At 72.7% G+C, this 55,719-nt stretch carries 54 protein-coding genes (2 of these 54 cut by a window edge); 27 read left to right on the forward strand and 27 right to left on the reverse strand.

What is annotated here, in order from left to right; translation table 11 throughout:
- From C9F11_RS23885 to C9F11_RS23905, 5 genes are all read left to right on the forward strand, one after another.
- Positions 1-684 carry the 3' end of a cytochrome c biogenesis protein ResB gene (locus tag C9F11_RS23885; RefSeq protein WP_138961184.1) on the forward strand. Its footprint begins 1,260 nt before the window's first position, so 684 of the gene's 1,944 nt are visible here — the last part of the coding sequence; the start codon falls outside the window, past its left edge; its stop codon occupies positions 682-684.
- Positions 681-1,802 (forward strand): c-type cytochrome biogenesis protein CcsB, encoded by a 1,122-nt coding sequence (ccsB, locus tag C9F11_RS23890; RefSeq protein WP_138961185.1) that lies wholly within the window; start codon positions 681-683, stop codon positions 1,800-1,802. The genes C9F11_RS23885 and ccsB overlap by 4 nt, the downstream gene beginning before the upstream one ends.
- A 78-nt stretch (positions 1,803-1,880) precedes the next feature.
- Positions 1,881-2,516, forward strand: coding sequence for an RNA polymerase sigma factor (locus C9F11_RS23895; protein WP_138961186.1), 636 nt, complete (start codon positions 1,881-1,883; stop codon positions 2,514-2,516).
- On the forward strand, positions 2,513-3,475 hold the full coding sequence (locus C9F11_RS23900; RefSeq protein ID WP_138961187.1) for a CU044_5270 family protein: 963 nt from the start codon (positions 2,513-2,515) through the stop codon (positions 3,473-3,475). The genes C9F11_RS23895 and C9F11_RS23900 overlap by 4 nt, the downstream gene beginning before the upstream one ends.
- A 42-nt stretch (positions 3,476-3,517) precedes the next feature.
- The gene (locus C9F11_RS23905) at positions 3,518-4,039 is read left to right on the forward strand and encodes an SRPBCC domain-containing protein (protein ID WP_138961188.1); all 522 of its coding nucleotides are present in this window, start codon (positions 3,518-3,520) and stop codon (positions 4,037-4,039) included.
- A gap of 18 nt (positions 4,040-4,057) precedes the next feature.
- Here the strand turns inward: C9F11_RS23905 and C9F11_RS23910 are convergent, their stop codons facing one another.
- The gene (locus tag C9F11_RS23910; RefSeq protein WP_138961189.1) at positions 4,058-5,044 is read right to left on the reverse strand and encodes a zinc-binding dehydrogenase; all 987 of its coding nucleotides are present in this window, start codon (positions 5,042-5,044) and stop codon (positions 4,058-4,060) included.
- A gap of 110 nt (positions 5,045-5,154) precedes the next feature.
- Here C9F11_RS23910 and C9F11_RS23915 point away from each other — a divergent pair, with 110 nt between their 5' ends.
- Positions 5,155-5,481 (forward strand): helix-turn-helix domain-containing protein, encoded by a 327-nt coding sequence (locus C9F11_RS23915; protein ID WP_138961190.1) that lies wholly within the window; start codon positions 5,155-5,157, stop codon positions 5,479-5,481.
- Positions 5,482-5,501: 20 nt separating this feature from the next.
- On the opposite strand, the gene C9F11_RS23920 is transcribed toward C9F11_RS23915, so the two are convergent.
- Entirely contained in the window at positions 5,502-6,422 is a 921-nt protein-coding gene (locus C9F11_RS23920) for a 2-oxoglutarate and iron-dependent oxygenase domain-containing protein (protein WP_138961191.1), read from the reverse strand.
- A gap of 218 nt (positions 6,423-6,640) precedes the next feature.
- Complete coding sequence (locus tag C9F11_RS23925) at positions 6,641-6,949, reverse strand: PLD nuclease N-terminal domain-containing protein (RefSeq protein ID WP_138961192.1); 309 nt, start codon at positions 6,947-6,949, stop codon at positions 6,641-6,643.
- Positions 6,950-7,037: 88 nt separating this feature from the next.
- Here C9F11_RS23925 and C9F11_RS23930 point away from each other — a divergent pair, with 88 nt between their 5' ends.
- The 3 genes from C9F11_RS23930 to C9F11_RS23940 are packed head-to-tail and all read left to right on the forward strand — an operon-like array spanning position 7,038 to position 10,098.
- On the forward strand, positions 7,038-8,489 hold the full coding sequence (locus C9F11_RS23930) for a menaquinone biosynthesis decarboxylase (RefSeq protein ID WP_138961193.1): 1,452 nt from the start codon (positions 7,038-7,040) through the stop codon (positions 8,487-8,489).
- Entirely contained in the window at positions 8,486-9,388 is a 903-nt protein-coding gene (mqnP, locus tag C9F11_RS23935) for a menaquinone biosynthesis prenyltransferase MqnP (RefSeq protein ID WP_138961194.1), read from the forward strand. Before C9F11_RS23930 ends, mqnP begins: the two co-directional genes overlap by 4 nt.
- 35 nt (positions 9,389-9,423) lie before the next feature.
- A complete protein-coding gene (locus C9F11_RS23940; protein WP_138961195.1) occupies positions 9,424-10,098 on the forward strand; it encodes a UbiX family flavin prenyltransferase in 675 nt (224 codons plus the stop codon).
- Between the two features lie 31 nt (positions 10,099-10,129).
- Here the strand turns inward: C9F11_RS23940 and C9F11_RS49675 are convergent, their stop codons facing one another.
- Entirely contained in the window at positions 10,130-10,261 is a 132-nt protein-coding gene (locus tag C9F11_RS49675; protein ID WP_269078153.1) for a hypothetical protein, read from the reverse strand.
- A 139-nt stretch (positions 10,262-10,400) separates the two neighbouring features.
- On the opposite strand from C9F11_RS49675, the gene C9F11_RS23945 reads away from it, so the two are divergent.
- From C9F11_RS23945 to C9F11_RS23960, 4 genes are all read left to right on the forward strand, one after another.
- The gene (locus tag C9F11_RS23945; RefSeq protein WP_138961196.1) at positions 10,401-10,856 is read left to right on the forward strand and encodes an Lrp/AsnC family transcriptional regulator; all 456 of its coding nucleotides are present in this window, start codon (positions 10,401-10,403) and stop codon (positions 10,854-10,856) included.
- Positions 10,857-10,960: 104 nt separating this feature from the next.
- Positions 10,961-12,124, forward strand: a complete 1,164-nt coding sequence (gene mqnE / locus C9F11_RS23950) for an aminofutalosine synthase MqnE (RefSeq protein ID WP_138961197.1) — start codon at positions 10,961-10,963, stop codon at positions 12,122-12,124.
- A 106-nt stretch (positions 12,125-12,230) separates the two neighbouring features.
- Positions 12,231-12,521, forward strand: a complete 291-nt coding sequence (locus C9F11_RS23955; protein ID WP_138961198.1) for a DUF4229 domain-containing protein — start codon at positions 12,231-12,233, stop codon at positions 12,519-12,521.
- A 353-nt stretch (positions 12,522-12,874) separates the two neighbouring features.
- Positions 12,875-14,215, forward strand: a complete 1,341-nt coding sequence (locus C9F11_RS23960; protein WP_138961199.1) for a dicarboxylate/amino acid:cation symporter — start codon at positions 12,875-12,877, stop codon at positions 14,213-14,215.
- Positions 14,216-14,336: 121 nt separating this feature from the next.
- Here C9F11_RS23960 and C9F11_RS23965 read toward each other — a convergent pair whose 3' ends face one another.
- Positions 14,337-15,167 carry a MaoC/PaaZ C-terminal domain-containing protein gene (locus C9F11_RS23965; RefSeq protein WP_138961200.1) on the reverse strand — a complete coding sequence of 277 codons (831 nt, stop codon included), beginning with the start codon at positions 15,165-15,167 and terminating at the stop codon, positions 14,337-14,339.
- A 125-nt stretch (positions 15,168-15,292) separates the two neighbouring features.
- A complete protein-coding gene (locus tag C9F11_RS23970) occupies positions 15,293-16,615 on the reverse strand; it encodes a 3-oxoacyl-ACP reductase (protein WP_138961201.1) in 1,323 nt (440 codons plus the stop codon).
- 289 nt (positions 16,616-16,904) lie between these two features.
- On the opposite strand from C9F11_RS23970, the gene C9F11_RS23975 reads away from it, so the two are divergent.
- Positions 16,905-18,428: an alpha/beta hydrolase gene (locus C9F11_RS23975; RefSeq protein ID WP_249401859.1), complete on the forward strand. Its 1,524-nt coding sequence runs from the start codon at positions 16,905-16,907 to the stop codon at positions 18,426-18,428.
- Between the two features lie 58 nt (positions 18,429-18,486).
- On the opposite strand, the gene C9F11_RS23980 is transcribed toward C9F11_RS23975, so the two are convergent.
- On the reverse strand, positions 18,487-19,356 hold the full coding sequence (locus tag C9F11_RS23980; RefSeq protein WP_138961203.1) for a helix-turn-helix transcriptional regulator: 870 nt from the start codon (positions 19,354-19,356) through the stop codon (positions 18,487-18,489).
- Between the two features lie 259 nt (positions 19,357-19,615).
- On the opposite strand from C9F11_RS23980, the gene C9F11_RS23985 reads away from it, so the two are divergent.
- Entirely contained in the window at positions 19,616-21,007 is a 1,392-nt protein-coding gene (locus tag C9F11_RS23985; RefSeq protein ID WP_138961204.1) for an MFS transporter, read from the forward strand.
- A gap of 86 nt (positions 21,008-21,093) precedes the next feature.
- Here the strand turns inward: C9F11_RS23985 and C9F11_RS23990 are convergent, their stop codons facing one another.
- Both C9F11_RS23990 and C9F11_RS23995 read right to left on the reverse strand, forming a co-directional pair.
- The gene (locus tag C9F11_RS23990) at positions 21,094-22,278 is read right to left on the reverse strand and encodes a lipase family protein (protein WP_138961205.1); all 1,185 of its coding nucleotides are present in this window, start codon (positions 22,276-22,278) and stop codon (positions 21,094-21,096) included.
- Between the two features lie 99 nt (positions 22,279-22,377).
- A complete protein-coding gene (locus C9F11_RS23995; protein WP_249401860.1) occupies positions 22,378-23,505 on the reverse strand; it encodes an AraC family transcriptional regulator in 1,128 nt (375 codons plus the stop codon).
- 160 nt (positions 23,506-23,665) lie between these two features.
- On the opposite strand from C9F11_RS23995, the gene C9F11_RS24000 reads away from it, so the two are divergent.
- On the forward strand, positions 23,666-25,432 hold the full coding sequence (locus C9F11_RS24000) for an AMP-dependent synthetase/ligase (RefSeq protein WP_249401861.1): 1,767 nt from the start codon (positions 23,666-23,668) through the stop codon (positions 25,430-25,432).
- 117 nt (positions 25,433-25,549) lie between these two features.
- Here the strand turns inward: C9F11_RS24000 and C9F11_RS24005 are convergent, their stop codons facing one another.
- Together C9F11_RS24005 and C9F11_RS24010 are read right to left on the reverse strand one after the other, a co-directional pair.
- Positions 25,550-25,864, reverse strand: a complete 315-nt coding sequence (locus C9F11_RS24005) for an AzlD domain-containing protein (RefSeq protein WP_138961206.1) — start codon at positions 25,862-25,864, stop codon at positions 25,550-25,552.
- Positions 25,861-26,595, reverse strand: a complete 735-nt coding sequence (locus C9F11_RS24010; protein WP_138961207.1) for an AzlC family ABC transporter permease — start codon at positions 26,593-26,595, stop codon at positions 25,861-25,863. The genes C9F11_RS24005 and C9F11_RS24010 overlap by 4 nt, the downstream gene beginning before the upstream one ends.
- A gap of 190 nt (positions 26,596-26,785) precedes the next feature.
- Between C9F11_RS24010 and C9F11_RS24015 the strand changes: the two genes are divergently transcribed.
- Positions 26,786-27,301, forward strand: coding sequence for an XRE family transcriptional regulator (locus C9F11_RS24015; RefSeq protein WP_249402221.1), 516 nt, complete (start codon positions 26,786-26,788; stop codon positions 27,299-27,301).
- Positions 27,302-27,326: 25 nt separating this feature from the next.
- Here C9F11_RS24015 and C9F11_RS24020 read toward each other — a convergent pair whose 3' ends face one another.
- Complete coding sequence (locus C9F11_RS24020; protein ID WP_138961209.1) at positions 27,327-28,307, reverse strand: MurR/RpiR family transcriptional regulator; 981 nt, start codon at positions 28,305-28,307, stop codon at positions 27,327-27,329.
- A gap of 91 nt (positions 28,308-28,398) precedes the next feature.
- Here C9F11_RS24020 and C9F11_RS24025 point away from each other — a divergent pair, with 91 nt between their 5' ends.
- From C9F11_RS24025 to C9F11_RS24050, 6 genes are read left to right on the forward strand one after another with little or no spacing between them, the layout of a single operon-like run.
- On the forward strand, positions 28,399-29,631 hold the full coding sequence (locus C9F11_RS24025) for a C45 family peptidase (RefSeq protein WP_138961210.1): 1,233 nt from the start codon (positions 28,399-28,401) through the stop codon (positions 29,629-29,631).
- Positions 29,628-31,319: an ABC transporter substrate-binding protein gene (locus C9F11_RS24030; RefSeq protein ID WP_138961211.1), complete on the forward strand. Its 1,692-nt coding sequence runs from the start codon at positions 29,628-29,630 to the stop codon at positions 31,317-31,319. Before C9F11_RS24025 ends, C9F11_RS24030 begins: the two co-directional genes overlap by 4 nt.
- Positions 31,320-31,337: 18 nt before the next feature.
- Complete coding sequence (locus C9F11_RS24035) at positions 31,338-32,285, forward strand: ABC transporter permease (protein WP_138966927.1); 948 nt, start codon at positions 31,338-31,340, stop codon at positions 32,283-32,285.
- Positions 32,282-33,130, forward strand: a complete 849-nt coding sequence (locus C9F11_RS24040; protein WP_138961212.1) for an ABC transporter permease — start codon at positions 32,282-32,284, stop codon at positions 33,128-33,130. Before C9F11_RS24035 ends, C9F11_RS24040 begins: the two co-directional genes overlap by 4 nt.
- On the forward strand, positions 33,130-34,077 hold the full coding sequence (locus tag C9F11_RS24045; protein WP_138961213.1) for an ABC transporter ATP-binding protein: 948 nt from the start codon (positions 33,130-33,132) through the stop codon (positions 34,075-34,077). Before C9F11_RS24040 ends, C9F11_RS24045 begins: the two co-directional genes overlap by 1 nt.
- Positions 34,074-34,901 carry an ATP-binding cassette domain-containing protein gene (locus C9F11_RS24050; RefSeq protein ID WP_138961214.1) on the forward strand — a complete coding sequence of 276 codons (828 nt, stop codon included), beginning with the start codon at positions 34,074-34,076 and terminating at the stop codon, positions 34,899-34,901. Before C9F11_RS24045 ends, C9F11_RS24050 begins: the two co-directional genes overlap by 4 nt.
- Before the next feature lie 625 nt (positions 34,902-35,526).
- Here the strand turns inward: C9F11_RS24050 and C9F11_RS24055 are convergent.
- Positions 35,527-35,730: a cold-shock protein gene (locus C9F11_RS24055; RefSeq protein WP_016645643.1), complete on the reverse strand. Its 204-nt coding sequence runs from the start codon at positions 35,728-35,730 to the stop codon at positions 35,527-35,529.
- Between the two features lie 481 nt (positions 35,731-36,211).
- On the opposite strand from C9F11_RS24055, the gene C9F11_RS24060 reads away from it, so the two are divergent.
- Positions 36,212-37,066 (forward strand): menaquinone biosynthesis protein, encoded by an 855-nt coding sequence (locus C9F11_RS24060; protein ID WP_138966929.1) that lies wholly within the window; start codon positions 36,212-36,214, stop codon positions 37,064-37,066.
- 18 nt (positions 37,067-37,084) lie between these two features.
- On the opposite strand, the gene C9F11_RS24065 is transcribed toward C9F11_RS24060, so the two are convergent.
- The gene (locus C9F11_RS24065; RefSeq protein WP_138961215.1) at positions 37,085-38,092 is read right to left on the reverse strand and encodes an alpha/beta hydrolase-fold protein; all 1,008 of its coding nucleotides are present in this window, start codon (positions 38,090-38,092) and stop codon (positions 37,085-37,087) included.
- A gap of 145 nt (positions 38,093-38,237) precedes the next feature.
- Here C9F11_RS24065 and C9F11_RS24070 point away from each other — a divergent pair, with 145 nt between their 5' ends.
- Positions 38,238-39,923: a serine/threonine-protein kinase gene (locus tag C9F11_RS24070; RefSeq protein WP_138961216.1), complete on the forward strand. Its 1,686-nt coding sequence runs from the start codon at positions 38,238-38,240 to the stop codon at positions 39,921-39,923.
- Positions 39,924-40,083: 160 nt separating this feature from the next.
- Here C9F11_RS24070 and C9F11_RS24075 read toward each other — a convergent pair whose 3' ends face one another.
- A complete protein-coding gene (locus C9F11_RS24075; RefSeq protein WP_138961217.1) occupies positions 40,084-44,673 on the reverse strand; it encodes an FtsK/SpoIIIE domain-containing protein in 4,590 nt (1,529 codons plus the stop codon).
- 364 nt (positions 44,674-45,037) lie between these two features.
- Between C9F11_RS24075 and C9F11_RS24080 the strand changes: the two genes are divergently transcribed.
- Positions 45,038-45,337, forward strand: coding sequence for a WXG100 family type VII secretion target (locus tag C9F11_RS24080; RefSeq protein WP_138961218.1), 300 nt, complete (start codon positions 45,038-45,040; stop codon positions 45,335-45,337).
- A 112-nt stretch (positions 45,338-45,449) separates the two neighbouring features.
- On the opposite strand, the gene C9F11_RS24085 is transcribed toward C9F11_RS24080, so the two are convergent.
- The 11 genes from C9F11_RS24085 to C9F11_RS24135 form a co-directional block, all read right to left on the reverse strand.
- A complete protein-coding gene (locus C9F11_RS24085; RefSeq protein WP_249401862.1) occupies positions 45,450-46,025 on the reverse strand; it encodes a hypothetical protein in 576 nt (191 codons plus the stop codon).
- Positions 46,022-46,747: a hypothetical protein gene (locus tag C9F11_RS24090; protein WP_249401863.1), complete on the reverse strand. Its 726-nt coding sequence runs from the start codon at positions 46,745-46,747 to the stop codon at positions 46,022-46,024. The genes C9F11_RS24085 and C9F11_RS24090 overlap by 4 nt, the downstream gene beginning before the upstream one ends.
- Before the next feature lie 8 nt (positions 46,748-46,755).
- A complete protein-coding gene (locus tag C9F11_RS24095; protein ID WP_212767827.1) occupies positions 46,756-47,400 on the reverse strand; it encodes a hypothetical protein in 645 nt (214 codons plus the stop codon).
- Positions 47,401-47,402: 2 nt separating this feature from the next.
- Positions 47,403-48,614, reverse strand: a complete 1,212-nt coding sequence (locus C9F11_RS24100) for a putative T7SS-secreted protein (RefSeq protein WP_138961219.1) — start codon at positions 48,612-48,614, stop codon at positions 47,403-47,405.
- On the reverse strand, positions 48,611-48,931 hold the full coding sequence (locus C9F11_RS24105; protein WP_138961220.1) for a hypothetical protein: 321 nt from the start codon (positions 48,929-48,931) through the stop codon (positions 48,611-48,613). Before C9F11_RS24105 ends, C9F11_RS24100 begins: the two co-directional genes overlap by 4 nt.
- Positions 48,932-49,182: 251 nt before the next feature.
- Complete coding sequence (locus C9F11_RS24110) at positions 49,183-49,845, reverse strand: hypothetical protein (RefSeq protein WP_138961221.1); 663 nt, start codon at positions 49,843-49,845, stop codon at positions 49,183-49,185.
- The gene (locus tag C9F11_RS24115) at positions 49,842-50,759 is read right to left on the reverse strand and encodes a hypothetical protein (protein WP_138961222.1); all 918 of its coding nucleotides are present in this window, start codon (positions 50,757-50,759) and stop codon (positions 49,842-49,844) included. The genes C9F11_RS24110 and C9F11_RS24115 overlap by 4 nt, the downstream gene beginning before the upstream one ends.
- Positions 50,760-50,772: 13 nt before the next feature.
- Positions 50,773-52,029, reverse strand: coding sequence for an enoyl-CoA hydratase/isomerase family protein (locus C9F11_RS24120; RefSeq protein WP_138961223.1), 1,257 nt, complete (start codon positions 52,027-52,029; stop codon positions 50,773-50,775).
- Position 52,030: 1 nt separating this feature from the next.
- Positions 52,031-52,339, reverse strand: coding sequence for a hypothetical protein (locus C9F11_RS24125; RefSeq protein WP_138961224.1), 309 nt, complete (start codon positions 52,337-52,339; stop codon positions 52,031-52,033).
- A gap of 189 nt (positions 52,340-52,528) precedes the next feature.
- On the reverse strand, positions 52,529-53,575 hold the full coding sequence (locus C9F11_RS24130; RefSeq protein ID WP_171075827.1) for a hypothetical protein: 1,047 nt from the start codon (positions 53,573-53,575) through the stop codon (positions 52,529-52,531).
- Complete coding sequence (locus tag C9F11_RS24135; protein ID WP_249401864.1) at positions 53,572-54,282, reverse strand: hypothetical protein; 711 nt, start codon at positions 54,280-54,282, stop codon at positions 53,572-53,574. The genes C9F11_RS24130 and C9F11_RS24135 overlap by 4 nt, the downstream gene beginning before the upstream one ends.
- A gap of 297 nt (positions 54,283-54,579) precedes the next feature.
- Between C9F11_RS24135 and C9F11_RS24140 the strand changes: the two genes are divergently transcribed.
- Positions 54,580-55,101 (forward strand): DinB family protein, encoded by a 522-nt coding sequence (locus C9F11_RS24140; RefSeq protein ID WP_138961225.1) that lies wholly within the window; start codon positions 54,580-54,582, stop codon positions 55,099-55,101.
- A 93-nt stretch (positions 55,102-55,194) separates the two neighbouring features.
- On the opposite strand, the gene C9F11_RS24145 is transcribed toward C9F11_RS24140, so the two are convergent.
- Positions 55,195-55,719, reverse strand: partial view of a serine protease gene (locus C9F11_RS24145; RefSeq protein WP_138961226.1) — the 3' portion only. Its footprint extends 369 nt past the window's final position; 525 of the gene's 894 nt are visible here — the last part of the coding sequence; its start codon lies beyond the right edge, outside the window — the gene reads right to left on this strand; it ends in the stop codon at positions 55,195-55,197.

The raw sequence follows: 55,719 nt of genomic DNA on the forward strand, positions 1-55,719 counted from the left end.
ATCCCGCAGAACGTGTACCAGCTGGACACGCGCAAGATGCAGAAGTTCAAGGACGCCAAGGGCGAGCTGCTGAAGAAGCGGCTCAAGATCGGCGAGACCATGAAGCTGCCGAACGGCGCCGGGTCGATCACCTTCGAGAAGGAGCTCAAGCAGTGGGCGACCTTCCAGATCTCCCAGGAGCCGGGCAGCGGCTGGGCGCTGGGCGGCGCGATCGCCGCGATCGCGGGCCTCGCCGGTTCGCTGTTCATCCAGCGCCGCCGCGTCTGGGTCCGGGCGGTGCGCGGTGCCGACGGCGTCACGGTCGTCGAGATGGCGGGCCTCGGCCGCAGCGAGTCCGCCAAGGTGCCCGAGGAGCTGTCCGCGCTCGCGGAGAGCCTGCACGAGCAGGTGCCGAGCGCACCGGAACCGGAGGCCGCCGACACCGCCGACGCGGCGGACACGGCCGACACCGCTGAGGCCGCCGCACCATCCGGCAAGGACATGCCGTCCGTCAACGACGTGCCGTCCGGCAAGGACGCGGGCGGCCCGGACGCCGAAGAAGCCTCGGACACCGAAGAAGCCTCGGACACCGAAGAGACCGCGGCCCCCGAGACCGCGGCCCCCGAGACCCCGGGCAAGGACACCCCGGACACCGACGACCCCCACCCCACCCCCGCTGTTCCTGCCGAAGGGGCTGAGAAGTGACGCTCGCCACCACCCTCGCCGCCGAAACCAACGAGAACCTCGCGCACATCAGCAATGTGCTGATCTACTCCGCGATGGCCGTCTACCTCCTCGCCTTCTTCGCGCTCATGGCGGAGTGGCTGTTCGGCAGCCGCAGCAAGGTCGCCCGCACCGCCGCCGCGCTCACCGCGAGCGGCGGGGCCGGGGAGGCCGCCGCCAAGGCCGCCGCGCCCGCCGTCACGGTGCGGGCCAAGGGCGGCACGGCCACCCTGGAGCGGACCGAGGCCGCGCCCAAGGTCGTCACCCGCGCCGCCGCGGGCAGCCGCGACGTGCCGGACGGCCCGGGTGCCGCCGCCGGTGACGAACAGGGCGACCTCTACGGCCGCATCGCCGTCTCGATGATCGCTCTCGGCTTCCTCGTCGAGGCCGGTGGTGTCCTCACCCGCGCGCTCTCGGTGCAGCGCGCGCCGTGGGGCAACATGTACGAGTTCAACATCACCTTCTCCACGGTCGCGATCGGTGTCTTCCTGGGGCTGCTCGCCCTGAAGAAGAACGTCCGCTGGATCGGTCTGCCGCTGATCACCACGGTCCTGCTCGACCTGGGCCTGGCCGTCACTGTCCTGTACACCGACAGCGACCAGCTGGTTCCCGCGCTGCACTCGTACTGGCTGTGGATCCACGTCTCCACCGCGATCTTCTGCGGCGCCGCCTTCTACGTCGGCGCGGTGTCCACGGCGGCGTACCTGTTCAAGGACAGCTACGAGGCCAAGCTGCAGAGCGGCGGCACGCCCGGCCGGTTCGCGACCTCGGTCATGGAGCGGCTGCCCGCGTCGGCCTCGCTCGACAAGTTCACGTACCGCATGAACGCCGCGATCTTCCCGCTGTGGACGTTCACGATCATCGCGGGCGCGATCTGGGCGGGCGACGCCTGGGGCCGCTACTGGGGCTGGGACCCCAAGGAGGTCTGGTCCTTCATCACCTGGGTCGCGTACGCCTGCTATCTGCACGCGCGCGCCACCGCGGGCTGGAAGGGCCGCAAGGCCGCCTACCTGGCGCTCATCGCCTTCGGCTGCTGGCTGTTCAACTACTACGGCGTCAACATCTTCGTCAGCGGCAAGCACTCCTACGCCGGGGTCTGACCGCGCACGGCCCCGAAGGCCGGTTCCCGTGACCCAGGTCACAGGAACCGGCCTTCGTCGTACGGACAGACAACAGGCGTGGAGACGAATGAGGGGGAACTCGCGGCGCGGCGACGGCGGTTACGCGTACGGATCCGGGGCTCCGACCCCGACGCGTTCGGGGAGCTCTTCGACGCCTACGCCCGCTCCGTCTACAACCACGCCTACCGCCTGACGGGCGACTGGTCGGCGGCCGAGGACATCGTGTCGCTGACCTTCCTGGAGGCGTGGCGGCTGCGCGACAAGGCCGACGCGGACGGCGGCTCGCTGCGGCCGTGGCTGCTCGGCATCGCCACGAACGTGACCCGCAACCAGCGGCGCGCGAGCCGCCGTCACGCCGCCGCCGTGGCCCGGCTGCCGCGCGCCGAGGCCGTCGCCGACTTCGCCGACGAGATCGCCGGGCGCGTCGACGACCGGGAGCAGCTGGCCCTCGTCCGCGCGGCGCTCGCCAGGCTGCGCCGGGCCGAGCGCGAGGTGCTCGCGCTGTGCGTGTGGTCGGGGCTCGGCTACGAGGCGGCGGCGAGCGCGCTCGGCGTCCCGGTCGGGACGGTGCGCTCCCGCCTCTCACGGGCCCGGAAAAAGCTCGCGAAACACATGGAACCGCCCAAAGGGCGCGGACAGATGAGAGAGGACCGCACCACCGCGGTCGGGCCTGTCGAGGAGGGCGTCCGATGAAGTCACCCGCTGACCGTGCTGACTTCCCGACCCCGCTGGAGCGGGACCTTCCGCCGGGCCGCCATCTGCGCCTGAAGGAGCATCTGTTGAGCGAGATCCGGCAGGAGAGCCAAGGGAACACCGACACGGGGTGGAATGCCAGGGGAAGGGGCGGGGGCTGGCTGCGGCCGTCCCTGGCCGCGGGGGCGGTGGTCGCGGCGGTCGCGGCGGGCCTCGTGATCACCCAGCCGTTCGGCGGTGATGCGGCGCAGGCCGGGCCGCCGTCGAAGGAGACCGTGGCGATGCTGAAGCAGATCGCGGCGGCGGCCGCGAAGCAGCCCGTGCCGAAGGGCATCCGGGACGACCAGTTCGTGTACGTCAGGACGAAGGAGAGCTACATGGAGACGGGCAGCGACGAGACCGCCCGCATCCAGCCCGTGCACGTCCGGGAGGCCTGGAGCTCGGTGGACGGCAAGCACACCGGGATGGCACACGACCCCGTCGACGGGTTCGACCACGAGCGCTTCCCGCCGGACCTGCCGCTGGTCGAGGGCGACTCCCACTACCGCAGCCTGCAGAAGCTGCCGACCGACCCGGTCAACATGCGGGACTGGCTGTACCGGGTGGGCCAGGGGGGTGAGAGCAAGGACCAGAACGCCTTCGTGCTCGTCCGCGACCTCTGCGGCGGACTGATGCCGCCGAAGCAGGCCGCCGCCCTCTTCCTCGCCGCGTCGAAGATCTCCGGCGTCGAGCTGATCGAGGGCGTGGTGGACGCGGCGGGGCGGCGCGGTGTGGCCATCGCCCGCGAGAACGACGGCGAACGGCAGGAGCTGATCTTCGACAAGAAGACCAAGCAGTTCCTCGGCGAGCGCCAGGTCGCGGTGGAGGACCTGCCGACGGGCTTCAAGAAGGGCACGGTGACCGCCCAGAGCGCCGTCCTGGAGCTGAAGGTCGTCGACAAGGCGGGCGAACGCCCGTAGGGGATGCGTGACCCGGGGGACCGTGTGCGTGAGGCTTGGCCCATGAGCGATGTCAGCGGATTCATCGAGCGGGGGACGAGCCGGACCGAGGGGGACACGCACACGCTCCACTGGGTGCTGCGGCTGCCGCATCCGGTGGCGGAGGTGTGGAGGGCGGTGGCCACCCCGGAGGGGCTTTCGGGGTGGCTCGCCGCCGCCGACGTGTTCGAGCCGCGCCTCGGCGGCGCCGTGAGCCTGCGCTGGCTCAACGACGAGACCCCGGACGACGCGGTCCACTCGGGGCGCGTCACCGCCTGGGACCCGCACGTCGTCGCCGAGTACACGATCGATCTGCACGGGCGCTGCCGGTTCCATCTGGAGCCCGCGGGGGACGCGGGCACGACGCTGCGCTTCACCAACGAGCTCACCGGCGACGACGCCTTCCGGCTCGACTGCCTCGCCGGGTGGCACGACCACTTCGGGTTCCTGGTGGACGCGCTCGGCGGACGGCCGAAGGACTGGTCGACGTGGAGCCCGGACCGGTGGCGCGAGCTGCGCGCGGACTACGCCTCGGACGGGCCCTAGCCCACCGGGCCGTACGGTCTAGTCCGCCGGGTTCACGCGCAGCAGCAGCTTGCCCGTCGTCGTGCGGCCGCCCATCAGCGCATGGGCCTCCGCGGCCTCTTCGAGCGCGAACTCGGCGGTGACGGGCAGCGTGACGGTGCCGTCGGCGACCGCCTCGAAGGCGCGCTCGGCGAGCGCGCGCAGCGCCCGCGGGTCCTCCTTGGCCAGGGTCAGGATGGAGAAGCACGCCACGGACCGCGTGCCCGGGAACAGCTCGGCCTGGCCCACGCGCCACGGCTCGGCCGAACTCGCGTTGCCGTACGACACCAGGCGGCCGAAGGTGGCGAGCGCGTCGAGGCCCGCGCGGAAGGCGTCGCCGCCGACCGGGTCGAGGGCGAGGTCGACGCCGCGCCCGCCGGTGGCCGCGCGGGCCGCGGCGGCGAAACCGGCCCCGCTGTCGACGAACACCTCGTCGTAGCCGTACCGGCCCGCGTACTCCGCCTTGGCCGCGCTCGACACCACACCGAACACCGTGGCCCCCGCGGCCTTCGCCAGCTGGCCGACGACGGTGCCGACCCCGCCCGCCGCGCCCTGCACGAGCACGGTCTCGCCCGCGCGCAGCCGGCCGACCTCGTGCAGCAGGGCGTGGGCGGTGGGCAGCACGGTGGGCAGCGTGGCGGCCGTCCGCAGGCCGACGCCCGCGGGGACCGGGAAGACGGTGGCGGCGTCGGCGACGGCCACCTCGGCGTAGGCGCCGCCCGCGGTGAGCGCGGCGACCTCCTGGCCCGCCTCGACGCCCTCGACGCCCGCGCCCACCGCGCGTACCCGCCCCGCCACTTCCAGGCCGGGAACGAACGGCAGGTCCGGCACGCGGTAGCCCTCGGCGCGGGCCTTGAGGTCGGCGAAGTTCACGCCCGCGTACGCGACGTCGACGGCGACCTGGCCGGGCCCGGGCTCGGGGGCTTCGGTCTCGACGGCCTCAAGGACCTCGGGCCCGCCGAACTCGTGGAGCTGGACTGCGCGCATGGGTGTCTCCCGGTGCTTGGTGTTCGATCTGGATTGAACACTCGGGACTGTATGGTTTTCATCGAACACTCGGCAAGTCCCTGACCCTCACGGAACGAGGAGGCGGGCCCGTGGCCCCACCCAGCAGCCACCGCGCGGCACCCGTGCACGCGCGCCCGGAGGACGTCAGCGTGCAGGAGGCCCTCGCCGCGCTCGCCGACCCCGTACGGATGCGTCTGGTACGGGAGCTCGCGGGCTCGCCGGACTGGTCGCGGGCCTGCGGCAGCTTCGACGTGCCCGTCGGCAAGGCCGCGCTGAGCCACCACTTCGCGGCGCTGCGGGCCGCGGGCGTCGTCGAGCAGCGCGACGAGGGCCCGCGGCGGGTGAACCGGCTGCGGCGCGAGGAGTTCGACGCGCGCTTCCCGGGGCTGCTCGCCCTGGTGCTGCGCGGGGACTGACCCGGCCCCGCCGCCGGGCCTCAGTCGGAGGCGATCGCGTCCAGCTGGGCGCGCAGATAGGTGTGCGAGTCGGTGCCGCGCACGTCCGTACCCGGGTCGCACTCGTAGAAGTACACCAGCGACATCAGCTCCTCGGCGGGCTCCTCGGCCGGGGGCGGCAGCACGCGGTGACGGCCGGAGCGCCAGCGGCCGCCGGTCCAGCGCGCCATCAGATCGCCGATGTTGATCGTGAACGCCGCCGGGTCCCAGGGCGCGTCCTGCCAGCCGTCGGCGTCCGTGAACACCTGGAGCCCGCCCCGGCCCGCCTGCCGGTCCAGGACGGTGACCGTGCCGAAGTCGGTGTGCGGGCCGATGCGGAACTGGCCCGGCGCGGGGGCGCCGACCGTGTCCCGGCCCGGATACCAGTTGATGTTGAAACCCCAGGTGGGGTGGCCGGTGTGGCGGGTGAAGAAGTCCTCGGGCTCGCCGAGCGCGGCCGCGAGCAGGGCGAGGAGCTGGTCGGAGAGCGCGCGCATCAGCGACAGATACGTCTCCACGGGGGTGCGCAGGCCCGGGGTCTCGGCGGGCCAGGTGTTGGGCGCGAACCACTCCGCGTCGACGGCCGGGTCGCCGGTCGGCTCGTCGGCGGCGAAGGACAGCGACTCCTTCAGGTCCGGCGGGGACGGGGTGCCCTCGGCGTAGCTGTTGGCCTCCGCGCCGGGGCCCAGCCAGCCGCGGGCGCCCACGCGCACGGCGTAGCGCCGCTTGGCCTCCGGGGGCAGGCGGAAGAAGGAACGGGCCTCTTCGCGGATCGTGGTGCGCAGGGCGGGGGCCACGTCGTGGCCCGTGACGAGGAGGAAGCCCGCGGTGCGGAGGCCCTCGTCCACGGCCCTGGTGATCTCCTGGCGGTCGCCGGGAGTGCCGGTGCGCCAGGTGCGCAGGTCGACGGTGGGGATCGTCATGGTGGCTATGGTGCCCTCGCGGTGCGCCCCTGACCCGCCCCTTCCCGAACAAGGGGGCTCCGCCCCCTTGGACCCCCGTATCGGCGCTCCGCGCCTCGTCCTCAAACGCCGGACGGGCTATGAATAGCCCCTCCGGCGTTTGAGGAGCGGGGGTCTGGGGGCGGAGCCCCCAGTTTCGGGAAGGGGCGGGATTGGGGAGGCCCCCGGCAGGGGCGCGCTCAGGACTCGTCGCGCCGGTCGGTGTCCTTGTCCAGGTCCCTGTTCAGGTTCTTCAGGAACTCGGGGTTGTCGTCGGGGGCGACCCAGCCCCCGCGGGAGCCGTTCGCCCGGCCGGCCGCAGGCCCCCGCTTCTTGCCGGTGACGAACCAGGCGATCGGGCCGAGGAGGACCTCGCCGAAGAGGAGCACGATGATGACCCACACCACCTTCGGGAGATGGCGCACTTCCTTCTCGGGCGTGTTGAGCACATCGATGAAGGCGTAGATCCACACGGCCAGGACCAGCAGGAACGGCAGATACCTGAGCATGTGTCGGAGATCCCCCAGAGAGCGGAGTGCGGGCGCCGGGCGTACCCGGTGACGGGGCCAGGGTAGCCGGTGACCGATACTTGACCGCATGGCTTATGACGATCTCCGCTCTCTGCTGAGGGCACTGGAGCGCGAGGGCGATCTGAAGCGGATCAAGGCCGAGGTCGACCCGTATCTGGAGGTCGGCGAGATCGTCGACCGCGTCCAGAAGTCCGGCGGCCCGGCGCTCCTCTTCGAGAACGTCAAGGGCAGTGACATGCCCCTCGCGATGAACGTGTTCGGGACCGACCGGCGCCTCCTCAAGGCCCTCGGCCTGAAGTCGTACGGCGAGATCAGCGAGAAGATCGGCGGGCTGCTCAGACCGGAGCTGCCGCAGGGCTTCGTCGGTGTGCGCGAGGCCTTCGGGAAGCTCGGCGCGATGACGCACGTGCCGCCGAAGAAGGTCAAGGACGCGCCGGTCCAGGAGGTCGTGCTCCGGGGCGACGACGTGGACCTGGACCGGCTCCCGGCCCTGTTCACCTGGCCGAAGGACGGCGGTTCCTTCTTCAACCTGGGGCTCACCCACACGAAGGACCCGGAGAGCGGCGTCCGCAACCTCGGGCTCTACCGGCTCCAGCGCCACGACCGGCGCACCATCGGCATGCACTGGCAGATCCACAAGGACAGCCGCAACCACTACCAGGTGGCGGCGCGGCGGGGCGAGCGCCTCCCGGTCGCCATCGCCTTCGGGTGCCCGCCCGCCGTGACGTACGCGTCCACCGCGCCGCTGCCCGGCGACATCGACGAGTACCTCTTCGCGGGCTTCCTCCAGGGCAAGCGGATCGAGATGGTCGACTGCAAGACCGTGCCGCTCCAGGTGCCCGCGCAGGCCGAGGTCGTCATCGAGGGCTGGTTGGAGCCCGGCGAGATGCTCCCCGAGGGGCCCTTCGGCGACCACACCGGCTTCTACACGCCGCAGGAGCCGTTCCCCGCGCTGACGATCGACTGCGTGACGATGCGCAAGCGGCCGCTGCTCCAGTCGATCGTGGTGGGGCGCCCGCCGACCGAGGACGGCCCCCTTGGCCGGGCCACCGAGCGGTTCTTCCTGCCGCTGTTGAAGATCATCGTGCCGGACATCGTGGACTACCACCTGCCGGAGTCGGGCGGCTTCCACAACTGCGCGATCGTCTCGATCGACAAGAAGTACCCCAAGCACGCGCAGAAGGTCATGCACGCCATCTGGGGCGCGCACATGATGTCCCTGACCAAGCTGATCGTGGTCGTGGACTCCGACTGCGACGTCCACGACCTGCACGAGGTGTCGTGGCGGGCGCTCGGCAACACCGACTACGCCCGTGACCTGACCGTCGTCGAAGGACCCGTCGACCATCTCGACCACGCCTCCTACCAGCAGTTCTGGGGCGGCAAGGCGGGCATCGACGCGACGAAGAAGTGGCCCGAGGAGGGCTACACGCGCGACGGGGGCTGGCCGGACATGGTCGAGTCGGACCCGGACACCGCGGCACTGGTGGACCGTCGCTGGCGGGAGTACGGCCTGTGAGCTCCGCTTCCGCCGCGCTGCCGCAGCCGGGACGTACGAAAGCGTTCCTGCGGCTCGTCATGATCGAGCACTCCGTGTTCGCGCTGCCCTTCGCCTACATCGCCTCCCTGACGGCGATGTACGAGTGGGACAAGAACATCCACTGGGGGCGGCTGCTCCTGGTCACCATCTGCATGGTGGGCCTGCGCACCTTCGCGATGGCCGCGAACCGCATCATCGACCGCGAGATCGACGCCCGTAACCCGCGCACCGCCCACCGCGAGCTGGTCACCGGCGCCGTCACGGTGAAGTCCGCGTGGACCGGCGCGCTCATCGCCGTCGTGGTCTTCCTGGGCTCCGCCGCGCTGCTCAACCCGCTGTGCCTGGCGCTCGCGCCGGTCGCCGTGATCCCGATGGTGGTCTATCCGTACGGCAAGCGGTTCACCAACTTCCCGCAGGCCATCCTCGGTCTCGCGCAGGCCATCGGGCCCGTCGGCGCCTGGCTCGCGATCAGCGGCGAGTGGTCCTGGACCGCCGCGATCCTGGGCCTCGCGGTGGGTGTGTGGATCGGCGGCTTCGACCTGATCTACGCCTGCCAGGACGTGGAGACCGACCGGGAGGTCGGCGTCCTCTCGGTGCCCGCGCGGTTCGGCGTCCCGGCCGCCATCTGGGGCGCGCGCGGCTGTCACGCCGTCACGACGGCGCTGTTCGTCTGGTACGCCCTGGCCACCGGCGCGGGCGCGTTCTTCTGGCTCGGCCTGCTCATCGTCGCGGGCGCGTTCCTGTACGAGCACTCGATCGTGCGGCCGCACGACCTGTCCCGCCTCAACCGCGCCTTCTTCCAGGTCAACGGCTTCATCGGCATCGCGCTGTTCGTGTGCGCGCTGCTCGACCTGCTGGTGCGCGGGCTCACGGTATGACGGGAGGCGGCGGGCCCGTGGATAGGCTGCGGGGCGTGAACGCGGGAGATACGGAGCGTAGGCCCTGGGTCGTGGGGGTGTCGGGCGCTTCCGGCACCCCGTACGCCGCGGCGCTCCTGCGGGCGCTGCTCGCGGCCGGGGAGAGCGTGGACCTGGTGGTCTCGCGGGCCTCGCGCCTGACGCTGCTCGACGAGACCGGCATCTCGTTCCGGGACGCGCACTGGCGCGAGGACCTTCAGGAGTGGCTGGCGCGGGGCGCGGACGGCAAGCCGGGCACGTTCGGGGTGGACACCGAGGGCGTGCGCTACTGGGCGGCCGGTGACCTGGCGGCGGGACCGTCGTCGGGTTCGTACGCGACGAAGGGGATGCTGATCGTGCCGGCGTCCACGGCGTGCGTGGCCGGGGTGGCGCTGGGGCTCTCGAAGGACCTGCTGCAGCGCGTGGCGAGCGTGACGCTCAAGGAGGGGCGGCGGCTCGTGGTCTGCGTACGGGAGACCCCGTTGAACGGGCAGACGCTCCGGCACCTGGTGAGCCTGGACGAGGCGGGCGCGATCGTGCTGCCCGCCTCTCCGGCGTTCTACGCGGGGGCGACGCACATCCAGGATCTGGTGGACTTCGTCGCCGGGCGGACGCTGGACGCGGCAGGGGTGCCGCACCAGCTGTACCGCCGCTGGAAAGGGGAGCTAGGAGGCGGCTCCCGTGAGGCCTGAGCGCCCCGGAAGGGAACGCTCCGGGGCGGGGCTAGCGCTTCTTCGCGCCCCGCGACTTCTTGGCGGCCTTGCGGGCCGCCGTGACGGACTGGTGGGCACGCGAGCGGTTGGCCAGGTCCTGAAGCTCGCGCATACGGGCGTAGGCCATCTCGATCGTGTACACGGGGAACACTCCTGAAGAATTCGAAGGATCGTCGTTGATCGGCTGAACATCCGGAAGATTCGCAGGGTCCGGACCCTGTTACGCCTTAGATTCTACACGTAGACTCGCGAAAACGCTAAATAATGAAAGGCTTCGACCTATGGATGCCGTGGACAGGCAGCTCATCCAGGCTCTGCGCGAGAACGGCCGTGCCTCCTACGCCGAGCTCGGGCGCCTCGTCGGTCTCTCCGGGCCCAGCGTCACCGACCGCATCAACCGCCTGGAGGCGGCCGGCGTCATCACCGGCTACCGCGCGACGGTCGACTCCGCGTCCCTCGGCCTCGGCGTCACCGCGCTGATCGGCATCTCGCTGTCCGACGCCGCCGACCACGAGGACGTCGCCCGGCGCCTGCGCGACCTGCACGAGATCGAGGACTGCTGGTTCATCGCGGGCGACGACTCGTACATGCTCAAGGTCCGCGCCAACGACGTGGACGGCCTGGAGAAGACCATCCGCCGCCTCAGCGGCACCAAGGGCGTCTCGCGGACGCGGACGACGATCGTCCTCTCCACCAAGTGGGAGAACCGGGTCGGGGAACTCCCGGAAGAGGTCTAGGCGCGCAGCGCCGTGAGGGGGCGCCTCCCGCCCGGAGGGCGGGGGAGTACCGTTGGCGGGTCTGTCACAGGTCGTCGGTCGTCGGAAAGTTAGAGGTACGGCACATGGACGCAGGGCTCAAGCGCGACCTTGAGCAGAAGGTCCGCTCCGGGGAGCGGCTGTCCCGCGAGGACGGCGTCGCCCTGTACGAGTCCGACGACCTGGCCTGGCTCGGCGGTCTCGCCCACGAGGTGCGCACCCGCAAGAACGGCGACGTGGTGCACTTCAACGTCAACCGGCACCTCAACATGACCAACGTGTGCACGGCCTCCTGTGCGTACTGCTCCTTCCAGCGCAAGCCGGGCGAGAAGGACGCGTACACGATGCGCATCGAGGAGGCCGTCCGGCTCGCCAAGGCGATGGAGGCCGACAACCTCACCGAGCTGCACATCGTCAACGGCCTGCACCCGAACCTGCCCTGGCGCTACTACCCGCGCTCGCTGCGGGAGCTGAAGGCCGCGCTGCCGAACGTCTCCCTGAAGGCGTTCACGGCCACCGAGATCCACCACTTCGAGACCATCTCCGGCCTGTCCGCCTCCGAGATCCTCGACGAGCTGATCGACGCCGGTCTGGAGTCGCTGACCGGCGGCGGCGCCGAGATCTTCGACTGGGAGGTCCGCCAGCACATCGTGGACCACAGGACCCACTGGGAGGACTGGTCCCGCATCCACCGCCTGGCGCACGAGAAGGGGCTGAAGACCCCCGCGACGATGCTGTACGGGCACATCGAGGAGCCCCGGCACCGCGTCGACCACGTGCTGCGGCTGCGTGAGCTCCAGGACGAGACCGGCGGCTTCCAGGTCTTCATCCCGCTGCGCTACCAGCACGACTTCGTGGACGTGCAGGACGGCAAGGTCCGCAACCGGCTCCAGGCCCGCACGAAGATGGCCTCCGGCATCGAGGCCCTCAAGACCTTCGCCGTCTCCCGGCTGCTCTTCGACAACGTGCCGCACGTCAAGGTCTTCTGGGTCATGCACGGCCTGGCCACCGCGCAGCTCGCGCTCCAGCACGGCGCGGACGACATGGACGGCTCCGTGGTCGAGTACAAGATCACCCACGACGCGGACAACTTCGGCACGCCGAACAAGCTGACCCGCGACGACCTGCTCGACCTGATCCGTGAGGCCGGGTTCCGCCCGGTGGAGCGCAACACGCGCTACGAGGTCATCCGCGAGTTCGCAGGGCCCGACCGGGAGCTGCGCGAGTCGCCGCAGCCGATGCGGTTCTGACCCGCCTCCTGCGGGGGCGGGTCGCCGTGCTTCACTGGAGGGGCTCGTCCGGCTCGGGCTGATTCGGGATGCTCGGGCCTAAGTCGGAACGGAAGAGTGGATTGACATGCTCCGCTACACGCTGATGCGCCTCGGGGTCTTCGCGGGCTGCTTCTTGGTCGTCTGGGGCCTCGTCTACTCCGGCATCGTGCCGCGCGGGCTCGGCGGCTCCAACCTCCTGTGGGTGGCGCTGCTCTCGCTGGTGGTCTCCGCGCCCATCAGCTTCGTCCTCCTGCGCAAGGAGCGCGACCGGGCCTCGGAGAAGGTCGTCGCGAAGGTCGACAACGTCAAGGCCAACCTGGAGCGCAACCGCACCCAGGAGGACGGCGCCGACGACGCCGCGCGTACCGCGCAGTAGTCGTCAGGTTCGTCACACCACACACGCCACGCAGCGAACCCCGGTACCGGAGCATGCCGCTCCGCTACCGGGGTTCTGCCGTTTCTGGGACCCTTGGGACCCCTCCTACCTCAAACAAGGGCTTTGATGTACTCAAAGTTCAAGTGTTAACGTGTTCGACATGAAGACAGCAGCCGCGCACCGCAACGCCATGAGCGTCCCGCTCGTGGCGCGCCTGCATGTCGATCTCTGCCGCTGCATGTCCGCGGCCTGTCGCGTCATCTGAACGACTTCGACATCTGCACTGCAGCGGCGCCCGTGACCTCTTCGGGCCGCCGCTCCTCACGTCCCCCGTCATTACCCGGAGTGTGTCCGTGTCCGCGAATTCCGCGTCCCCCACCGACGAGCCCCGATCCGGTTTCCGGATACCCAGGTTCCTCAAGGTGCCCTTCTGGGCCCAGATCCTCGGCGGTCTCGTCCTCGGCGTCCTGCTCGGCTGGCTCGCCCGCAGCCAGGACATCGGCTGGCTCGTCACCACCCTCTCCAAGGTCGGCGACACCTTCATCGGCCTGCTCAAGCTGGCCGTCGCCCCGCTGGTGTTCTTCGCCATCCTGATCTCGATCACCAATCTGCGGAAGGTCAACAACGCCGCGCGGCTCGCGACCCGGACGCTCCTCTGGTTCATGATCACGTCGCTGATCGCGGTCGTCATCGGCCTCGTCATCGGCCTGGTCACCAACCCCGGCGCGGGCACGGGCCTGACCCCTAAGGACGGCGCCAAGCCCGAGCACGAGGGCTCCTGGATCGACTTCCTCACCGGCATCATCCCGACCGACGTCATCACGCCGTTCACCGAGCTGAACGTCCTGCAGATCGTCTTCATGGCCGCCGTCGCGGGCATCGCCATCCTCAAGATCGGCGACGAGAAGGCCAAGCCCCTCCTGGACCTCAGCGAGTCCGTCCTCGCGCTGCTCCAGAAGGCCCTGTGGTGGGTCATCAAGCTCTCCCCGATCGGCACCGTCGGCCTCATCGGCTTCGCCATCGCCGACTACGGCTGGAACCTGATCAGCAAGTACGCCACGTTCACCGCGGACATCTACATCGGCTGCGCCCTGGTGATGTTCGGCGTCTACCCGCTGCTTCTCGCGTTCGCCGCCAAGGTCAACCCGCTCCAGTTCTTCAAGGGCGCCTGGCCCGCCATCCAGCTGGCCTTCGTCTCCCGCTCCTCGGTCGGCACGATGCCGGTCACGCAGAAGGTCACCGAGCGCCTCGGCGTGCCGAAGGAGTACACGTCCTTCGCGGTGCCGTTCGGCGCCACCACCAAGATGGACGGCTGCGCCGCGATCTACCCGGCGATCGCCGCGATCTTCGTCGCGCAGATCTTCGACGTGAACATGGGCATCAAGGAGTACCTGCTGATCGCCTTCGTGTCCGTCGTGGGCTCCGCCGCCACCGCCGGCCTCACGGGTGCCACGGTCATGCTGACCCTGACCCTGTCCACGCTCGGCCTGCCCATGGAGGGCGTCGGCCTGCTCCTCGCCATCGACCCGGTCCTCGACATGATGCGCACCGCCACGAACGTCGCGGGCCAGGCGCTGGTCCCCGTCGTGGTCGCGGCCCGCGAGGACATCCTCGACCGCGAGGCCTACGAGCACGCGTCGGCCTCGCCGCTCGACGACCCGCTGGACGACGGGCCGCTGCCCGCCGCCGCGTAGGCGAGCGCTCGCCCCGTACGGCCGTGCCCCGCATCCGGAACTCCGGTGCGGGGCACGGCCGTCGTCCGTGTGACCGCCCTCACCGGCGCGGCCGGGGCCCGTCGCTCGGGGGCGTTCCTGGTCACCGCCCCGCCAGCGGCTCCACCCGGCCGCGCAGGTGCGGGCGTCCCGTGCTGTCGCGCAGTTCGAAGTCCTGCCCCCGGCGGCCGTACGTGACGGTCGCGGGCAGCAGGACGGGGGCCCGGAACTCGGCGGTCACGCGGACCGGGCCGGTGTCGTCGAGCCCGTACTCCGCCAGGCAGCGGGCGAACGTCCACATGCCGTGGGCGATCGCGCGCGGGAAGCCGAAGGGGCGGGCCGTGAGCGGGTGCAGGTGGATGGGGTTGCGGTCGCCGGAGACGGCGCCGTAGCGGCGGCCCAGGTCGGCGGCGAGGCGCCACCGCGCGCCGACGGGCAGCGCGGGCTCTTCGCCGGGGCTCCGCCCGGGTGCCGCCGTGGTGGTGCGGTGGCGGGCGAGGTAGGTGCTGCGGGACTCCCAGGCGACCGCCCCGTCGACGGCCGCCTCCACGGTGAGGGTGGCCTCCGTGCCGCGGCGGTGTGGCGTCAGCTTCTCCACGTACGCCGTGCATGCGAGGTCGTCCGTGAGCCGGAGGGCGCTGCGCTGTACGACCTCGATGGAGGTGTGCACCAGGCCCAGCAGGGGCAGCGGGAAGGCTCCGGCGGCCATGAGGCGGGTGGTGAGCGGGAAGGCGAGGACGTGCGGGTACGGCAGGGGGAGGGTGGCCCCGGCGGGGGCGAACCCGCAGACCCGGCGGTAGGCGTCCACGCGGGCGGGTGCGATCCGGGCGCGGCCCTGCCGGCCCGGCGGGCCGGGGTGCCCGGTGCGCGGGCGCTTGAAGGGGGAGAGGAGGGCGCCCTTGAGCAGGGTGAGGGTGAGGGGGACCGGGGGCATGGGCGGCCTTTCGCGGGGGCGGGCTCGACGGTCGCTCGGCACCGGGGGCACCGCCGCGGTGCACCGGGCTCGCGGGGCGAGGCCGGGGCGTCGCGGGCGGGCACGGCCTGAGCGCGGCGGTGGCGTCACGCGCCCAGGAGGCTCTGGCCGCAGACGCGGATCACCTGGGCGTTGACTCCGCCCTGGGCCAGCCACGCCACCGTTTCGGCGACGTCGACGGGCCGGCCTCCCTGCGCGAGGGAGTTCATGCGGCGTCCGGCCTCGCGGATGAGGAGGGGCACGGCCGCCGTCATGCGGGTCTCGATGAAGCCGGGGGCCACCGCGTTGACGGCGATGCCGTGCTCGGCGAGGGCCCGGGGTGCGAGGGACCGGACCAGGCCGGTGACGCCCGCCTTGCTGGCGGCGTAGTTGGTCTGCCCGGCGTTGCCCGCGAGCCCGGCGATGGACGCGGTGGCGACGACGCTGCCGCCGCGCCGCAGCGTGCCGGACTTCAGGAGGAAGTCCGTGGTGCGCAGGACGCTGCCCAGGTTGACGTCGAGGACCGAACTCCAGCGGTCGGCGGCCATGTTGGCCAGGCGCCGGTCCCGGGTGATGCCCGCGTTGTGGACGAGGACGCCGAGGCCGTCGGGCAGGGCGGCGGCGATCCGCTCGCCCGCGTCGTCGGCGGTGATGTCGAGGGCCAGCGGGGTGCCGCCGACGCGCTCGGCGACGCGGACGAGACCGGTGCGCGCGGCGGGTACGTCGAGGGCGACGACGTGGGCACCGTCGCGGGCCAGGACCTGGGCGACCGCCTCGCCTATGCCGCGGGCCGCGCCGGTGACGAGCGCGGTGCGGCCCGCCAGCGGCCGGGCGGGATCGAGGAGTTCGGGCGCGTCCTCGTCGGGAGCGCTCAGGCCGGCCTCGATGGTCTGGCCGTTGACGTACGCGGACTTGGGGGAGAGCAGGAAGCGCAGGGTGGACTCGGCGGCGGGCGCGGAGGTGGTGCGGACGAGCGTCGCGGTGCCGCCCCGGCCCAGCTCCTTCGCGAGGGAGCGGACGAACCCGTCGAGGGCCTGCTGCGCGGCGGCCTGGTGGTGGTCGGCGGGGGAGGGCGGCGCGCCCAGGACGACGACGCGGCCGCAGTCCGCGAGCGAGGGCACCACGGGGTGCAGCGTGGCGTGCACGTCCACGAGGGCGGTGACGGTGGCGACCCCGGTCGCGTCCAGGACGACGGCGGCGGGGCGCCGGGTGCCCAACGGCCCGGTGTGCGGCGGGAGTCCGGTGCGGGTGAGCGTCTCGTGCAGACCGGGCAGCGGTACGTCGCCCGCCGTCAGGTGCAGCAACGGGCCCTCCAGCGCGGGGTGTTCGGGTGACCAGCGGCGCAGCGGCACGGGCCGGGGCAGGCCGAGCCTGCGGGTGAGGAACCGGCCGGGGGCGGTGCGGGTGAACGTCAGATAGCGGTCGGCCATGGCCCAGCTCCCAGGCTCGGTCGGTCTCGGCGGGGCGAGCAGGTGTCCGCCCGCTGTCCAACGGGCGCGCGGCTGCTTCAATTTACCCTTCAGTAAGGTTACTCAAGGGTCAGGAGCTGGTCGAGGGATACCGCCGAATCCCGGCCGGGATCGAAGCCGGGGCAGGGATGACTGCCTGACTGCATCCCTCCTGATCAGGGGCGATCACGGGGCGTAGCCGTGCTGGGGGGCGGGGTGCGGCCGGGGCGCCTAGCCTTGCGGAAGGGGACCGCACCTCTTGGAGGCAGCCGTGCGCATACCGGCGCTCACGGGCGTCACCGCCCTCGCCCTGGCCCTCACGGCCCTGCCCGCCACCACGACCGGAGCCGCGCCCCCACGGCCGGACCTCAAGCGCTTCTACGCCCAGAAGGTCAAGTGGGCCGCCTGCACGCCGGAGAAGCAGAACCTCCCGGAGACGGTCACGAAGAACGGGGACGTCCGCTGCGGCACGCTCACCGTGCCGCTCGACTACGCGCGGCCGGGGTCCGGCACCGTCGACCTGGCCCTGCTGAAGGTGAAGGCGAGCGGCAAGAAGCGCGGCTCGCTCCTGGTGAACTTCGGCGGCCCCGGCGGGCCCGGGGTGGCCGGGCTCGGGGCCGATCTGAAGGGCTTCGGGGACCTCGGCAAGCGCTATGACGTGGTGGGCTTCGACCCGCGCGGGGTGGGCCTGAGCGAGCCCGTGAGCTGCGGTGACGAACCGGAGCCCGAGGGGCTCGACAACCCCGACGACGCGGCGGCCGTCCTGGAGCAGCTGCGCAGGACCGCCGAGCGCTGCGCCAAGGAGTCGGGCCCCGTCCTCGAACACATCGGCACCGTGAACGTCTCGCGCGACATGGACGTCATGCGCGCGGCCCTCGGCGACAAGAAGCTCAACTACCTGGGCTTCTCGTACGGGACGCGGCTCGGCGCGGTGTACGCGGCACAGTTCCCGAAGAAGGTCGGGCGCATGGTGCTCGACGGGGTGGACACGCTGACGGAGCCCGTCGACGAGCAGGGGCTCGTGTCCGCCGAGGGACAGCAGACCGCGCTCGACAACTTCCTGCTGTGGTGCACGAAGAACGCCGGGTGCGTGTTCGGCAACGACTCGCGCCGGGCCCGGGAGACCATGGTGAAGGTCATCGAGGACCTCGACGCGATGCCGCTGCGCTCCACGGACGGCGAGGAGTTCACCGGGCAGGACGTGGTGAGCGTGATCGGCTCCGCCCTGTACAGCCGTCAGGCCTGGCCCGCCCTGTCGCAGGCGCTCGGCGCGCTGCTCGCCGACGGCGACCCGCGGGCGCTGCTGCGCGTCGGCGGCGCCGGGGGCATGGGGCGCCAGGACGTGCCCCAGGACAACGAGAGTGCCGCGCTCGCCGCGGTGAACTGCGCCGACGACCCCGACCGGCCGGACGCCCGCAAGGTGGAGAAGGAGATCGGGCGGCTCCAGCGGGAGTTCAAGGAGGCCTCGCCGGTCTTCGGCGAGCACAACCTGGCGCTCGTCCTGATGTGCTTCGGCTGGCCCGCGGGCACCTCGTACATCCGCAAGGACGTACGGGACGTCGACACGCCGAAGCTGCTGCTCGTCGGGACGCGGGGCGACCCGGCGACGCCGTACCGCTGGACGGTGGAGACCGCGGAGCGGCTCGGCTCGGCGGCGGTCGTGCTGGACAACAAGGGCGACGGGCACACCGGGTACTTCGGCTCCAAGTGCGTGAAGGCGAAGGTGGACGGGTTCCTGCTGTACAAGGAGCTGCCGAAGAACGGGAGTTCCTGCTCGGTGGAGTGGCGGGAGTGACCTCCGGCGGACCGGCGGGGGCGACTTCCCGCCGGAGTGACCTCCCGCGGGCCCGGTCCTAGCGCGTCCTCGGTGCGGCCGTCGTGCGGGCCGCGGAGTCCAGGCGAAGCAGCGCCGCCTCGTCGGGCGTGCCCGGCTCGGCCTGGTAGGTGACCAGGCGCTGGCCGCCGGTGCGGGCCAGGGACATGACCTCGTACGTGAGGGTCATCGGGCCGACCTTGGGGTGCGCGAAGGACTTGACGCCGCCGCCGCGCTCGCAGACCTCGTAGCGGTCCCAGAGGCGGGCGAAGTCGGGGGACTTGAGCATCAGTTCGCCCACGAGGGCGGTCAGGCGCGGGGAGTCCGGGTCGCGGCCGCCGACCGCGCGCAGATGCGCGATGGACAGGGCGACCGTCTCCTCCCACGGTACGTAGAGGGTGCGGCCCACGGGGTGCAGGAAGAGGTAGCGCACGAGGTTGCGCTCCTGCGCGGGCCAGTCCCACAGGCCCGGCATGAGGCGGCGGCCCGGCGCGTTCGCGGCGAGCATGTCGCTGTGCGGGCTCACCACGTACGCGGGCAGCGGGCGCAGCGCCTCCAGCATCCGGTGCACGGATTCGCGGACGGTGAACCCGTCGGTGGGGCGCGGTTCGGAGAGGCGGCCCGAGGCCAGCTCCGCCAGCTCGTGCAGCCGCTCGTGGGCGTCGCCGCGCAGGTGCAGGGCGCGTGCCAGGGCGTCGACCACGGCCGGTGACGGGTTGGACTCGCGGCCGCGCTCCAGGCGCGTGTAGTAGTCGACGCTGACCCCGGCGAGGGTCGCCAGCTCCTCGCGGCGCAGGCCCGGCGTCCGCCGGATGCCCGCCCCGGCCGGGAGCCCCGCGTCCTCGGGGCGCACCTGGGCGCGGCGCGCCCGCAGATAGCGGCCGAGCTCGGTCCCGCCGTTGCTGTTCATACGTTCATTGTCCCCGGCCCCGGGGTGCGGCGGGGGACCGGTGGGGGGCCGTGTCAGGGCCAGGAACACGGCGGTCTGCCGGGGACGGCGGCCAGGGCGGAGGCTGGTCCCGCCGCCGCTCCGCGCCGGGCCTTCGCCGCTCCGCGGCCCGGGGCCCTGCCGCTCCGCGGCCGCGCTCCGCCGCTCCGCGCCGGTCTCCCACCCGCCCGCTCCACTCCGCCCCGCCGCTCCACGAAGGCCCCCAGAGAGGACCTCCCTCATGGCCGCAACGCTCCACGCCCCGACCGCCCCCGCGGCCCCGCCAACCCCCCGAGCCGCCACCGCCCTCCTCGCCTCCCTCCTCGGCTTCACCGTCATCACCGTCGACGTCTCCGCCGTCAACATCGCCCTGCCGGACATCGGCTCCTCCCTGCACGGCGGCATGACGGGCCTGCAGTGGGTCGTGGACGCGTACACGCTGATGTTCGCGGCGCTGATGATCTCCGCGGGGGCGCTCGCCGACCGGGCCGGGGCGCGGCGCGCCTACGCCTGGGGCACCGCCCTGTTCACGCTCGCCTCGCTGGCCTGCGCCCTCGCGCCCGGCATCGGCGCGCTGATCGCCGCCCGGGTCGCGCAGGGGGCCGCGGCCGCCGTCGTGATGCCCGCCTCGCTCGCGCTGATCCGGCAGGCGTACGACGAACCGAGGCGCCGCGCCCGCGCCATCGCGCTGTGGACGGTGGGCGGCTCCGCCGCGATGGCGGCGGGCCCGGTGCTCGGCGGCGTCCTGACCCAGACGGTCGGCTGGCGCGCCGTCTTCCTGCTCAACCTGCCGCTGGGCGCCCTGATCCTGGCGCTGCTCGCCCGCACCGCGCCGTCGCCGCGCCGCCCGGCGCCGCTGGACGTGCCCGGCCAGCTCACCGCCGTGCTCGGCCTCGGCGCGCTCGCGTACGCCGTCATCGAGGGCGGGCACGCGGGCCCGACCAGCCCCTCGGTGCTGTTCGCGGCGGGGCTCGCGGTGGCCGCGGCCTTCGCCTTCCGGGCCGCCGAACGGCGCCACCCGGCGCCGATGGTGCCGCTGTCCCTGCTGCGCAAGGGCGAGGTCAGCGCGTCGCTGGCGGTCGGCTTCGCGGTCAACGCGGGCTTCTACGGGGTGGTGTTCCTGCTCGGCCTGTACCTCCAGCAGCTGCGGGGCATGTCGGCGGTGGCGGCGGGCCTGACGTTCGTACCGCTGGCGGTGCTCATCACCTCGACGAACCTGGTCTCGCCCAGGTTCGCGGAGCGGGCGGGCCGCCGCCCGGTGATCGTGACCGGCCAACTGATCCTGGCCGTGGCCATGTTCGCGCTGCTTCCGCTCGCGGCGGACACCCCGATGTGGCTGGTCGTCGTCCTGCTCGTACCGACCGGCATCGGCGGCGCGCTCGCCGTGCCCGCGCTGACGGCCCTGCTGATGGACGCGGTCCCCGGCCACCGCGCGGGCACGGCCTCCGGCCTCCTCAACTCGCTGCGCCAGACGGGCGGCGCGCTCTCGGTGGCGCTGTTCGGGGCGCTCATCGGCAGCGGCGGCGGCTTCTCGCTGAGCGGCATGCGGCAGGGGCTCGTGGTGGTGGGCCTGGTGCTCCTGGGCACGGCGGCGCTTTCGGTGTGGCGGCTGCCGAGGAGCGAGGCGCGGTGAGGCCCCGCCGCCGTGGACGCGCCGTCGCGAACGCGCCGCGTGGGCGGGGTCCGGGCCCGCGCGGCGCGTGTTCCACCGGGTCGGGGCTAGCAGTTGCCGGGGGCGGGCTTGCCGGCGAAGCGGTCGGCGAGCCACTGGGCCGCCAGGGGGGACTGGGTGATGACGCCGCTGACGTGTTCGCCGAGCGGGATCGTGTGCCACTCGACCTTCGCGCCCCGCGCGCACCAGTCCTCGCGGACCTGCTTGCCGACGCCGTACGGGATCAGCTCGTCGGCGAGCGCGTGGTAGAGGTACACCGGCGCGTCGGGGGCGCGCGTGCCGACCTGGGACTCGCGCAGCCGCTGGCGCCAGTCGGGCTGCTCCAGGGGGTTCTTGGTGGTCACGTCGCTGATCTTCTTGAAGGCGCCGAGGACCGAGCCGTCCGCCACGCAGCTGGTGCGCAGCGCGCCGATGAGGGACGTGCCGAGCGGGTTCAGGTACGACTCCAGGTCCAGCTCGGGGAACGCCGCGTTCTGGCCGATCGCCGCCATGAAGATCAGGCCCGCGCCGTACGAGCCGTCGTTGAAGGCGGCCACCTTCCGCAGATCGCCCGGCACGCCGCCGGTCGCCGTGCCCTTCACCTTCAGTTCGGGGGCGTACGAGCCGTGCAGCTCCGCCGCCCAGGAAGTGGCCTGGCCGCCCTGGGAGTAGCCCATGATGCCCACCGGGGAATCCGCCGACACGCCCGCGAGGCCCGCCTCGGGCAGCCGGATCGCGGCGCGGGCCGCGTCGAGGACGGCGTGGCCCGCGGAGCGGCCGACCGTGTACGTGTGGTCGCCGGGCGTGCCGAGGCCCTCGTAGTCGGTGACGACGACGGCCCAGCCGCGCAGGGTGAGCTGCTGGATGAGGTTGGCCTCGAGGGTGGTGCCGCGCGGGAAGCCCGCGCTCGGCGCGCACTGGTCGCCGACGCCGACCGTGCCGACGGCGTACGTGATCAGCGGGCGGGGGCCCGGGCGTCCGTCCTGCGGGACGATGACCGTGCCGGAGACGGTGTTCGGCTCGCCCTTCGCCGTCGTCGAGCGGTAGTGGATCTTCCAGGCCTTGGTGTTCGTGGGCTGCCCGGGCAGCGGGTGGAAGGCGCTGGGCTCGGTTTTGACGACGTCGCCGGGGGCGGCCGCGCCCCCGGGGGCGCCGGTGTCGTCCGCGTGGGCGGGGGTGGTGGCGAGCGTCGCGGCGGCCAGGCCCGCCGCCGCCGTCACCGCCAGCCATCTGAAGGACGTACGTACGTGCATGCGGGTCTCCCAACTGTGCGTGGGGGGGCTGGGTCGTTGGTCACCCAGACGCCGACGACCGTAGTGACCCGCGAGTAGGCGCGGGGCTGGCGGGAACGCTCAGCTTCGTTGACCGCCGGGACCACCGCCGTGCGCGGGACCACCGCCGTACGCGGTACCACCGCCGTACGCGGAACGACCGCCGTGCGCGGGACCATCGCCGTGCGCGGGGCCGCATCCGTCGCGGTACGCGTACCGGTACGCGCCCGGTGTCGTCCCCGTCCACCGCCGGAACGCCCGGTGGAACGCCGTGTCCTCCGAGAAGCCGAGCCGCGCCGCGAGGTCCGCGATCGGCTCCCGGCCCTCCGCGAGCCCGGCGATCGCCGCGTCCCGCCGCACCGCGTCCTTCAGTTCCTGGTACGACGTGGCCTCCTGCGCGAGGCGGCGGCGCAGCGTCGACGGGCTGAGCGCGAGGCGCCCCGCGATCTCGCCGAGCGAGGGCAGGCGCGGCGAGGCGCGCAGCGCGGTGGCGAGGGTCCTGCGCACCTGCTCGGCGACCGTGGTGCCGTAGTCGCGCCGCGAGAGCAGGTCGAAGGGGGCGCGGCGCAGCATCGCCGCGAGGGCGTCCTCGTCGCGCACGAGCGGCGCGTTCAGCCAGTGCGGGGCGAGCCCGGCGCCGGTGCGCTCGGCGCCGAAGCGCACGGGGCAGCCGAAGAGCAGCTCGTACTCGTCCTTGTGCGGGGGCGGCGGATGCCCGAAGTCGGCCCAGCGCAGCGGGATGCGGCGGCCGATCAGCCAGCTGCACAGCCGGTGCCAGATGATGACGAGGCACTCGGCGAGGAAGAAGTCCTGCTCCAGGTCGTTGCGCACGGTGAAGACGGCGGCGTCCGGGGTGCGGGTGAGGACGAGGTCGGGGCCGCCGGGGAAGAGCCCGTAGAAGGTGACCCCGCGTTCCATGGCCGCGCCGAGGTCGCGGCAGCCGAGCGCGGCGTAGCACATCATCGCGAAGGTGCCGGGCCTGCTGGGCGAGGAGCCGAGGCCGAGGAACTCGTCGTGCGTCGTCCGGTACAGCTCCCGGAAGAGCCGGGCGAACTGGGGCGCGGTGATCCGGGCGCGGTCGTCGCCGAGCAGCAGGGGCGGGATCTGGGCGGTCTGGAGCAGGGGCACGGTGTCGATGCCGCGCCGCTCCACGCCGCGCAGCACGGCCCGCACGTGGTGCACGGTGATCGTCCGCCTGGCCATGACCATGACGTTAGCCGCAGGGCACCTGCTCAAGAAGGGTGTGCCCGCCGGTGCGCGCGGGGTTGGCCGATTCACGGCGGGGGCGCGCGGTGGTGAGCGCACGGGTCAGCCGTGGTGACGTTTCGCGTCATGCCGTGCGGCCGGTCCGCGTCCCTAGCGTCGACGCATGACGGATCAGCTGACGCTCCGGCCCCCGACCCTGTCCGTGCTCGCGGAGTGGGCGGCGGACCGCCACGGCGCGCTGCCCGCCCTGCGGTTCAAGCGCGCGGGGCGGTGGCGGGAGGTGTCGTACGAGGACCTGCGGGCCGAGGCGCGGCGGGTGGGCCGGGCGCTCGTCGGCATGGGCGTGGCGCCCGGCGACCGGGTCGCGGTGCTCGCCGAGACCCGCCCCGAGTGGACGTACGCGCACCTCGGCGTGCTCGCGGCGGGCGCGGTCCTCGTGCCCGTGTATCCGACGGCGGGCGCCGAGGAACTGGCCTGGGTCCTCGGCGACTCCGGCGCCTCGGTGGTGCTGTGCGAGGACGCGGACCGCGTCGCCGAGGTGGAGCGGCTGCGCGGCGAACTGCCGGGGCTGCGGCGGCTCGTGGCGATGACGGACCCGCGGGCGTACGCGGACGCCGACGGGGTGAGCGGCGAGGTGCTGCTCGACCGGGCGGGCGGCCGCGGCCCCGCGGACCCCGCGACCGTCATCTACACCTCCGGCACCACCGGGCCGCCCAAGGGCTGCGTGCTCACCCACGGCAACCTCGGGGCCGTGCAGGACGCCTCGCTGCCGCTCATCGAGGGCGGCCCCGGCGACGCGACGTACCTCTATCTGCCGCTCGCGCACCTGCTCGCGCAGCTCATCGAGGTCACGACCCTCATCGAGGGCGGCACTGTCGTGTACTTCGGCGGCCGGATCGAGGACGTCGTCGCCGAGCTGGCCGAGGCCCGGCCGACGCATCTGCCGTCGGTGCCGCGCCTGTTCGAGAAGGTGTACTCGACGGTCCTCTCCCTCGCGGAGTCCCGGGAGGGCGGGGGCGAGCGCTTCGCGGAGGCGGTGCGCGTCGGCGTCCTCGCGGCGGACGGGGCGCTGCCGCCGGAGCTCCAGGAGGCGTACGAGGCCGCGGACGAGGCGCTGTTCGCGCCGGTCAGGCAGGCGCTCGGGGGCCGGGTGCGCTGGGCCCTCACCGGCGGCGCGCCGATCGCCCCGCACGTCCTGGACTTCCTGCGGGCCTGCGGCATCCAGGTCTTCGAGGGGTACGGGATGACGGAGTCCGGCGGCGTCATCAGCCTGAACCACCCCGGCGCGGTCAAGTACGGCACGGTGGGGCGGCCCATCGCGGGCTGCGAGGTGCGGATCGCGGAGGACGGGGAGGTCCTCGCGCGCGGGCCCAACGTGTTCCCCGGCTACCACGGCGACCCGGTCGCGACCCGCACGGCGCTCGACGCCGACGGCTGGCTGCATACCGGCGACCTGGGCGCCCTGGACGAGGACGGCTATCTCACCCTCACCGGGCGCAAGAAGGACCTCATCATCACCTCGGGCGGCAAGAACCTGACGCCCTCGCTGACCGAACTCGCCGTCCAGGCCTCGCGGTTCGTCTCCCGCGCGGTCCTCGTCGGCGACCGGCGGCCCTACCCCGTCGCGCTGATCACGCTCGACGCGGAGGAGGTCACGGGATGGGCGGGGCGCGCGGGCGTCACCCTCACCGAGCCGCTCGCGGCCGACCCGTCGGTCCGCGCCCTGGTCCAGGAGGCGGTCGACGGGGCCAACGCGCGGGTGTCGCGCCCGGCACGGATCCGCGGCTTCGCCGTCCTGGAAGAGGACTTCACGGTGGAGTCGGGGCTCCTGACGCCGAGCCTGAAGGTGCGGCGGCGGGCGGTGGCGGAGCGGTACGGGCCGGTCGTGGAGGAGCTGTACGGCGGGTTGCGGCGGGGCGGTGAGGCGTAGCGGGGGCCGCTTGTGCCGGACGGGCGGGGCGTAGCGGGGGCCGGGTGTCGGACGGGCGGGGCGTGGCGGTGCCGCCTGCGCCGGACCGGCGAGGCGTGGCAGGCGCCGCCCGGCGGCCTACGACAGGCCTGCGAGGCGCAGCAGGGCCGTGGCGCCCGCCGCGCCGAGGACCACCATCACGAAGGGCGCGCGCTTCCAGGCGAGCGCCGCCCCCACCAGGACTCCCGCCGGGCGCGACCAGCCCGCGAAGGCGTGCCCCTCGGTGAAGGCGCCGGTCGCGAGGAGCGCGACGAGGATCACGGTGGCCGCTACCGCCAACAACTCCTGTACGCGTGCGGGCAGTTCGACCCGGCCGTGGAGCAGCGGCCCGGCCAGCCGGAAGACATAGGTCCCGGCGGCCAGGGCCAGGACGCAGACGAGCTGGGCGTTCATGCCGCACCTCCGGCGGGACGGCGGCCCGTCGCGAGCAGGCCGAGGAGCGCGAGCAGCACGGGCAGGCCCGCGGGCAGCACCGGAGCCGCCGCGACGGCGAGCACCGCGCCGATGGCGGCGGCCCGGCGCGCGCCGCCGCCGGCGTCGCGCAGGACGGGCAGGACGAGGGCCACGAGCACGGCGGGGAAGGCCGCGTCGAGACCGAACCGGGCGGTGTCGCCGAGCGCGGAGCCGGCCAGTGCGCCCGCCAGCACGCTCGTGTTCCAGGCCACGAACAGGCCGATCCCGGATATCCAGAACGCGGCCCTGCGCCGCCGCGCGTCGGGCTGGGCCAGGACGAAGGCCGCCGTCTCGTCGGTGACCAGGTGCGCGCCCACGAGCCGCGCCGCCCAGGAGCGGCCCAGGCTGTCGGCCACGGCCAGGCTGAAGGCCGCGGTGCGGGTGTTGAGCAGCAGTCCGGTCGCGGCGGCGGCTGCCGCGCCGCCGCCCGAGGTGAGCACGGCGACCGCGCTGAACTGGGCGGAGCCCGCGTATACGAGCAGCGACATGGTGACCGGCACCCATACCGGCAGGCCGCCCGCGACGGCGATCGCGCCGAAGGAGACGCCGACGACGAGGTCGGCGAGCAGGACGAGGGCGATGTCGCGGAGCACGTCGGTGGGCAGGTCGGAGAAGCGGACGAACCCGGCTGTTCGCTCTGTCGGGTCATCCGTTCGGTGTGTCGAACGCATGCGCCGTAGGATGGTTCAGGGGGATCATGTTCGTCAAGGCGAACGAATGGACTGGTATGCCGAACGGTCGGGAGTCGTAACGGTGAGGACGGACCACAACACCGAAGGCGCCGGAGGTGCGGGAGGCGTCGAAGGCGGCGCGGAGGCCCCGCGCGCCCCGCGTGCCCCGCGCGAATGGGTCGCGGAGGCTCTGCGCAGGGAGCGGGCGCGCGCTGGGCTCTCCCTCTCCGAGCTGGCCAAACGCGCCGGAATCGCCAAGTCCACGCTGTCCCAGTTGGAGGCGGCGACCGGCAACCCGGGCATCGAGACGGTCTGGGCGCTCGCCGTGGCGCTCGGCGTGCCGTTCAGCGCGCTCATGGAGTCGCCCGCCCCCGCCGTCACCGTGATCCGCGCGGGCGAGGGCCCGACCATGCACGCGGAGCGCTCCTCGTACGCGGGCACGCTGCTCTCCAGGGGCCCGTCCGGCCTGCGCCGCGATATCTACCACGGCGCCATGGAGCCCGGCCCGGTGCGCGAGTCCGACCCGCACAACCCCGGCACCGTGGAGCACCTGGTCGTCTCCACCGGCCGCCTCCTGGCGGGCCCCCGCGACGAGCCGGTGGAACTGCTCCCCGGCGACTACATGGCGTACCGGGGCGATGTGCCGCACGCGTACGAGGCGCTGGTGCCGGGGACGACGTTCGTGCTGGTCATGCAGCACGTGTAGGGCGGGCCCGAGGTCCGGGTGAGGGCTATCCCTTGCGCGGCCGGGGGGAAAGCAGCTGCTCGCGCAGGGCCGTCAGCTGATGGGACGTGTCCACGGCCCTCGCCTCGTCGAGCGTGGTCAGCGCGAGGAGCAGGACGTCCGCCACGACCAGGGCGGTCAGCGCCTCGGTGGTGATCCCCGTGGGCGTGTGCGGGGCGGTGAGCACCGCGTCCACGCGCCCCCCGTACCGCTCGGCGAGCTCGTCCGTGACCAGCAGGACCCGCGCGCCCACCGCCCGTGCCCGCTCGATGAGCACGGAGAGCTCCGCCAGGTCCCGGCCCGGCTGGAAGATCACCACGGCGTCGCCCTGGCGCAGCGCGAGCAGGTGGTCGGCGAGCGCGAAGCCGGTCGCGCCGACGTACCGCGCGCGCCGGCCGACGCGGCCCAGGGTGAGGGCCAGATGGCGGGCGGCCAGCTCGGACGCGGCGACTCCGTACGCGTGGATCTCACCCGCGTCGGCGAGGACGCCGACGGCCGTGCGCAGCGCGTCGTCGGGGGTGAGGCGGCGGGCGTGCTCGATGCGCTCCTGCGCCTCGTCGAAGACCTCGTCCCAGATGCCGCCGAGGTCCCGGCCGACGTGCGCGATGCGCTTGGCGAGCCGCACCTCGGGGGCGACCGCCGCCGTGAAGTCCGTGGCGAGGTCGCGCTTGAGCGCGGGCAGGCCCGCGTAGCCGAGGCGCTGGAGGGCGCGGACCACCGTGGCGTTGCTGGTCCCGCTGGCCGAGCCGAGCTCCTGTGCGGAGGCGAAGAGGAGGGACTCGGCGGGCACGCTCGCCAGGTACTGGGCGACGGCGCGCTCGGAGGCGGACAGGGTCTCCCACTGCCCGCGCACGGCGGTGCGCAGCCGCGCTGCGCCGCCCGCGTCGTCCGGCCCGTCGGTCGGCCCGCCTGCCGGTCCGTCCGCCTCGCCCGCCGCTCTGTCCGGTCCGTCCGCCGCTCCGCCCTCCGGGGGCTCTGAAATCTTCATTACAGGTCTTGACTCCCGTGTGATGGACGTTACATGCTGGATGGCACGTTCCAAGCATCGAGCCTTTCGTAACCGACGTTACAGGAGAAGAATGGCCCCGCGCACCACCTCCGACCGATCCGCCCGGGTCCTCCCCGTGGTCGAGATCTCCGGCACGCCGACCGAGCGCGGCCGGCAGTACGGCGAGGCCGTCCGCCCCCAACTGCACGCGGCCCTCGGGTACTACGCGGCCGCGTTCGGCCAGTCGGCGGGTCTGACCTGGGACCAGGTGACCGCCCGCGCCGCCCGCTGGCTCAAGCCCGTCCGGGAGTACGCGCCGCATCTGGAGGAGGAGATGGCGGGCATAGCGGAGGGCGCGGGAGTGGACCTCCTCGACGTCCTCGCGTTGAACGCGCGCGGTGAGGTGATCTACGACAGATCCTTCAAGCGGATGGCGGCCCCCGAGGGCGCGGAGGGCGCGGCCACCGAAGCCGCGGCTGACGCCTCCACCGCGGCTGACGCCTCTGTCGAAGCCGCCGACGGCTGCACGTCCTTCGCGGCGTACGGCCCGGCCAGCGGCGACGGCCATGTGTACGCGGGACAGAACTGGGACTGGCGCGCCGGAGTGGCCGACACCGTGGTGATGCTGCGCGTCGTGCAGCCCCCCAGGCCCACCCTGATCATGCAGGTCGAGGCGGGCCAGATCGGCCGCCAGGGAGCCAATTCGGCGGGCATCGCGCTCAATGCGAACGGCCTGGGCGGGCGCTTCAGCGACGCGGTGGGCCTGCCGCAGACCGTGGTGCGCCGCAGCGTGCTCGACCAGCACGCCGTCACCGACGCCGTGGACGTGCTCTGCCGCACCCGCGCCCACATCGCGTCGAACGCGCTGCTGACCTGCCGCGAAGGCTTCGCCATCGACCTGGAGACGACCCCCGCGGGGCACGGCTGGATGTATCCGAAGGACGGCCTGCTCGTGCATGGCAACCACTACCAGGCGGGCGTGCCCGCCGCCCTCGCCCCCGGTTACCGCCCCCTGTCCCCGGACTCCCTGGTCCGCGTCCCGCGCGCGGAGGAGGGCCTGGCCGCCCTGCGCGGTGCCACGGGGCCCGACGAGTCGATCAAAATGATCAAGCAGGCGATGTCCGACCACCTGGGGCACCCCGAGTCCCTGTGCACCCACCCGGACCCGCGCCGCCCCGAGCTGCGGCGCTGGGCCACGCTCGTCTCCTCCTGCGTGGACCTCACCACCGGCGACTACCGCGTCACGGCGGGCACCCCCTGCGACCGCGACTACCAGCACCTTCCCTGGAACCTGTACGACGGCCCGTTCGGAGACCCCAGATGACGCACCCACCGACGCGACCAGCGAGCCCGACGGGCCCGGCCCAGGCCGCGCCACGGCGGGCCGCGCGCGCCGCCGCCGGGCTCCTCGCGGCGTCCCTGCTCGCGGCGGGCTGCGCCGGGGCCGACACCAACGCCCTCGGCGGCGCCCCCGCCGACGCCGCCAAGCTGACCCTGCGCGCCACCACCCCGCCCGCCCAGGGCCGCCTGGACCGGGCCGACTGGCTCCTGGAGGACGAGCCCGATTCGCTCGACCTGGACCGCCAGGGCGGCAGCGCGGGCCGCGTCGTCCTCACCAACATCTGCGAGCGGCTGTATCAGCTCCAGCCGGACATGAGCGTCGAGCCGTTCCTCGCCGAGAAGGCCCGCACGCCGGACGACCGCACCCTCGTCCTGACCGTCCGCGACGGCGTCACCTTCCACGACGGCTCGGAGCTCACCGCCGCCGACGTCCTGTGGAGCCTCAAGCGGCACGCCGCGAAGGACATGGAGCAGTCGGACGAGTTCGGCAACGTGTCCTCGATGCGCAGGACGGGCCCCCGCGAGCTGACGATCCGCTTCAAGGAGCCCGACGCCCTGTTCACCAAGGCCCTCGCCGGAGACGCGGGCATCGTGTGGAACCCCCGCCGAGTCACCGCCGCGGGCAAGGAGTTCGGCACCCCCGGCCAGGCCGACGCCTGCTCGGGCCCCTACCGCCTCAAGGAGTGGAAGTCCGGCGACTCCCTCACCATCGAGGCGTACGCGGACTACTGGGGCACCAAGCCCCTGACCCGCCGCGTCGTCTTCCGCTGGGCCTCCGACAGCGCCCTGGTCAACGCCCTGCGGACGGGCGCGGCCGACGGCACGTACGCCGAGTCGCCGAACACGGCCGCGGCCCTGCGCCGCGCCAAGAACCTGCGGCAGTACTACGGCCCCTCCACCGCCTCGCTCGTGCTCATCCCCACCGCGCGCGGCGGCCTCAAGGACCCCGCGATCCGCCGCGCCCTGTCCCTCTCCCTGGACCGCAAGGGCATCGCCAACTCCGGCTACGGCGGCCTCGTGCAGCCCTGGGCCGCCCCCGTCGGCGCGGGGGCCTGGGGCTATGAGCGGCCCCGGTTCGCCGCCGCCCAGAAGAAGCTGGGCGCCGCCGCCCCCGCGACCCCGACCGCCGACGACCTCGCCGAGGCCAAGAAGCTGGTCAAGGAGGCGGGCGCCCCCGACGACCCCGTCGTCATCGGCACCGACAGCAGCCAGGGCCGCACCGTCGTCGCCAACGCCACCCGCGCCGCGCTCCAGCGGATCGGGGTGCGGGCACAGATCAAGACCGTGCCGCCCGCGCAGTTCGAGGAGTTCTACAGCGACCCCCAGGCCCGCGACGGCATCGACGTCCTCGTCGGCGACTGGTACATCTCCAAGGCCGACCCCATGGGCTTCTACGACAACGGCCTGTCCGACTCCTCCAACAACTGGGTCGGCTTCAAGGACCCCGCGTACGACCGCCTCGTCCACAAGGCCCTCGCCACGCTCGACGACACCGAGCGCGCCCGGCTCACGACCGAGGCGCAGCGGCGGTTCGTCGACGCCGCCGTGTGGATCCCCGTCGCCCAGGTGCCGACGGCGCTCGTCCTCAGCGACCGGCTGACCGGACCGCCCTCCTCCCAGTCGTACCTCTACTACCCGTGGGCCGCCCGGCTGGGCGCGCGGAAAGGCTAGGCCGCCATGGGAAAGGGCATCGCCGTCCGTCTCGTACGGCGCCTCGCGGGCGTGCTCGCCACGCTCCTCGCCGCGTCGTTCGTCATCTTCGCCGCCGTGTACGCCGCGCCCGGCGACCCCGCCGTCTTCCTCGCGGGCGGCCGCGACAAGCTGACCCCCGAGCGCCTGGCCCAGGTGCGCGCCGAGTACCACCTGGACGAGCCGCTGGCCGCCCAGTACGGCCGCTGGCTGTGGGACTGCCTGCACCTCGACCTCGGCCGGTCCTTCAAGTACAGCGACCAGGTGTCCGACCTGGTGGCGGCCCGCTTCCCGACGACGCTCCAACTCGTCCTGTACGCCACCGTCCTGTTCGTCGTCCTCGGTGTGGGCGCGGGGATCCTCGCCGCCGTGAAGCGGTCCACCTGGGTGGACTCGGCGGTGGTCGGGGTCACGACGCTCGCCGCGTCGGTGCCGTCGTTCGTCGCGGCGATCGCCCTGGTGTCGTTCTTCGGCGTCCGGCTCGGCTGGTTCCCGGTGACCGGCAGCGGCGAGGGCTTCCTCGGCACCGTGCACCACCTCACGCTGCCCGCCCTGTCGTTGGCGCTCGGCGCGCTCGCCCTGGTCAGCCGCGTGACCCGGCAGGCGATGGTGGACGCGGCGGCCTCCGACCACGTGGCGGCGGCCCGCGCGTCCGGCGTGCCCGAGCGGGAGATAGTCCGCCGCCACGTCCTGCGCAACGCGCTGGGGCCCATCGTCACCATGTGCGGCCTGGTCATGGCGGGCATGCTCGCCGGCACCGTCGTCGTCGAGACCGCCTTCGGCCTCAGCGGCATCGGCTCCCTGCTCGTCGGCGCCATCAACACCCACGACTTCCCCGTGGCGCAGGCCGTCCTGCTCCTGATGGTCACCGGATACATCGTCGTCACCACGGCCGTGGACGCCGTCCACCCGCTGCTCGACCCGCGCGTGAAGGAGGTGCGCTCATGACCCTGACCCTCGGCGCTACGAACGCCGTGAAGGCGGCCGGGCCACGGCGCCCGGTCGGCGTCCTGATCGCGGGCACGCTCCTCGGTCTCGTCGTCCTCGCGGCCGCCCTCGCCCCCCTCCTCGCGCCCTACGCCCCGGACACCATCGACCTGTCCTCCTCCCTGGTGGGCACCGGCCGCGAGCACCTCCTCGGCACCGACTCCTCCGGCCAGGACCTGCTCTCCCGCGCCCTGTACGGCGCGCGGACCAGCCTGGTCGCGCCGCTCCTGCTGCTCGCCGTCGCCGGGGTGCTCGGCGTCACGCTCGGGGTGCTCGCGGCCTGGCGCGGCGGCTGGGTGGACACGCTCGTCTCCCGCCTCACGGACGTGATGTACGCCTTCCCGGGCCTGCTGTTCACCGTCCTGATCATCGCCGTGTTCGGCACCGGCACGACGACGTCCGTCCTCGCCCTCGGCCTGGCCTTCACGCCGACCATCGCCAAGTACACCCGTTCCCTGGCCCTGTCCGAGGCCCGCAAGCCCTACGTCGACGCGTACCGCGTGCAGGGCATGGGCGGCGCCCGCATCTGCGCCCGCCATCTGATACCGAACCTGGGCCGGTCCGTCCTCGGCTATCTCGTGGTCCTCTTCGGCGAGGCCCTGATGTCCCTGGCGACCCTCTCCTACCTGGGCTTCGGCGCCCAGCCCCCGTCCTGTGACTGGGGCCTGATGGTGCAGGAGGGGCAGGCGGCGATCGTCCAGGGCGCGATGCTCCCCGCCCTGGTGCCCGGCACCGCGATCGCCCTGGTCGTGGTCTGTTTCAACGTCGTCGGCGTCTGGGCCGCCGACCGCCTGGGGAGGCAGTGATGCTGCTCGACATCGACGACGTGACCGTGACCGTGCCGGGCGCCGCCCGCCCGCTCCTGGACTCCGTGTCCCTGCGGGTCGCCGAGGGCGAGGTGGTGGCCCTGGTCGGCGAGTCCGGCTCGGGCAAGTCGACGACCGCGCGGACGGCCCTCGGCCTGCTGCCGGACGGGGCGGGCGTCTCCGGTTCCGTGCGCTTCGACGGCACCGAGGTCCTCACCCTGACCGGCGAGCGGCTGCGCGCCCACCGCGCGGGTTCGGTCGCCCTGGTCCACCAGGACCCGCGCGCGGCCCTCAACCCGGTGCGCCGCGTCGGCGACTTCCTCACCGAGCGGGGCGCCACCCGTGCCGAGGCCGTCGCGCTGCTCGCCTCCGTCGGCCTGCCCGACCCCGAGCGCCGCGTGCGCCAGCGCCCGCACGAGCTGTCCGGCGGCATGCTCCAGCGGGTCGTCATCGCGGGCGCCCTCGCCGCCCGCCCCCGTCTGCTCCTGGCCGACGAGGCCACCAGCGCCCTGGACGTCACCACCCAGGCCGACATCCTCGCCCTGCTGCGCACCCTGCGGGCCGAGCACGGCCTGGGCCTGCTGTTCATCACCCACGACCTGCACCTGGCGGCGGCGTACAGCGACCGCGTGTACGTGATGTACGCGGGCCGGGTGGTGGAGGAGCGCACGGCGAAGGCCCTGTTCACCACCCCCTCCCACCCCTACACCCGCGGCCTGCTGTCCTGCTCCCCGACCCTGGACGCCCTGGAGGCCCCGCTGCGCCCGATCCCGGGCCGCCCGCCGTCCCTCGCGGACGTGTTCGAGGGGTGCGCGTTCGTGGAGCGGTGCGGTCAGGCGCGGCCGGAGTGCGGGACGTGGGACCCGGAGCCGGTGCCCCTGCCGGACGGGGGCGTGTCCGCCTGCCTCGCCGCGGGCACCCCTGTCGAGACCGAGGTGAAGCCGTGACGAAGACCGCCCTGCTCCAGGCCACCGGGCTGAGCAAGACCTACCCCCTGCCCGGCGGCGGCAGCCACCGGGCCGCGCACGACGTGGGCTTCGCGGTCCCCGAGGGCGGTTCCCTCGGCATCGTCGGCGAATCGGGCTCCGGCAAGACGACCGTGGCCCGCATGCTGGTGGGCCTCGTCCCTCCGGACCGGGGGGAGATCACCGTGGCGGGCCGCCGCCGCGAGCCCCGCACCCCGCGCACCTCCCGGGCCCGTCTCGCCAGGGCCAGGGAGATCCAGATGGTCTTCCAGGACCCGTACGTCTCCCTGGACCCGAGGCTCACCGCCACCCAGTGCCTCCGTACGGCGCTGCGCCTGCACGGCAAGGACGAGAGGGGCGGGGCGGCGGCCCGCGACCTCCTGGACCGCGTCGGTCTGGGCGCGCGCGAGGCGGACGCGCGGCCCCGGGACCTGTCCGGCGGGCAGCGGCAGCGCCTCGCGATCGCCCGGGCGCTGGCGGTCGACCCCCGGGTCCTGGTGCTCGACGAGGCCGTCGCCGCGCTCGACGTGTCGATCCAGGCGCAGATCCTCCAGCTCCTGCGGGAGATCCGGGAGGAGACGGGGGTGGCGCTCGTCTTCGTCAGCCATGACCTGGCGGTGGTGCGGCACGTGACGGACGCGGTGCTGGTGATGCGGCGGGGTGAGGTGGTGGAGCAGGGGCCGACGGGCCGGGTCCTCGCGGACCCGGAGCACGCGTACACGCGGCTGCTGCTGGCCAGTGTGCCCGGGGAGAACTGGGACCCGGCGGCGGTGTCCCGCACGCGGGAGGCGCTGCCCGCGCGCTGAGGCCCTCGCGGGGCGCCCCAGACCCGCCCCTTCCCGATCCCTGGGGCTGCCGCCCCCGTGCCCCCGCCTTTTCGGCGCTCCGCGCCTCGTCCTCGAACGCCGGACGGGCTGAGACGGCCGCCGGTTGCGCCCGGAGGGCCCGTGCAGATCCGTACCGGGGGCCGAGGCGGCAGCCCGCAGCCGGGATCCGGCGTGGCGTCTCAACAGCGGCCCTCCCGCGGGGCCACCCGCAGACAAGTTCCAGCGCACACCGGCCGCCCCCCCGTCCGGCGTTTGAGGACGAGCGCGCCAGCGCGATGAACGGCAACGGCGCCGCAGAGAACATCCAGCCCGCACCGGCCACCCCAGCCCGTCCGGCGTTTGAGGACGAGCGCGTCAGCGCGATGAATGACCACGGCGCCGCAGGGAACATCCAGCCCGTCCGGCGTTTGAGGACGAGGCCGTAGGCCGATGGGCCCGCGCCGGGAGGGGGCCCACCCTGCCCGAGGGAGCTGACCCGCCCAAGGCGCCCCCGCCAGAAAAAGGCAGGGGCCCCGGTGCCTCGCCGAAGCGAGGGCGCGGGGCCCCTTGGGTACTGCTTCCGTTGGATCAAGCCACCCTTACGGGAGGATCAAGCCGTCCCTGACTAGGCAGGGGTGACGTTCTCCGCCTGCGGGCCCTTCGGGCCCTGCGTGACGTCGAAGGTCACGGCCTGGTTCTCCTCGAGGGAACGGAAACCGCTGGCGTTGATCGCGGAGTAGTGAACGAAGACGTCGGGGCCGCCGCCTTCCTGGGCGATGAATCCAAAGCCCTTTTCGGCGTTGAACCACTTCACGGTTCCGGTAGCCATAAGCCCTCCTTGGGCCAAAGGGTTGCCCTGCTCCAGAACCTGCGATTGTTGAAACAACTGCAAAAGTCTGAAAACGACGAGAGCCTGCGGGTTACATGCTCCGCAGGCTCTGTACTGCAAGGGAAACCAAACTGCAACTTGCGGCGAGCTTAGCACGCAGGCACCCGGAAGCAATAGGGATCAAGATCACGTCACTCGGAGGTTTGACGGCCCCTCGCGCCGGGTTGACACGGGCCCGCCGAGGCCTTGGCGGAAGCCGCGGCGAAAGCCCGGGGCAGGCCCCCCGGTCGGCCCCGGCGGCGGGGCGGTGCGGGGGCGCGGAGGAGCGCGGCCCCGGTCCCCGCGGGACCCGGCGCTCGCTCCGTGGCGCACGAGGGCTAGCCTCACGGATGTGGACAATTCTCCCGCTGACACCTCGGGCGGGGCGGTCGACGCCGACCCCTCCCCAAGCCCTCGGCCGCGCTCGGGCAGGGGGTACCCCATCCCCAGCTCCCGCCGCACCGCCCGGCCGCGCGTCGGTCACATCCAGTTCCTGAACTGCATGCCCCTGTACTGGGGCCTCGCGCGGACCGGCACCCTCCTCGACTTCGAGCTCACCAAGGACACCCCGGAGAAGCTCAGCGAGCAGCTCGTGCGCGGCGACCTCGACGTCGGCCCCGTCACCCTGGTCGAGTTCCTGCGCAACGCCGACGACCTGGTGGCCTTCCCCGACCTGGCCGTGGGCTGCGACGGCCCGGTCATGTCGTGCGTGATCGTCTCGCAGGTGCCGCTCGACCGCCTGGACGGGGCGCGGGTGGCGCTCGGCTCCACCTCGCGCACCTCCGTGCGCCTGGCGCAGCTGCTGCTCGCCGAGCGCCACGGCGTGCGCCCCGAGTACTACACCTGCCCGCCGGACCTCGGCCTGATGATGCAGGAGGCGGACGCGGCCGTCCTGATCGGGGACGCGGCGCTGCGCGCGAACCTGATCGACGCCCCCAAGCTCGGCCTGGAGGTGCACGACCTCGGGCAGATGTGGAAGGACTGGACGGGCCTGCCGTTCGTCTTCGCGGTGTGGGCGGCACGCCGTGACTACCTCGCGCGCGAGCCCGAGGTGGTCCGCGAGGTCCACAAGGCGTTCCTGGCCTCCCGCGACCTGTCCCTGGACGAGGTCGCGAAGGTCGCGGAGCAGGCCTCGCGCTGGGAGTCCTTCGACGCGGGCGTCCTGGAGCGGTACTTCACGACGCTCGACTTCCGCTTCGGCGGCCCGCAGCTGGAGGGCGTCACGGAGTTCGCGCGCCGGGTGGGGCCGACGACCGGCTTCCCCGGGGACGTGAAGGTGGAGCTGCTGCGGCCGTAGCCGCGCGGGGCCCGGACCTCAGCTGCCGGGGACCGGGCCCTTCATCTTCTTGCTGATCCACTGGATCGGCCCGTCGTCCATGGCGGGAACGTACGAGCGGGCGCTGTGGGTGCCGCCCTGGATGACGTTGAGCCGGGTCCTGACCGGCCCCTTGCCGTACTTCTTCATGAAGGCCCGCAGGTTCGGCTGCCCGGACTCCGCGGTGCCGACCTGGAAGGCGATGTCGACCTCGGGTCCGCCGCGCCGGATGAGGCGCTCGGCCAGGCGCCCCGGGTCGTTGGCGAGCCGCTGTGGCTCGTGCCCGCGCCAGAGCGGTGAGTCGGGCACGGTGTCCGGGCCCGACGCGATCACGGCCCTGAACTTCTCCGGGTGCTTCAGGACGGACTTCAGGCCCACGAAACCGCCCGACGAGGACCCCATGAAGCCCCACCCGTCACGGGACGTGAAGGTGCGGAAATTCGCCTTGACGAAATCCGGTACGTCCTCGGTCATCCAGGTGCCCATTTTCGGCTGTCCCGGTATGTCGCTGCCGTCGTAATAGAACGTGGCGTCGGGATTGAGCACGGGCATCACCACGATGAACGGCTGGCTCTTTCCCTCCCGCGACCACTTGGCGATGGAGCTCTCCAGCTTCAGGTCCGTGCCCATCCAGTAGTTATTGGGGTAACCGGGGCCACCGGGCAGCGCGATGAGTACGGGAAAGCCGCTGTGGGAGTACTTCGGGTCGAAGTACTGTTTCGGCGCCCAGACCCAGACCTTTCCGGTGAAGCCCGACTTCTTGCCGTGCAGGGTGGTGACGCCGATCTTGGTGCCGTCGTCGAGGGTGCTCGCGGTGGTGAAGGAGGCGCGGGGCCCGGTGGGGAGCCGGATGCCCGCGTGCTCGCTCCCGTGGCCCTGGGCGGGGGCCGGGGCGGAGGCGCTGTCGAAGCTCATGGGCTCGTCCCCGTCGGACGAGCAGCCGGTGAGGAGCGCGGCGGTGGCGGCGAGCGCGGCGGTCAGGGCGACGGTGGTGCGGCGGATGTTCATATGACCTCGACGGACCTGGAGACAAGGGCGGCAATACGGTCAATTCCTTCTGGGTAGAGGGAGAAACCCGGGCGCGGGTTCCCCGGGTCGTAGGCTGATCCGTGGCAGTGGTCCGCGTACGGCACACCAGGGGGAGGCCTTCGCGATGCACCCGCTCGAACCGGACGAGCCCACGGCCGTCGGGCCCTATCGGCTGCTCGGCCGGCTCGGCTCCGGCGGCATGGGCCGCGTCTACGTGGGCCGCAGCGCGGGCGGCCGCACGGTCGCCGTGAAGGTCGTGCATCCGCACTTCGCCCTCGACGAGGAGTTCCGCGCCCGCTTCCGCCGCGAGGTCGAAGCGGCCCGGCGGGTCGGCGGCCAGTGGACGGCCCCGGTCCTGGACGCCGACCCCGAGGCCGCGCTGCCCTGGGTCGCGACCGGATACGCGGCGGGCCCGTCCCTCACGGAGGCCGTACGGGACGCGGGCCCGCTGCCCGAGCACTCGGCGCGCGTCCTCGGCGCGGGCCTCGCGGAGGCGCTCGCGCACGTCCACGCCCTCGGCCTGGTCCACCGCGACGTGAAGCCCTCCAACGTCCTGCTGACCCTGGACGGCCCGCGTCTGATCGACTTCGGCATCGCCCGCGCGACGGACGGCACGGCCTCCCTCACGTCCACCGGCGTGTCCATCGGCTCGCCCGGCTACATGGCGCCGGAGCAGATCCTCGGCAAGGCCGCCACGGGCGCGGCGGACGTCTTCTCGCTCGGCGCCTCACTCGTGTACGCGGCGACGGGGGAGCCCCCCTTCGCGGGCGACACGTCGGCCGCGCTGCTCTACAAGGTCGTCCACGAGGAGCCCGACCTTGGCGCGCTGGGCGGTGAGTTGCGGGACCTGGCCGCGGCCTGCCTGGCCAAGGACGCGGCGGCGCGGCCCGCCCCGGCCGAGGTCGCCCGCCGCCTCGCTCCCGAGGGGGCGGCCCCGCTGGTGGCCGCGGGGTGGCTGCCGGGGCCACTGGTGGAGCGCGTGAGCCGCAGCGCGGTCCGGCTGCTCGACCTGGAGGCGAAGGGGGACGGCGCCGGGGGCGCGGCGGCATCGGGGCCGGTGTCGTTCGCGGGACCCGCGGTGGGGGTGTTCGGGCCGCCCGACGCGTCGTACGGGGCGGGTGGGCCGGGGGCGGCGGTGCCACCGACTCCGCTTCCGCGGGGCGGCCCTGCCGACGCGCGGCCGTCCCCGGTGCCGCCCCCGCCCGCCGCGGCCCCGCCCGGCAAGGTCTCCCTCTCCGTCGCCGCGACGGCCGCGCCCGGGACGCCGGACGGCCGCGGGCGCAGGGTGAGTTGCACGGTGGCCCTCGCCGTGGCCGGGGCGCTCGCGGCGGTCCTTGTGGGGTCGGCGTTCCTCTTCGACGTGCTGCCCGGCTCCGGCGCGGGCGGCGACGGCGACGGCAGCGCCGGGAAGCGGCCGCCCGCCGCCACCGGAGGCGCCTCCGACTCCGACGGCCTCGTACCCAAGCGCTATCTGGGCAAGTGGCGCGGCAAGGCCTCCGCGCAGGACGGCCTCGTCGCCCTGGGCACCTTCGATGTGACGATCAGTCAGGTCACGAAGGCGGGGGAGCGGGTCGGCACGGTGACGCAGACGGACCTCATCGGCGGTACGTGCGTCGACGTCCTCACGCTCACGTCGGCCACGGAGAAGCGGCTGGCCCTGAAGGCGGTCGGGGCGACGTCCAACGGCGGGGGCTGCTCGCAGGCCGCCCACACGGTGTGGCTGCGGCCCGTGGGCTCGGAGCTCCAGTACACCTCCGAGGATCCCAAGGCGGGTGATCCGGAGGCGCGGCTGCGGCGCGTCCGGGGCTGACCCTCGCGGGTGCGCCCCGCTGTGCCCATGAGCGCGCTCCGCGCGCGGGCGCCCCTTCCCGATCAAGGGGGCTCCGCCCCCTTGGACCCCCGTTTGTCGGCGCTCCGCGCCTCGTCCTCAAACGCCGGACGGGCTGAAAACAGCCCTGTCCGGCGCCGCGTCAGAACGGAGTCGTCACCGTCGCCGGTTCGCCCGTGCCCAGGTGGAGGAGGCCCTTGCCGGGGGTGACGGGGCCGCCGACCATGCTCCGGGAGACGCGGACGCCGATGAGGTCCCCGCTGGACGAGTCCTGCGGGGAGAGCAGGATGCCCCGCCGCCCCTTCTTCGCGTCGACCTGCCAACCGGAGAACCCGCTGCACACGTCCTCCTCGTCCCCGGCGAGCACGAGGGCGAGGCCCTCGTCGGCCCCTCGCTGGATGATCCGCTTGAACTGGCTCGCGGCGTCGCAGTCCTCCAGGATCTCGCCGTCGTCGACGAGGACGGCGATCGGCGACCGGGGGGTCGCCGAGTCGATGGCCTCCTCCAGGTCGTCCTCGTCGATGTCGTCGCCGGTGAAGACCTTCAGGACGCCCTCGGTGCCGTCGAGCCCGCGCAGCGGGGACTGGCGGGGCGCGGCGACGACGAGGCGTACGCCCTGCGCGAGGAAGGAGCGGGCGGCGTTCATCAGGACGGTGGAGCGGCCGGACTTGGCGGGGCCCGCGACGACGAAGGCGGGCACGCCCTCGGCCAGATCGGGCCCGTGGCCCATGAGTTCGTCGCCGCCGACGCCGATCAGGGCCCACAGCTTCGAGCGCGAGGCCTCGGGGTCGCGCAGCTCCCAGGCCTCGTCGAAGGAGATCCGGCCGGGCAGCGTGTCGACGCGGAACGGGCGCAGCCGGCGCGGCACGTCGGCGTCGCGGACCGCGGCGGCCTCGCCGATGGCGGCGAGCGCGGCGGCCTGGCCCTGCCCGGTGGCGTCCTCGGAGAGCAGGGCGAACTGCGTCTCCGTACCGCTCTCGTTGCGGAAGGCGCGGCCCGGGGGGATCTCCTCGGGCACCTTGCGGGAGGGGATGCCGAGCAGGGAGAAGTCGGAGCGGTCGGCGAGCCGCAGGCCGTACTTGTCCTCGGTGAGGGAGGAGACGCGGCCGACGAGGAGCTGCCGGTCGCCGGTGACGACCAGGTGGATGCCCACGCTCGCGCCCTCCCGCAGCAGCGCGGTGACCTCGTCGGTCAGGCTGCCGTGGTCGATCTCGCCGAGCGTGGGCAGCCAGCCCTCCCAGCGGTCGAGGAGGACCACGAGGTGCGGCAGGCGCTCGTCGGCCGCGGCACCGGACCGCTGCTCGCCGATGTCGGCGTAGCCCTTCTCGGCGAGGAGGTCCTGGCGGCGGCCGAGTTCGCCCTTGAGCCGGTTGACGAGGCGGACCACGCGCTCGGTCTGGTTGCGGCTGACGACGGCGCCGCAGTGCGGAAGCCGGGTCAGCGCGTTGAGCGCGCCGTTGCCGCAGTCGATGCCGTACAGGTGGACGTCGGCGCACGAGTGCGTGCGCGCGAGGGAGCCCGCGATCGTGCGGAGCACCTGGGAGCGGCCGCTGCGCGGGGCGCCACCGATCATCAGGTGCCCGAAGGTCGCGAAGTCCACGGCGACGGGGCGGCGCGCCTGGTCGGCGGGCAGGTCCTCGACGCCGTACGGAGCGGGCGGCAGCGCACCGGCGGGGGCGGGCGGCGAGACGATGGCGTCGAGCAGCAGCATCTCGCCGAGGGCGGGCAGCCAGGGGCTGTGCTGGGCGGGGACGGCGAGGGCCGTGTTGGCCTCGCGGATCGCGTCGACGAGGACCTTCAGGTCGGTGATCTCCTCGTCCTCGCGGGCCCGTGCCCTGGGCCGGGCGGCCGTGGCGCGCCCGAGGCCCGGCCAGGTGAGTTCGTCGGCCCAGGGCGCGAGCGCCTGCGGGTCCGCGGCTCCAGGGCGGCGGCCGCCGACGCGGCCGGACTGGAAGGGCACCAGGGACGCGTGGCCGAGGCGGACGTAGGCGCGGCCGGGCGTGTTCTTGGAGATGTGCCCGGCGTCGGGCGCGTCGATGACGTCCGACGACTCGCCGCCGTCGGTGACGCGCAGGGCGATGCGCAGATTGGTGTTGGCGCGGATCTCGGGCGACACGACACCGCTCGGCCGCTGCGTGGCGAGGAGCAGGTGGATGCCGAGGGAGCGGCCCCGCTGGGCGATGTTGACCAGGCCGGTGACGAAGTCGGGCAGGTCGCGGACCATGGAGGCGAACTCGTCGATGACGATGAGGAGCCGGGGCACCGGCGCGCGCGTGGGGTCGCGGCGCACCAGGTCCTGATAGTCCTCGATGTCCTTGGCGTCGGCGTCGGCGAGGATGTGCTCGCGCCGCTTCAGCTCGGCGCCGAGCGACTCCAGGGCGCGTTCGACGAGGTGCGCGTCGAGGTCGGTGACCATGCCGACGGTGTGCGGCAGCTGCACACAGTCCTTGAAGGCGGAGCCGCCCTTGTAGTCGACGAGGACGAACGTCATGTTCTCGGGCGTGTTGGCCACGGCGAGCGCGGCCACGATGGTCTGCAGGAGCTCCGACTTGCCGGATCCGGTGGTGCCCGCGATCAGGCCGTGCGGCCCGTCCTTGCGCAGGTCGATGCCGAACGGACCGTCGTACGACTCGCCGATGACGGCCGTCGTGGACTGTCCGCCGGACTGCCAGCGGGCGGTGATGGCCTCGCGGGACGGCGGCTCCAGCTGGAGCACGTCGAGCAGCCGGCTGGCGCCGGGCAGGGCCGAGTCCTCGGTCTCGCCGCTGATGTCGCGCAGCGGCGACACGGCGCGCGCGAGGCGCAGGCACCAGGCGGGCGAGACGAAGTCGGGGCGTACGCCGAGCAGGCGCCGGGCGCCGGTCTGCTCGACGCGCAGCCGCAGCTCGTCGGCGGTGTCCGCCCGGCCGGCTTCCGCGTCGGCGGTGTGCCAGGCGTGGAAGGAGGGGAAGCCGCCGCCTGCCGGGGCGGTGGCGGGCCGGGGCGGAATGCCGCCCGCCCCGGGCGCGGCCCCGGCCGCCGGGTCCGCGAGCTCCCGGGCCCTGGGCTCGGCCACGACGAAGGCCTGGCACTCGCCGGGCAGGAAGCGCTGCTCGGTGTCCAGGCAGAGCGCGTAGATGCCCACGGCCGGGCCGTCGCGCAGGATCCGGACGACGCCGGGCAGCGACCGGAGGCGTCGCGAGCCGTCCCAGACGACGACGATGTCCGGGTCGGTGAACCCGCCGGTCTGGCCCCGGGTCTCCTGCTTGACCTTCTCGCGCGCGTCGAGGACCTGCGTCAGCTCGCCGACGCGGGCGCCGACGGTCTCGGCGTCCGTGCCGATCAGCACGTTGACGTCCTGGCCGCCGCCGGGGCGGGCGTGCGGCAGCCAGCGCAGCCAGTCCCAGGACTCCCAGGCGGAGTTCTCCGTCAGGACGTAGAACTGCACGTCCATCGGGCTGTGCAGCGCGGCGGTCTGCGCCACCGCCCAGCGGCCGAGGGCCGCCGCCGAGTCGCCGGGCCCGGCCAGGCCGATGACGCCGAGCTGCTTCAGGCCGAGGGCCACCGGGGCGTCCTCGATGGTCCAGGTGACCTGGCGCTTGTGCTCGTCCTGCTCCGGGTCGTCGAGGACGACGTCGGACGGCAGCGTGCCGGTGCCGAAGCGCAGCAGCAGATGGTCGGCGTCGGTGCGGCGCCGCTCCCACAGGCGGGTGCGCGGGCCGGTGGCGAGGGTGAGGACGGCCGCCGGGTCGGGGGCCGCGTGGCGCCGGTCGAGCCGCTCGGCGACCAGGGCGTCCTGCGCGTCCTTCTCGATCCGCTCCTTGGTCTCCTTGTACTCCTTGACCTGCTTGGCGTGGGACTTGCGGCCGTGCTTCTTGTCCAGGAAGTAGTTGCCGAACAGCATGATCGGGCTCAGCCCGGCGATGATGAGGTAGTACCAGCGGTTGAAGATCATCGCCGCGATCACGGCGCCGACCAGCGGGAACAGGGCCATCAGCCACGGCAGCGGCCGGGCCTCGAAGTCGCGCGGCGGCGACGGCAGACGGAACGTGGTCTGCCGCTCGGGCGGACGCAGCCGCGGCGGCCGGTTGTAGTCGAGGCCCGCGCCGTCCTCGGACCACTTGAGGGCCGCGTCGGGCGGCGCGTACCGCACGAGCTCGAACAGGGTGTTCCCGGCGGCGAGCTGCGAGCCGAGGGGCCAGGCGCCGTCCTCGGCGCCGGTGAACTTCGCCCCGTCGAGGGTGACTTCACCTCCGCCCTCTTCGCCGCCGCGCACGACCAGTCGGCAGGTGCCGTCCGTGGCGACCGACAACGTCAGGGCCCGAGCGGCGAGTTCGGGGTCGTCGACGCGGACGTACGCGGCCGGGCCGCTGCCGATGTCGTACCGGCCGATGCCGAGCCGGTGCACGGCGCCCGCGGCCGGGCCGCCCACCACGCGCAGCTCGACCAGGCCGGTCGGCTCGCCGGGCACGCAGCCCGCCGGGTCGTGGAGGCTGACCACGGCGCCCTCGCGCAGCGGCGAGGTGACGACCGTGGCGCCGGGGTCGACGGCGTACCCGTCGACGTAGAGCACCGGCGCGCCGTCGGGCGTCGGCTGGTGCGGGCCGAGGGGGATGACCTGGGCGCCGCTCCGGCCGGCCGTGCGGGCCAGTTCGGCGGCTATGTCCCGGACGGAGGAGTCGGGATCGGCGTCGAGCACGACGTCGGCGGAGCCGCCGCCGATCGGATCGACGACGGTCAGTGTCAGACGCACGCTCGTCCTCCCATGGCCCCCCGTGACCGCTTCCGGACCACGGCCCACAGTGGAAGCGACGATAACCGCTCACTCCCGGCCGGGGGCAACGGGCTGTCGGCGCACGCTTTCCACCGGCAACGCCCGGCAATCGCTGCACTTCCACCCCGGCACGCGCTCATAGCAGAGCTGTGACTCAACGGGGGTATTCCCTCCATGACCACACCCGTAAGCTGCTGGCGCACTGGCGGACGGGCGCACCGGGTGTGTTCGGGCGCAACCGCCGTGCCGACAGCGTGATTCGCGCCGTTTCAGGTGCGATTCGCACCAATCAGTGGAGCCACGGGGGCTGGCCCTGCGGCGCGTTGGATAGGGAGTGGGCTTCATGTCCAAGGACCTTGATGTCACATACCAGGACATGCGGGATGCGGCCAAGCATGTCGTCAAGGAGAAGGACAAGCTCAAGGAGAAGCTCGACGGCCTCCGCAAGTACATCGCGAACCTCGTCGAGACGGGCTACGTCACCAAGAGCTCCTCGAAGGCGTTCGACGAGAACTTCGACGAGTTCGTGCGCGGCGCCAAGGACATGCTCGACGGCCTCGACGGCATGGGCGACTACCTGACGACCGCCGCGGACAAGTTCGAGCAGATCGACGACGAGCTGGGCAAGGCCGCGCGGGGCTGACCCCCGGACCCGGCGGCGGCAGCCGCGGCAGGGGTCGCAGCAGCAGGGGCGGGGGGAGGGGCAACTGCCCCTCCCCCCGCCCCTTTTGCCCGCCCTGCCCGCCCTCTCGGCCTCAGACCCAGCGCAGCGATGCCGCGATCGCCTCGCACAGGCCGCCCAGGGAGCTTTCGACACCGCTCAGCGGTACGGAGAAGGCGAGCAGCAAATACCCTGCCTTTCCGGGCATGTTGACGTACAGGTCCAGGGTCGTCGCCGTCGTGACGCGGACCGTCTCGCCCGCGGGAAGCCGCGTCACGGACACCTTCGTGGCCGCGCCCCGGTGCTCGGTGACGCTCCGCGCCAGTTCCTGCGGGGTGACGTACAGCGCGCCGGACATCGGCAGCAGGGACACGAGCAGCGTGGCCGGGGTCGCGCCCGTGTCGCTGATCTCCGAGCGCAGGAACAGCTCGATGGCGCCCTGGGCCGCGCCGCTCTCCGCGGTGTTGCGCAGGGTGGCCCACAGCCCCCGCGCGGCCTCCGCGGACATGCCGCGCCGGGCCGCCTGCCGGTCGGCGAACGTCTTGAGCTGGGGCCGCCAGCGGTCGAGCGTGAGGTCGATGCGGAACCAGTCGCGGGGGACGAGCAGCCGGTAGTCCTCCGGCGGCACGTCGGCCCCGACGCGTTCCGTTCGCGGGTCCGCGCCGGTCACTCCGCGCTCTCCTCTCCGTCGGCTACGTCGGCTACGTCAGCTGCGTCGGCTATGTCGACGGGGCGGCCCTTGCTGTCCACCGGGTTCCCGGCGGCGTCGAAGAGCTGGAGGCTCCGGCAGACGCCCGCGAACATGCTGGAGAAGACGTCCCAGCCCTCCATCGTCGGCGTGGACATCTCCAGGACCACGGCGGTGCCGTTGGACAGCGGCACCTGGACGTTGATGAAGGACGTCCAGAACGGCTCCTCCTCGCCGGACGGCGTGAGCGACCCGTCGACGGCGGCGGGCCGCGAGCCGATCCAGGACACGCCCGGCCCGCACGGCAGGGACAGCTCCTCCACCTCGCCACGGCCGAGCGCGCGCAGCGCCCGCGCGATGCCCTCCACCGGGCTGAAGCGGGCCTCGTCCGGCAGGTCGGCGAGCGCGATGGACACGTTGGCCGTGCAGCGGACGTCGTCGACCTCGGTGACGACGAACCCGGCGTACTGCACCCCGGCGTCGACCAGTTCGTCGTACGTGGACCCGACCATCGCGGCCCACAGGTACTGCATCTCGGGCGTGGACCTGGGCTGGATCTCCCGGGCCAGGCCGATGAGCTCGTCGGCGAGCTCGTCGATGTCCTCGGCCTCCGTCGGGAGTTCGAAGAACCCTTCCGGCATGATCCACCGGACGTGGAACAGCTCGCCGTCGGCCGCGGTCGCGACCCCGGTCGTCTCGGACACCACGGAACTCATCGGGGGCCTTTCCCATCGGGCGCGCCGGGCGGACCTCCGCGCCGGTCTGCGGGCATGTCCAGGTCGGCGGCGCCACCGTCGCCGTCGTCGGTGGCGGCTTCGGGGCGGTAGCGGGCCGCGAACGGATACGGGCCGTAGTGCGGGTACGCGTCCGGCAGCGGGGCCCCGCCGTCGCGGGCGAGGTGCGCGATCCTGCGGTACGCGGCCGCCCGCGCCCGCACCCGCTGGCGCGGTCGGCTGCCCCAGTGCCGGGTCAGCGTGACGGCGTACAGGACGACGACGAGGACGCCGACCGCGCCGCACAGGCCGTAGTACAGGTACTGGTCCCGGCCCGGCTCCCAGTGCTGCGCGTAGGCGCCCCAGCCCGCGAACAGCGCGAAGGCGACGAGCGCGGTCGGGACGCCGAGGCGCACTCCGGCCCGGTGCAGCGCCGCCTCGTCGAGGTGGCGGAGGCGCAGCAGCTCAAGGACCGCCGCGTCGTCGAGGAAGTCGAACCGCAGCCGGTGTCCCTCGGCCTCGGCGGCCGCGCGCGCGGCGGGCACCGCGGCGAGCACGGCGCCCGGGACCAGCGACCGGACGAGGTCCCCCCGGGCCCGGTACTCGCCGGGCCCGGGGGGCCGATCGTCGAAGGGCGCGGACACGGCTACTGCGCCATCGCGGTGCGGAAGGGCGTCGGCGAGGGCGTGGGCGCGGGGCGCGGCGAGGGCCGCGGCAGGTTCGCCGGCTTCACCGGGTCGCCCGGGTCGCCGGTGCGGGCGCCGTCCTTGCCCGTGAAGATCTTGTACAGGGCGCTGCCGAACCCGGCCGTCTTGATGCCCGCGGTGATCTTCTCGCCCGCGATGGGCATCTGCTTCGCCTTGGTGAGGATCTTGTTGGTGAGGTTCACGGCGATGCCGTTGTTGAACTTGAACCCCACGCCCTTGAGCGCGCCCAGGCCGCTGAAGCGGACCCCGCGCAGCTTCGCCAGGCCCTTGAGGCCCTTGAGCGCGCCGAACCCCTTCAGGGCGCCGAGGCCCGGCATGACGCCGAGCACGTCCAGGCCCAGCTTCAGGAGGTTGAGCTTCCCGCCCCGCTTGAACATGTCGTACGCGTGCCCCGCGAGCGCCGCCGCGCTGCACACCACGGACAGGGCGGCGAAGACCGGGGCGAGCACTTGCAGCGGTGGCACGAACGTACAGATCACCGCCAGGATCGCGAAGATCGCCGACAGGTTCGAGAACCGGTCGGCCCAGTCCGCCAGCCAGTTCATGAAGCCGCCCGGGTCGCGGACGCCGTCGTGGTGGATGATGTTCTTGATGTGCTTGGCCGCCGCGCTCGCGGCGTCGTCGCGGATGCTCTTCGCGCGCGCGATGTCGCCGTGGCAGTCACGGATGACGCTCATCGCCTCGTCGCGCTGCTTCTCCAGGCGCGTGCGGTCCCCGATGTCGTCCTTGCTCGGCACGGTGCCCTTGTACTTGTCCAGGTCGCCGACCGCGGTCTGCTGGTCGGAGCGCGCCGCGCGGTACTTCTCCAGGGCCTTGTCGGCCACCTTCTGCGCGCGGTACAGCTCGCTGGCGTACTCCTTGGACTCCGTGTCGCCCTCGACGACCTTCGTGCCCAGGGCCTTGGCGGCCTCGTCGTACCGTTCGAAGGAACGCTTCAGCCGGCCCGACGTGCCGTCCGCGATCTCGTGGAAGGCGCGCCCGGCGTCGCTGTCCCAGCTCTCCACCGACGAGAGGGCCTTGATGTTGCGGGCCTGCTTGTCGATCTCGTCGGCCATGTTCCGCAGCTCCTTGCCGAGCCGCGCGACCTCGTACGGATCACCGGGAACGGGGTCGCCGTCGTGCAGCGGCTCCCAGTCGGTCGGGCGCGTCACTTCTTCCCCTTGGCTTCCTTGGCTTCCTTGCGGGCGTTGCGGAGGGCCTCGGCCAGCTCGTGGTCGACCTTGTCGTACGTGTCCGCCGCGGAGTCGGTGAACTTGGCGAGCTTCTCGATGTCCGCCATCAGCTTCTTCCGCGTCTTCTTCCACGTGCCGGAGAAGTCGTCGAAGACGTCCCGGAGCTTCTTGCTGCCGAGCGCGTCGCCGTACTCGTCGGCCGGGTTGCTGTTCTCCTTGAACTCCCGGTGAATCCGGAACAACGCGTCCGAGCAGTCCCGGATCATCCCGAGATCCGCCCTCGTCCTGTCACTCATCGGTTCCCCCGTACCTGCTCGTCCCGTACGCCTGACGGACCTCCGGACCGAGCGGTCCTACGAGGGCCCGGACAAGAGGAAATAAGGTATCCGCGACCATCGAGATCTCGCCAGACACACCCGTGGCAACAGGGCGCGATATGCCGTGACTTAGCCGCCCCAAGCGGACAGGGCTGTCGCCAATTTGTTTCTTAGTGGGGGAGGGGGGCGGACAATTCCGCCGTCGTCCGGGGGAGCCGCCGTCACGTCGCTCAGGCGTGGTCGGGGGCGTCGGGATCGGTGAACGAGGCCGTCTGGAGGATTGCGGTGAGCATGTCGCAGAACTCTCCCCAACACTGCATGGACGCGGTACTGAGGGTGAAGACCGCCATGTAGGGGCCGGTGGGGAAGGGCAGGTATACCTGGATCTGCCCCGTTATGATCTTTGGCTGTTCCTCGGATGCCGTCGTCTGCTCGGCAGCCACGGAGAGCTCGCGCATGGATACGCACGAAATGGCCGGCCCGCAGGGCAGATCGAGCCAGCGCGCGTCATTCAGGGGGTCGCCGGAGAGCACGGCCAGCATTCCTTGAGCGGCCGTCTCCGTATCGTCGTGCCGCGATGCGCAGACGGCCACCGACAAGGAGCAGTGGGCCACCCCCTCCTCACCCAGACCGAAGATTCCCAGACCTGAGTAGAGCAGCCCGGCGGTCGACAGCAGCGTGGTGACCCGTTCGTAGTACGGGGCGGCCGACCCCCAGAGTTCGGCGTCTCCCCCCGGGTAGAGGCCGCGTACGAACGCGGCAGCGGACTCCGGGCGTTCGTCGGCCGAGGCGTCGACGGGAACATCGTGGAATCCGTCCGGCACGACGAACGTCAGCGGAGGAAGAAGGACCGGGGCGATGTCCTCGCCCGTCGGCTGCGGTGCCGAGGTCATGGATTCCCTCCCTCCGGAGCTACGTCGGCACCGGACGGATCCAGATGCTCGGTCAGCGGGATGCGGCTGCCGTTCGAGAGCGGAACCTGGAGGTGGACGGCGACGACTCCGCCGGAGAGGAGTTCCAGTTGTGGTTCCTCCTCGACAGGGTGCACCTTGCCGAGTGACCGTCCCGCTTCAAGAGGCGGATCGGTCATCAATGCGGCTACGCGCGCACGCTGTTGAGGCGTGAGGCGGTCACGCGTGACGGGTCTTCTCTCTCCGCGGACATGACTCACGAGCCGGTCAGCATCACGGACGCACCAGCGGGTCCAGGACTCGTCGGTGAAGCGCAGCCGGACATCGGACGGACCTTGGGAGAATGTCATCAGCTCGGCGCCTGCCACATTGCTTCGGGGCAGGCTCCACAGTTCCTGCGCCGAAGTCGGATCACTTCCGGTGGGGAGGCCGAGAATCACCAGACGCCGATCGGTCAGCAAAAGGTCGGTGCGGTACCCCTTCGGCCGCCGTGCGGGGTCGAGTTGCCAGGGAAGAGTGCGGGCCACGGCACCCGTCCCGGCATACACCACGGGAAAGTCATCGACTTCGAAATGCGGCTCCCGCGACTGCCCCAGCCCCTTCGGCTCCTTCACCAGGGAGCCGCCGGGACCAGCGGCATTCGAGATCGCGTTGATCAGCCGTGGGACTCCGAGCAGAACGACGTCCAGGACCCGCACGCCGGACCGCCCGCCCTTGTCGCGGGGCTGGAAGCCGGGGCCGGGCGGCCATCCGCTGCCGGTCAGCTCCGTTTCGATGTCCCGCCCGTCGGGGTCCCGGAAGGAACGCAGCCCGGCGACCTTCGGGGCAAGCCCCGTGGCGAAGGCGATGTCGTGCCGGGTGTGCACGGCTTCTCCGTGCGGCAGTTGCCAGTCCACAGCAGCTGTCCTCTCAGTGTGCCTTCGCTGATTCCTCAAGCCGGTCACCGGGGTTCATCAGTTCTTGGGCGTGAAGGGATATGGGGACCGCCTTGAGACCGATCTTGATGCCGGCGTCGATGCCCCTGCCCAAGGTGCTCATGGAGTCGATGTTCCGTAGACCGGGAATTCCCTTGGTGCCGACCAGCTGCCCGCCACGGATCGTCTGCTCGGTCAGCAGGTTCATCCGGTTCATGAGGCCGCCCTCGGTCTTGATCACAGCGCCGAGCTTGTGGCCGCCGATCGTGATCTGCCGCCCTCGGATGGTGCGCGTCATCCCACCGATGACGTTGTCACCCATACCCACGACGTTCCGTCCGACGGTGTCCATGCTGTGGAAACCCCGGCCGAGCTGGGTGGCACGTACCGTCGCCTGGGCGCGGCTCGCCACCTTGACGCCCCTGGTGAAGGCACTGACTCCAGGGATCGTCCCCAGGGCGTCGAACCCGATGGACAGCCAGTTCACCTCCGCGCCGGCGGCTTTGGCCGTGAGGTGAGTCACCAGCGCGAGTCCGCTCGTCAGCACCGCGGCCGTCGCGAGGACGGCGCCCACCGGTTCGAAGGGCGCGGTGATGATGGCGAGCATGCCCAGTACACCGCTGAGGTCACTCAGCAGGTCACCGATCAGCTTGATGGTGTCCGCGTGGTCCTTCAGCCACTTCCCCGTGGCGTCCCACGCGTCCGCGATCCCCTTGGTGAGCCGGTCCCAGAAGCCGGGCTCGTCGGGGGCGATGTCGCCGGCCTTGTCGAGCTCCCGGGTGATGGCGTCGGCGGCACGCGCGTAGCGGTCCTCCAGGTCGTGGACCTGGCCGGTGACGTGGGTGACGTCACCGGAGGCCTCGGCCAGGGCCTTGCTGCCCTTGCCGTCGGCCTGCGCCTCGGCCCTGCCGCGGGCCTCCAGCTTGTCCCCGGCGGCCTTCTCGAGCCGGTCGGCCTCGTCCTGGAACTCCTGGAGCTCCCGGGCCCACCGGTACAGCGCCCGCGACGCCCTGCCGAAGGACTCGTGGCTCTTGCGGATGAGCGGGGCCACGTCCGCGCCGACGTACTCGACGAACGCGCGCGCGGCCTCGCCCTTCCAGGCCCCGCACTCGATGCGCTCCAGCTCCCGTACGGACGTGCCGAGTTCACGGGCGAGGCCGCCCAGCTTCCGGGCGAGGTCCCGGGTGTCCTGGACGTCGCCGGGCGTCGGGTCCCAGCCGATGTGCGGGAAGGCGGGGCGTCCGCCGGACACGTCAGCGGTCCCGCCGCGGCGGCCGGGCGGACTTCAGGGACGCGGCGAGCGCCAGGTCCAGCTTGCCGAACTCCTCGTCGATCTTGTCGATCATCCTGACCGCGCCGCCGGTGTGCTTGCGGAGCTGCTTGATGCCGTAGCCCCACTCGTCGGCGAAGTCGTGGACCTCCTCGACGAGCCGCCCCGCGCCGACGGCCGTCGCGTCGGTGCCGTGGAGGACGCGGCGTGCCGCGTCCATCCGGTCGCTGATCGTGGTGAAGGTCTTCCTCAGGTCCTCGAAGACCGTGCCGTCCAGGCGTAAGTCGCTCATGCTTCGGTACAGGCTCCTTCAGCTCGCGTGGAGCGTCCGACGTTATCAGCGGATTCGCTGATGTGAACATCGGGATGCGCCAAGGCAGTTGGAGTCCGTATGCGTCAAGTGGAGAGAGGGGGAGGGCGCGTTCGGGGCGAGGGGAGGCGCAGAGGTGCCGCTCGGCGGACAGCGCGCCCCTCGAACCCCTCAGCGGTTCACCGACTGGACCTCCTCCACCGCCACCGGCTGATCCGAGCCGAACGAGCCGCTCGGCAGCCCGTTGGGCCCCGCGTTGCCCGTCCCCGTCCAGCTGACCTTCCAGGTGATCGTGGCCTGGAGCTTGAACGTCCCCTTGCCGGAGGAGCGCAGATAGGTGAGGCCGCACGGCGGGGTCTCGTCGGACCTGCCCTTGCGGTAGGGCGTGCCGATGGAGCCGTCGCCGTGGGGCGCGCACTCGCCGGACGCGGGGTGCGTGCGCGCGTCGGGCGTGCCGGGGGCGAGCCGCAGGGCGTCGGGCCGGGCCGTGGTGGTGGCCCGCAGGTCGAGGCCGGGCACGTCGACGGAGGCCGTCACGGACACCGGCTTGAACTCGGCCTCGTCCAGCCACGCCCACGTGGGCAGGTTGACCTTGGTGGTGTCCTCGGGCGCGAGGCTGACCTTCGTGTCGGGAAGGCGAAGGCGGTTGTAGGCGAGCTCGGCGAGGAGCTCGGGGGTGAGGGCGTTCGCCACCGGCGGCGGGTCGCCGTTCTCGACCCAGAAGGGCTCCTTGTCGCACTTCTGCGCCGCGTCCTCCAGCCACCGGTCCGGGTCGCGCACGGCCACCCACCAGTTGCCCTCGTCCTTCTCCTTGAGGTTGTAGTTCTTGTACTCGCCGTCCTTGTACTTGCTGCGGAACTGCGCGACGGCGGCCTTCGCGTAGCTGTGCTGACCGGGGAAGTTGACGGTGCTCTCGTAGTTCCGCTCGACCTGGTCGCGGAACTGCTCGGCGGTGCGCGGCTCGTACCAGCAGGCGGGCGGCGACCAGTCGCCGACGGGCTTGAGGGCGCCGCCGCCCCCGCTGTCACCACCGCCGCGCGTCGCGCCCGAGAAGCGGATGACGGACACGATGTCCTGCCCCTCGCGGCCCCCGCCGGAGTCGGCGTTCCCCTGGGAGCCGCTGCCGGGGGATCTGTCCGCGTGCGCGGGGCCCGGCACCAGCAGCAGCGTGGCGGCGGCCGTCAGCCCGGCCACCGCCCACGACCTGCGTGTGATCATGGCGTGCACTTCGCGTTCCCTCTCTCCGAGCTGAGCATCGTGGTCTGCCAGACGCCTTGCTTGTTCTTGTCGAGACGGGTGTTGTAGAGCACGTACGACTTGTCGGTGACAGGCGTCTTGTCGGTCTTTCCGGTCTTTCGGCTCTTGGTGTACGCCTTGCTTTCGTCGGCGCAGTACCGAATGCCGACGGCGGTTTTTCCGTGAGGTGTGACCTGGGGTGCGTAATAGCGCGTGGTGCCCGTGATGGACAGGCCGTTCTTCTTGAATCCGGCGATCCATTCGGCGGCTCCGACGAGGGCTTCTCCCCGGTAGTAGAAGGGAATGGCCGCGGATTCGGACGCGCCGTCGACGATGGCCGCGTCGGTCGCGTCGATGCGCCGCCGCGCGTCGGCGAGCGCGGCGTCCTTGGCCGGATCGCCGGTCTTCCAGCTCTCGAAGACGTTCTTCACATCGGCCGGGAGATCGGCCGCGGGGCGGTCGGCGGGGCCGTCCGGGGGCGCCGTCGACGACGGCGCGTCCTTCTTCTTCCCGCCGCCCTCGTCCGCCCCGGCGATTTTCCCGCCGTCCTTGGCGCCGTCGGAGCTTTCGTCCCCGCCGCAAGCCGTCAGCAGCAGAGCCGCGGTGACGGCGAATGCGGCGGCAAGGGGCACAGTGCGGCGCTTCACGGTCTTCTCCCCGAATGAGGCGGACGTGCTGTCAGGGGGCATGACGCTAACGGTGGGGTGCGTGGTTTCGCCAGAGTGAACTGCCCTACAGCGGGGCGCAATGCTGAGAAAGCGGGCGGAATTGCAGCGTCCTCCGACGTAATCCCGCCCCGGGCTTCTCCGCCCGGGTTCCGCCGGCTCGACGGCCCCTTCGGCGGCGGCGCGACGCGGACCGCGTACGAGATGCTCGATGCGGCCCTGACCAGCCTCAAGCGCGTGCGGTGCGGCCGGGCGGGACCCGGGGCACGGGGGCGTGCGCGGGCTCTGGTGGGGGAGGTGCGGACTCGGCATGATGGGGCGATGCCCAGTGATGACGGTCACACAGATGCCCGGACTGAGCCGCCCGGTGTCGCCGACGAACGCGCGATGCTCAGTGCCTTCCTCGACTACCAGCGCGAGACCCTCGCCCTCAAGTGCGCGGGCCTGACCCCGGACCGGCTCCGGCGGTGGGCCGTTCCCCCTTCTTCGTTGAGCCTGCTCGGCCTGGTGCGGCACCTCGCCGAGGTCGAGCGCGGCTGGTTCCGGTGCGTGTTCCTGGGGGAGCCGGACAAGCCGCACTGGGCGGGGCCCGTGGACGACGGCTCCGCGGCGTGGGACGTCGACGCCGCCGACCCCGACGAGGCGTTCCGCGTCTGGCGCGCGGAGTGCGACCGCTCCCGGGCGACGGCGGCGGCCGCGACCTCCCTCGAGGTCACCGGCGAGCGCGAGGGCACGGCGTACTCGCTGCGGCACATCCTGATCCACATGATCGAGGAGTACGCCCGGCACAACGGGCAGGCCGATCTGCTGCGGGAGCGGATCGACGGGGCCACGGGGGAGTAGCCCCCGGCCCCGAAGCGGGCGGAAACGATACGGCGTACCGGTGCCCCCTGCCGCAAGGGCACCGGCACGCCGTGTCAGCGGCGCGGCGTCGGATCAGCCGCGGTGCAGGCTGCGCTTGACGCGCTTGGCCTCGGCCGTGTCACCCAGCGTCTTCCACAGCTTCGCCGAGCTCGTCGACGTGTAGACGCCGGGGGCGCCCTGGTCGCCGCAGCCCTCGCCGTACGAGACCACGCCGATCAGGATGGGCGCCTCGCGGCCGGGGACCTTGCGGAAGATGGGGCCGCCGCTGTCGCCCTGGCAGGAGTCCTTGCCCTCGACCCCGGCGCAGAAGTTGAGCTTGGTGTCGTACTCGCCGTAGCTCGTCCTGCACTCGGCGTGCGACAGGATCGGCACCCGGACCTGGCGCAGCCGGTCCGGCTGGTGCGTCAGGTCGGTGTCCGTGTTGCCCCAGCCCGCCACGGTGGCCTTCTGGCCGGGGCGCAGCAGGGAGTCGGTGCCCTGGGTGGGGAGCTTGACCGCGCTGATGCCGCGCACGGGCTTGCTGAGCTGGATGAACGCCACGTCGTAGGCGTCCTTGCCCTGGAGGTAGCGGGGGTGGACGAGGATGCCGCCCTTGGC

The organism is Streptomyces sp. YIM 121038 (assembly GCF_006088715.1).
Classification (GTDB): Bacteria; Actinomycetota; Actinomycetes; order Streptomycetales; family Streptomycetaceae; genus Streptomyces.

What these genes read in the sequence shown, in the direction of transcription:
- C9F11_RS23985 (WP_138961204.1), top strand. Translation starts at nt 19,616, where the DNA reads ATGGCCGCAACGCTCCACGCCCCGACCGCCCCCGCGGCCCCGCCAACC.
- C9F11_RS24055 (WP_016645643.1), bottom strand. Translation starts at nt 35,730, where the DNA reads ATGGCTACCGGAACCGTGAAGTGGTTCAACGCCGAAAAGGGCTTTGGA.
- C9F11_RS23930 (WP_138961193.1), top strand. Translation starts at nt 7,038, where the DNA reads ATGGCTTATGACGATCTCCGCTCTCTGCTGAGGGCACTGGAGCGCGAG.
- C9F11_RS23945 (WP_138961196.1), top strand. Translation starts at nt 10,401, where the DNA reads ATGGATGCCGTGGACAGGCAGCTCATCCAGGCTCTGCGCGAGAACGGC.
- C9F11_RS24105 (WP_138961220.1), bottom strand. Translation starts at nt 48,931, where the DNA reads ATGAGTGACAGGACGAGGGCGGATCTCGGGATGATCCGGGACTGCTCG.
- C9F11_RS24135 (WP_249401864.1), bottom strand. Translation starts at nt 54,282, where the DNA reads ATGCCCCCTGACAGCACGTCCGCCTCATTCGGGGAGAAGACCGTGAAG.
- mqnE (WP_138961197.1), top strand. Translation starts at nt 10,961, where the DNA reads ATGGACGCAGGGCTCAAGCGCGACCTTGAGCAGAAGGTCCGCTCCGGG.
- C9F11_RS24065 (WP_138961215.1), bottom strand. Translation starts at nt 38,092, where the DNA reads ATGAACATCCGCCGCACCACCGTCGCCCTGACCGCCGCGCTCGCCGCC.
- C9F11_RS24005 (WP_138961206.1), bottom strand. Translation starts at nt 25,864, where the DNA reads ATGAACGCCCAGCTCGTCTGCGTCCTGGCCCTGGCCGCCGGGACCTAT.
- C9F11_RS23955 (WP_138961198.1), top strand. Translation starts at nt 12,231, where the DNA reads ATGCTCCGCTACACGCTGATGCGCCTCGGGGTCTTCGCGGGCTGCTTC.
- C9F11_RS23970 (WP_138961201.1), bottom strand. Translation starts at nt 16,615, where the DNA reads ATGGCCGACCGCTATCTGACGTTCACCCGCACCGCCCCCGGCCGGTTC.
- C9F11_RS23925 (WP_138961192.1), bottom strand. Translation starts at nt 6,949, where the DNA reads ATGCTCAGGTATCTGCCGTTCCTGCTGGTCCTGGCCGTGTGGATCTAC.
- C9F11_RS24030 (WP_138961211.1), top strand. Translation starts at nt 29,628, where the DNA reads ATGACGCACCCACCGACGCGACCAGCGAGCCCGACGGGCCCGGCCCAG.
- C9F11_RS23905 (WP_138961188.1), top strand. Translation starts at nt 3,518, where the DNA reads ATGAGCGATGTCAGCGGATTCATCGAGCGGGGGACGAGCCGGACCGAG.
- C9F11_RS23920 (WP_138961191.1), bottom strand. Translation starts at nt 6,422, where the DNA reads ATGACGATCCCCACCGTCGACCTGCGCACCTGGCGCACCGGCACTCCC.
- C9F11_RS23900 (WP_138961187.1), top strand. Translation starts at nt 2,513, where the DNA reads ATGAAGTCACCCGCTGACCGTGCTGACTTCCCGACCCCGCTGGAGCGG.
- C9F11_RS24140 (WP_138961225.1), top strand. Translation starts at nt 54,580, where the DNA reads ATGCCCAGTGATGACGGTCACACAGATGCCCGGACTGAGCCGCCCGGT.
- C9F11_RS24010 (WP_138961207.1), bottom strand. Translation starts at nt 26,595, where the DNA reads ATGCGTTCGACACACCGAACGGATGACCCGACAGAGCGAACAGCCGGG.
- C9F11_RS24025 (WP_138961210.1), top strand. Translation starts at nt 28,399, where the DNA reads ATGGCCCCGCGCACCACCTCCGACCGATCCGCCCGGGTCCTCCCCGTG.
- C9F11_RS23980 (WP_138961203.1), bottom strand. Translation starts at nt 19,356, where the DNA reads ATGAACAGCAACGGCGGGACCGAGCTCGGCCGCTATCTGCGGGCGCGC.
- C9F11_RS24110 (WP_138961221.1), bottom strand. Translation starts at nt 49,845, where the DNA reads ATGACCTCGGCACCGCAGCCGACGGGCGAGGACATCGCCCCGGTCCTT.
- C9F11_RS23995 (WP_249401860.1), bottom strand. Translation starts at nt 23,505, where the DNA reads ATGGTCATGGCCAGGCGGACGATCACCGTGCACCACGTGCGGGCCGTG.
- C9F11_RS24020 (WP_138961209.1), bottom strand. Translation starts at nt 28,307, where the DNA reads ATGAAGATTTCAGAGCCCCCGGAGGGCGGAGCGGCGGACGGACCGGAC.
- C9F11_RS24070 (WP_138961216.1), top strand. Translation starts at nt 38,238, where the DNA reads ATGCACCCGCTCGAACCGGACGAGCCCACGGCCGTCGGGCCCTATCGG.
- C9F11_RS24045 (WP_138961213.1), top strand. Translation starts at nt 33,130, where the DNA reads ATGCTGCTCGACATCGACGACGTGACCGTGACCGTGCCGGGCGCCGCC.
- C9F11_RS24130 (WP_171075827.1), bottom strand. Translation starts at nt 53,575, where the DNA reads ATGATCACACGCAGGTCGTGGGCGGTGGCCGGGCTGACGGCCGCCGCC.
- C9F11_RS24040 (WP_138961212.1), top strand. Translation starts at nt 32,282, where the DNA reads ATGACCCTGACCCTCGGCGCTACGAACGCCGTGAAGGCGGCCGGGCCA.
- C9F11_RS24000 (WP_249401861.1), top strand. Translation starts at nt 23,666, where the DNA reads ATGACGGATCAGCTGACGCTCCGGCCCCCGACCCTGTCCGTGCTCGCG.
- C9F11_RS23910 (WP_138961189.1), bottom strand. Translation starts at nt 5,044, where the DNA reads ATGCGCGCAGTCCAGCTCCACGAGTTCGGCGGGCCCGAGGTCCTTGAG.
- C9F11_RS23990 (WP_138961205.1), bottom strand. Translation starts at nt 22,278, where the DNA reads ATGCACGTACGTACGTCCTTCAGATGGCTGGCGGTGACGGCGGCGGCG.
- C9F11_RS23965 (WP_138961200.1), bottom strand. Translation starts at nt 15,167, where the DNA reads ATGCCCCCGGTCCCCCTCACCCTCACCCTGCTCAAGGGCGCCCTCCTC.
- C9F11_RS24080 (WP_138961218.1), top strand. Translation starts at nt 45,038, where the DNA reads ATGTCCAAGGACCTTGATGTCACATACCAGGACATGCGGGATGCGGCC.
- C9F11_RS24125 (WP_138961224.1), bottom strand. Translation starts at nt 52,339, where the DNA reads ATGAGCGACTTACGCCTGGACGGCACGGTCTTCGAGGACCTGAGGAAG.